The sequence below is a fragment of the Paraliobacillus sp. JSM ZJ581 genome (genome assembly GCF_044383835.1).
Taxonomy (GTDB): domain Bacteria; phylum Bacillota; class Bacilli; order Bacillales; family Amphibacillaceae; genus Paraliobacillus.
Window position 1 is genome coordinate 1 of the sequence record NZ_JBISEP010000020.1, and the last position, 54,630, is coordinate 54,630.

At 34.3% G+C, this 54,630-nt stretch carries 49 protein-coding genes and 7 pseudogenes; 38 read left to right on the forward strand and 18 right to left on the reverse strand.

All coding sequences use genetic code 11. The features are described from left to right. The first annotated feature begins 169 nt into the window (after positions 1-169). From ACH6CY_RS11065 to ACH6CY_RS11135, 15 genes are all read left to right on the forward strand, one after another. The gene (locus ACH6CY_RS11065) at positions 170-718 is read left to right on the forward strand and encodes a hypothetical protein (RefSeq protein WP_374067397.1); all 549 of its coding nucleotides are present in this window, start codon (positions 170-172) and stop codon (positions 716-718) included. 5 nt (positions 719-723) lie between these two features. Beyond that, positions 724-1,740 carry a bifunctional lytic transglycosylase/C40 family peptidase gene (locus ACH6CY_RS11070; RefSeq protein WP_374067442.1) on the forward strand — a complete coding sequence of 339 codons (1,017 nt, stop codon included), beginning with the start codon at positions 724-726 and terminating at the stop codon, positions 1,738-1,740. A 15-nt stretch (positions 1,741-1,755) separates the two neighbouring features. Continuing rightward, complete coding sequence (locus ACH6CY_RS11075; RefSeq protein ID WP_374067398.1) at positions 1,756-2,667, forward strand: conjugal transfer protein; 912 nt, start codon at positions 1,756-1,758, stop codon at positions 2,665-2,667. A 237-nt stretch (positions 2,668-2,904) separates the two neighbouring features. Next, positions 2,905-3,624 (forward strand): ABC transporter ATP-binding protein, encoded by a 720-nt coding sequence (locus tag ACH6CY_RS11080; RefSeq protein WP_374067399.1) that lies wholly within the window; start codon positions 2,905-2,907, stop codon positions 3,622-3,624. Further along, positions 3,593-6,055: an ABC transporter permease gene (locus ACH6CY_RS11085; protein WP_374067401.1), complete on the forward strand. Its 2,463-nt coding sequence runs from the start codon at positions 3,593-3,595 to the stop codon at positions 6,053-6,055. The genes ACH6CY_RS11080 and ACH6CY_RS11085 overlap by 32 nt, the downstream gene beginning before the upstream one ends. Before the next feature lie 6 nt (positions 6,056-6,061). Continuing rightward, positions 6,062-6,568 carry a PadR family transcriptional regulator gene (locus ACH6CY_RS11090; RefSeq protein WP_374067402.1) on the forward strand — a complete coding sequence of 169 codons (507 nt, stop codon included), beginning with the start codon at positions 6,062-6,064 and terminating at the stop codon, positions 6,566-6,568. A 75-nt stretch (positions 6,569-6,643) separates the two neighbouring features. Then, positions 6,644-7,279, forward strand: coding sequence for a hypothetical protein (locus tag ACH6CY_RS11095; protein ID WP_374067403.1), 636 nt, complete (start codon positions 6,644-6,646; stop codon positions 7,277-7,279). Between the two features lie 421 nt (positions 7,280-7,700). Next, positions 7,701-8,138, forward strand: a complete 438-nt coding sequence (locus ACH6CY_RS11100; protein WP_374067404.1) for an RNA polymerase sigma factor — start codon at positions 7,701-7,703, stop codon at positions 8,136-8,138. Beyond that, a complete protein-coding gene (locus tag ACH6CY_RS11105; protein WP_374067405.1) occupies positions 8,122-8,376 on the forward strand; it encodes a helix-turn-helix domain-containing protein in 255 nt (84 codons plus the stop codon). Before ACH6CY_RS11100 ends, ACH6CY_RS11105 begins: the two co-directional genes overlap by 17 nt. A gap of 366 nt (positions 8,377-8,742) precedes the next feature. Beyond that, positions 8,743-8,889, forward strand: a complete 147-nt coding sequence (locus tag ACH6CY_RS11110; RefSeq protein WP_306068122.1) for a conjugal transfer protein — start codon at positions 8,743-8,745, stop codon at positions 8,887-8,889. A 60-nt stretch (positions 8,890-8,949) separates the two neighbouring features. Further along, complete coding sequence (locus tag ACH6CY_RS11115) at positions 8,950-10,026, forward strand: recombinase family protein (protein ID WP_374067406.1); 1,077 nt, start codon at positions 8,950-8,952, stop codon at positions 10,024-10,026. Positions 10,027-10,125: 99 nt separating this feature from the next. Then, complete coding sequence (locus tag ACH6CY_RS11120) at positions 10,126-10,731, forward strand: hypothetical protein (protein ID WP_374067407.1); 606 nt, start codon at positions 10,126-10,128, stop codon at positions 10,729-10,731. Positions 10,732-11,000: 269 nt separating this feature from the next. After that, positions 11,001-11,153 carry a hypothetical protein gene (locus ACH6CY_RS11125; protein ID WP_374067408.1) on the forward strand — a complete coding sequence of 51 codons (153 nt, stop codon included), beginning with the start codon at positions 11,001-11,003 and terminating at the stop codon, positions 11,151-11,153. Between the two features lie 28 nt (positions 11,154-11,181). After that, on the forward strand, positions 11,182-11,472 hold the full coding sequence (locus tag ACH6CY_RS11130; protein ID WP_374067443.1) for a recombinase family protein: 291 nt from the start codon (positions 11,182-11,184) through the stop codon (positions 11,470-11,472). Then, complete coding sequence (locus tag ACH6CY_RS11135; RefSeq protein WP_374067409.1) at positions 11,459-11,998, forward strand: recombinase family protein; 540 nt, start codon at positions 11,459-11,461, stop codon at positions 11,996-11,998. Before ACH6CY_RS11130 ends, ACH6CY_RS11135 begins: the two co-directional genes overlap by 14 nt. A 69-nt stretch (positions 11,999-12,067) precedes the next feature. Here ACH6CY_RS11135 and ACH6CY_RS11140 read toward each other — a convergent pair whose 3' ends face one another. Continuing rightward, a complete protein-coding gene (locus ACH6CY_RS11140) occupies positions 12,068-12,553 on the reverse strand; it encodes a hypothetical protein (protein ID WP_374067410.1) in 486 nt (161 codons plus the stop codon). Positions 12,554-12,575: 22 nt separating this feature from the next. After that, positions 12,576-13,145: a DUF4879 domain-containing protein gene (locus ACH6CY_RS11145; protein ID WP_374067411.1), complete on the reverse strand. Its 570-nt coding sequence runs from the start codon at positions 13,143-13,145 to the stop codon at positions 12,576-12,578. Between the two features lie 211 nt (positions 13,146-13,356). Between ACH6CY_RS11145 and ACH6CY_RS11150 the strand changes: the two are divergent. The 4 genes and pseudogenes from ACH6CY_RS11150 to ACH6CY_RS11165 form a co-directional block, all read left to right on the forward strand. Further along, positions 13,357-14,081: pseudogene (locus ACH6CY_RS11150) on the forward strand (IS4 family transposase); the annotation flags it as partial. A gap of 252 nt (positions 14,082-14,333) precedes the next feature. Continuing rightward, on the forward strand, positions 14,334-14,651 hold the full coding sequence (locus ACH6CY_RS11155) for a DNA cytosine methyltransferase (protein WP_374067412.1): 318 nt from the start codon (positions 14,334-14,336) through the stop codon (positions 14,649-14,651). Between the two features lie 77 nt (positions 14,652-14,728). Further along, entirely contained in the window at positions 14,729-14,881 is a 153-nt protein-coding gene (locus tag ACH6CY_RS11160; protein ID WP_374067413.1) for a hypothetical protein, read from the forward strand. 448 nt (positions 14,882-15,329) lie between these two features. Next, complete coding sequence (locus ACH6CY_RS11165) at positions 15,330-16,106, forward strand: helix-turn-helix domain-containing protein (RefSeq protein ID WP_374067414.1); 777 nt, start codon at positions 15,330-15,332, stop codon at positions 16,104-16,106. A 333-nt stretch (positions 16,107-16,439) separates the two neighbouring features. On the opposite strand, the pseudogene ACH6CY_RS11170 reads toward ACH6CY_RS11165, so the two are convergent. From ACH6CY_RS11170 to ACH6CY_RS11180, 3 genes and pseudogenes are all read right to left on the reverse strand, one after another. Beyond that, positions 16,440-17,510 (reverse strand): annotated as a pseudogene (locus ACH6CY_RS11170) (IS4 family transposase). Positions 17,511-17,974: 464 nt separating this feature from the next. After that, positions 17,975-19,252, reverse strand: coding sequence for an IS1380 family transposase (locus tag ACH6CY_RS11175; RefSeq protein WP_374067415.1), 1,278 nt, complete (start codon positions 19,250-19,252; stop codon positions 17,975-17,977). A gap of 299 nt (positions 19,253-19,551) precedes the next feature. Then, positions 19,552-20,675 (reverse strand): annotated as a pseudogene (locus ACH6CY_RS11180) (IS4 family transposase); the annotation flags it as partial. Between the two features lie 225 nt (positions 20,676-20,900). On the opposite strand from ACH6CY_RS11180, the gene ACH6CY_RS11185 reads away from it, so the two are divergent. Further along, positions 20,901-25,334 carry an AAA domain-containing protein gene (locus ACH6CY_RS11185; RefSeq protein WP_374067416.1) on the forward strand — a complete coding sequence of 1,478 codons (4,434 nt, stop codon included), beginning with the start codon at positions 20,901-20,903 and terminating at the stop codon, positions 25,332-25,334. Positions 25,335-25,438: 104 nt separating this feature from the next. Here the strand turns inward: ACH6CY_RS11185 and ACH6CY_RS11190 are convergent. Continuing rightward, a pseudogene (locus ACH6CY_RS11190) lies at positions 25,439-26,105 on the reverse strand (IS30 family transposase). A gap of 265 nt (positions 26,106-26,370) precedes the next feature. Here ACH6CY_RS11190 and ACH6CY_RS11195 point away from each other — a divergent pair. Continuing rightward, positions 26,371-26,715, forward strand: coding sequence for a zinc ribbon domain-containing protein YjdM (locus tag ACH6CY_RS11195; RefSeq protein ID WP_374067417.1), 345 nt, complete (start codon positions 26,371-26,373; stop codon positions 26,713-26,715). Positions 26,716-27,231: 516 nt separating this feature from the next. Further along, positions 27,232-28,152 (forward strand): helix-turn-helix domain-containing protein, encoded by a 921-nt coding sequence (locus ACH6CY_RS11200; RefSeq protein WP_374067418.1) that lies wholly within the window; start codon positions 27,232-27,234, stop codon positions 28,150-28,152. Positions 28,153-28,293: 141 nt separating this feature from the next. On the opposite strand, the gene ACH6CY_RS11205 is transcribed toward ACH6CY_RS11200, so the two are convergent. Further along, the gene (locus ACH6CY_RS11205) at positions 28,294-28,455 is read right to left on the reverse strand and encodes a hypothetical protein (protein WP_374067419.1); all 162 of its coding nucleotides are present in this window, start codon (positions 28,453-28,455) and stop codon (positions 28,294-28,296) included. Positions 28,456-28,576: 121 nt separating this feature from the next. Here ACH6CY_RS11205 and ACH6CY_RS11210 point away from each other — a divergent pair, with 121 nt between their 5' ends. Both ACH6CY_RS11210 and ACH6CY_RS11215 read left to right on the forward strand, forming a co-directional pair. Further along, positions 28,577-30,082: an NAD-dependent epimerase/dehydratase family protein gene (locus ACH6CY_RS11210; RefSeq protein WP_374067420.1), complete on the forward strand. Its 1,506-nt coding sequence runs from the start codon at positions 28,577-28,579 to the stop codon at positions 30,080-30,082. A 24-nt stretch (positions 30,083-30,106) separates the two neighbouring features. Next, complete coding sequence (locus ACH6CY_RS11215; protein ID WP_374067421.1) at positions 30,107-30,595, forward strand: hypothetical protein; 489 nt, start codon at positions 30,107-30,109, stop codon at positions 30,593-30,595. Positions 30,596-30,899: 304 nt separating this feature from the next. Here the strand turns inward: ACH6CY_RS11215 and ACH6CY_RS11220 are convergent, their stop codons facing one another. Continuing rightward, positions 30,900-31,328, reverse strand: coding sequence for a MarR family winged helix-turn-helix transcriptional regulator (locus ACH6CY_RS11220; RefSeq protein WP_374067422.1), 429 nt, complete (start codon positions 31,326-31,328; stop codon positions 30,900-30,902). 121 nt (positions 31,329-31,449) lie between these two features. On the opposite strand from ACH6CY_RS11220, the gene ACH6CY_RS11225 reads away from it, so the two are divergent. Continuing rightward, positions 31,450-32,043: an NAD(P)H-dependent oxidoreductase gene (locus ACH6CY_RS11225; protein WP_374067423.1), complete on the forward strand. Its 594-nt coding sequence runs from the start codon at positions 31,450-31,452 to the stop codon at positions 32,041-32,043. Between the two features lie 281 nt (positions 32,044-32,324). Here ACH6CY_RS11225 and ACH6CY_RS11230 read toward each other — a convergent pair whose 3' ends face one another. After that, the gene (locus tag ACH6CY_RS11230) at positions 32,325-34,316 is read right to left on the reverse strand and encodes a glycosyl hydrolase family 18 protein (RefSeq protein WP_374067424.1); all 1,992 of its coding nucleotides are present in this window, start codon (positions 34,314-34,316) and stop codon (positions 32,325-32,327) included. 426 nt (positions 34,317-34,742) lie between these two features. Continuing rightward, a complete protein-coding gene (locus tag ACH6CY_RS11235; RefSeq protein WP_374067425.1) occupies positions 34,743-34,934 on the reverse strand; it encodes a hypothetical protein in 192 nt (63 codons plus the stop codon). 131 nt (positions 34,935-35,065) lie between these two features. Between ACH6CY_RS11235 and ACH6CY_RS11240 the strand changes: the two genes are divergently transcribed. Both ACH6CY_RS11240 and ACH6CY_RS11245 read left to right on the forward strand, forming a co-directional pair. Continuing rightward, complete coding sequence (locus ACH6CY_RS11240; RefSeq protein ID WP_483874864.1) at positions 35,066-35,287, forward strand: DUF3781 domain-containing protein; 222 nt, start codon at positions 35,066-35,068, stop codon at positions 35,285-35,287. Positions 35,288-35,880: 593 nt separating this feature from the next. After that, complete coding sequence (locus ACH6CY_RS11245; protein ID WP_374067427.1) at positions 35,881-36,930, forward strand: serine hydrolase domain-containing protein; 1,050 nt, start codon at positions 35,881-35,883, stop codon at positions 36,928-36,930. Positions 36,931-37,168: 238 nt separating this feature from the next. Here ACH6CY_RS11245 and ACH6CY_RS11250 read toward each other — a convergent pair whose 3' ends face one another. From ACH6CY_RS11250 to ACH6CY_RS11260, 3 genes are read right to left on the reverse strand one after another with little or no spacing between them, the layout of a single operon-like run. Beyond that, positions 37,169-37,348: a hypothetical protein gene (locus ACH6CY_RS11250; RefSeq protein ID WP_374067428.1), complete on the reverse strand. Its 180-nt coding sequence runs from the start codon at positions 37,346-37,348 to the stop codon at positions 37,169-37,171. A 2-nt stretch (positions 37,349-37,350) separates the two neighbouring features. After that, the gene (locus tag ACH6CY_RS11255) at positions 37,351-37,830 is read right to left on the reverse strand and encodes a hypothetical protein (protein WP_374067429.1); all 480 of its coding nucleotides are present in this window, start codon (positions 37,828-37,830) and stop codon (positions 37,351-37,353) included. 6 nt (positions 37,831-37,836) lie between these two features. Next, the gene (locus ACH6CY_RS11260) at positions 37,837-38,058 is read right to left on the reverse strand and encodes a hypothetical protein (RefSeq protein WP_374067430.1); all 222 of its coding nucleotides are present in this window, start codon (positions 38,056-38,058) and stop codon (positions 37,837-37,839) included. 146 nt (positions 38,059-38,204) lie between these two features. Here ACH6CY_RS11260 and ACH6CY_RS11265 point away from each other — a divergent pair. Together ACH6CY_RS11265 and ACH6CY_RS11270 are read left to right on the forward strand one after the other, a co-directional pair. Beyond that, positions 38,205-38,513, forward strand: a pseudogene (locus ACH6CY_RS11265) (GNAT family N-acetyltransferase); the annotation flags it as partial. A 78-nt stretch (positions 38,514-38,591) separates the two neighbouring features. Next, positions 38,592-38,920 (forward strand): annotated as a pseudogene (locus ACH6CY_RS11270) (dihydrofolate reductase family protein); the annotation flags it as partial. 145 nt (positions 38,921-39,065) lie between these two features. Here the strand turns inward: ACH6CY_RS11270 and ACH6CY_RS11275 are convergent. The 3 genes from ACH6CY_RS11275 to ACH6CY_RS11285 form a co-directional block, all read right to left on the reverse strand. After that, a complete protein-coding gene (locus ACH6CY_RS11275; protein WP_374067431.1) occupies positions 39,066-40,262 on the reverse strand; it encodes a serine hydrolase domain-containing protein in 1,197 nt (398 codons plus the stop codon). Between the two features lie 53 nt (positions 40,263-40,315). Next, the gene (locus ACH6CY_RS11280; RefSeq protein ID WP_374067432.1) at positions 40,316-40,750 is read right to left on the reverse strand and encodes a MarR family winged helix-turn-helix transcriptional regulator; all 435 of its coding nucleotides are present in this window, start codon (positions 40,748-40,750) and stop codon (positions 40,316-40,318) included. A 1,230-nt stretch (positions 40,751-41,980) separates the two neighbouring features. After that, a complete protein-coding gene (locus ACH6CY_RS11285) occupies positions 41,981-42,940 on the reverse strand; it encodes a lytic polysaccharide monooxygenase (protein ID WP_374067444.1) in 960 nt (319 codons plus the stop codon). Positions 42,941-43,645: 705 nt separating this feature from the next. On the opposite strand from ACH6CY_RS11285, the gene ACH6CY_RS11290 reads away from it, so the two are divergent. From ACH6CY_RS11290 to dagF, 9 genes are all read left to right on the forward strand, one after another. Then, complete coding sequence (locus ACH6CY_RS11290; protein WP_374067433.1) at positions 43,646-45,481, forward strand: BglG family transcription antiterminator; 1,836 nt, start codon at positions 43,646-43,648, stop codon at positions 45,479-45,481. A gap of 2 nt (positions 45,482-45,483) precedes the next feature. Continuing rightward, positions 45,484-46,608: an amidohydrolase/deacetylase family metallohydrolase gene (locus ACH6CY_RS11295; RefSeq protein WP_374067434.1), complete on the forward strand. Its 1,125-nt coding sequence runs from the start codon at positions 45,484-45,486 to the stop codon at positions 46,606-46,608. A 3-nt stretch (positions 46,609-46,611) separates the two neighbouring features. Then, complete coding sequence (locus ACH6CY_RS11300; RefSeq protein WP_374067435.1) at positions 46,612-46,941, forward strand: PRD domain-containing protein; 330 nt, start codon at positions 46,612-46,614, stop codon at positions 46,939-46,941. A gap of 11 nt (positions 46,942-46,952) precedes the next feature. Then, positions 46,953-47,315 (forward strand): SFCGS family glycine-rich protein, encoded by a 363-nt coding sequence (locus ACH6CY_RS11305; protein ID WP_374067445.1) that lies wholly within the window; start codon positions 46,953-46,955, stop codon positions 47,313-47,315. 6 nt (positions 47,316-47,321) lie between these two features. Continuing rightward, on the forward strand, positions 47,322-47,621 hold the full coding sequence (locus ACH6CY_RS11310; protein WP_374067436.1) for a DUF4312 family protein: 300 nt from the start codon (positions 47,322-47,324) through the stop codon (positions 47,619-47,621). Between the two features lie 24 nt (positions 47,622-47,645). Further along, the gene (locus tag ACH6CY_RS11315) at positions 47,646-48,428 is read left to right on the forward strand and encodes a DUF4311 domain-containing protein (RefSeq protein ID WP_374067437.1); all 783 of its coding nucleotides are present in this window, start codon (positions 47,646-47,648) and stop codon (positions 48,426-48,428) included. 12 nt (positions 48,429-48,440) lie between these two features. Next, positions 48,441-49,100, forward strand: a complete 660-nt coding sequence (locus tag ACH6CY_RS11320) for a DUF4310 family protein (RefSeq protein WP_374067438.1) — start codon at positions 48,441-48,443, stop codon at positions 49,098-49,100. Positions 49,101-49,406: 306 nt separating this feature from the next. Next, positions 49,407-50,510 carry a DgaE family pyridoxal phosphate-dependent ammonia lyase gene (locus tag ACH6CY_RS11325; protein WP_374067439.1) on the forward strand — a complete coding sequence of 368 codons (1,104 nt, stop codon included), beginning with the start codon at positions 49,407-49,409 and terminating at the stop codon, positions 50,508-50,510. 1 nt (position 50,511) lies between these two features. Beyond that, a complete protein-coding gene (gene dagF / locus ACH6CY_RS11330; RefSeq protein ID WP_374067440.1) occupies positions 50,512-51,267 on the forward strand; it encodes a 2-dehydro-3-deoxy-phosphogluconate aldolase in 756 nt (251 codons plus the stop codon). Between the two features lie 209 nt (positions 51,268-51,476). On the opposite strand, the gene ACH6CY_RS11335 is transcribed toward dagF, so the two are convergent. Beyond that, positions 51,477-53,186 (reverse strand): SulP family inorganic anion transporter, encoded by a 1,710-nt coding sequence (locus tag ACH6CY_RS11335; RefSeq protein WP_374067441.1) that lies wholly within the window; start codon positions 53,184-53,186, stop codon positions 51,477-51,479. A gap of 313 nt (positions 53,187-53,499) precedes the next feature. After that, positions 53,500-54,432 (reverse strand): annotated as a pseudogene (locus ACH6CY_RS11340) (transposase); the annotation flags it as partial. Positions 54,433-54,630 lie beyond the last annotated feature (198 nt).

A 54,630-nucleotide genomic window follows, 5' to 3' on the forward strand; every position in this document is an offset into this window, starting at 1 on the left:
AGCTTTAGTTTTGGTAAGTCCGTAAGTTCATTCACTTCAATATTTGTATTTACATTTAGTTGTATGTGCATAATAATTACCCCAGATTATTATGCAGTAGCGAGTTAGTTTTGTACATTCTTATCTAATCACTTTTGTACATTTCTAAACTATCATTTATACAGGAAAAGTGCTTGGTACAAAAAATCAGGTTCGGGCAAATGTTAAACACCGAAAAGAACAATTAATTGATTTACCAACGAGTACAAAATATGCAGTGATGCAAGGAAAAGAACAGTTGAAAAAGCCAGTTCACGATTTTAAAGAAGGTGTGGTACAAGCAAAAGAACAAAGACAAAAAGCAACAAAACAAAGAACAGTGAAACATCGTCAAACGATTGCAGATAGACGACGTGCCTTGGATAAAAAACGTGCACCTTCTCGTGATCCGTCTCCTCATACACGACCAGTTACTCAAAGAGAATCGATTGTGGGAAGAATTGTACAGCAAGGTAAGACATCAACAAATGCTCAAGAATATTTAACCCCTGAAATGCAGGATCAATTCAAACAGTCGAAATTGAATAGAAAAGTATCAGTTTATAAAGAACGTCCTGAAATAGAAGGTAAACAAAATATACAAAAAGTGATGAAGCGCCCAGATAAACCAATCAAAGTAATGAAGAAAAGAAAGCTTCAGAAACGTTCTGCGCCTATGCATAGGAGGGGACGTCAATGAAAGTTATGCGATTAAAAATAATGCTCATTACGTATGGAGTAGGCTTTCTACTCTTTTTTGGCTTGTTGGTTTTTGTAGCACTTTTCATTTCTAATGACGATGATTCATCAGGAGGAAATTATTCTGATATGGAAAGTGGTGGAAGTGTTTCGGTTTCAGCAGATGTATTAAAATATCGCTCAACAGTAGAAAAATATGCGCAAGAATATGGCGTCAGTGAATATGTATCAACATTACTCGCAATTATGGAAGTGGAAAGTGGTGGAAGATTAGTTGACGTAATGCAATCCAGTGAATCCATGGGATTACCGCCCAATACGTTAGATTCGGAAGAAGCATCTATAAAACAAGGAGTAAAATACTTTGCCGATTTAATACAATCCGCGGAATCTAAGGGAGTAGATGGAAATACAGTTATACAAGCCTATAACTATGGCGGTGGTTTCATTGATTATGTCGCACAAAGAGGAAACCAATATAGTTTTGACTTAGCACAAAGTTTTGCGAAGGAACATTCAGGTGGAAGTAAAACGACTTACTCTAACCCAATTGCGGTAAAAAAGAACGGTGGTTGGCGATACCTGTATGGCAACATGTTTTATGTTGATTTAGTTAATCAATACTTTCACTCCCCACAATTTGATGGTGATATTGTTCAGCTAGTGATGGATGAAGCCTTGAAGTACGAAGGTTATCCTTATGTATTTGGTGGGGATAATCCAAGCACTTCATTTGATTGTAGTGGACTTACGCAATGGAGTTACCAAAAAGCAGGAATTAATTTGCCAAGAACAGCCCAACAACAATATGACTTTACAGAACATATCTCTTTGTCTGAAGCAAAGCCAGGTGATTTAGTGTTTTTCCATTCAACGTATAATGCTGGAACGTATGTTACTCATGTTGGAATTTATCTTGGAGATAATCAAATGTATAACGCAGGTGATCCGATTGGCTATGCAGACTTAACGACTGCTTATTGGCAAAAGCATCTAATTGGAGCTGGCCGAATTAAACAATAGGAAGGGTTGGAATAGATGAAAAACGTATTTAAAAAAAAGGGAAAACAAACATCGGAAACAAAGTCATCGAAAACAAAAGTAAAAAGTGTTGGCACACGTAAGAAATCCGTCACAGTTTTGTGGATTGTGTTAATTAGTAGCCTAGTCTTTGGGATTTATAAGAACTTTACGGCAATTGACCAACATACCGTTCATGAAAAAGAAGTGACTGAAACAAAGCTTGTGGACACAAGTGCGATTGAAAGCTTTACGAAAAATTTTGTGAAAGATTACTATACGTGGCAAAACAACAAAGAATCGATTGAACGACGAGAAGAAAAATTAAGTCTTTATCTAACAGAGGAATTGCATGCTTTAAATTCTGATACAGTAAGAGCAGATATTCCTACTAGTTCGAGTGTCAGTGATATTGATATTTGGTCAGTATCACAAGAAGATAATGATGCTTATGCGGTTGTTTATACGGTAAAGCAAAATATTACGGAAGATAAGAATAGCGAAAAACTCAGTTCTACTTATCGGATCTTGCTTCATCAAGATAATGTAGGTAACTTAATTATTACACAAAATCCTACTTTATGGAACACGCCGAATAAATCAGATTATGAACCAGAGCAACCTGAAAGTAATGGTACAGTAGATTCTGATACGACGCAAGAGGTAACGGAGTTTTTGGAGACGTTTTTTACGTTTTATCCGACTGCAACTGAGAAGGAACTTGCTTATTATGTAAAGGATGGTGTCTTACCTTCAATTAATAAAGACTATATATTTTCTGAGTTGATTAACCCTATGGTCCAACAATCTGGAGAACAGATAAAAGTTTGGTTATCAGTGAAGTATTTAAATGAAACGACAAAAACAATGGAAATCTCACAACATATCCTTTATTTAGAAAAAGATATTAACTGGATGATTGTTAGATAAAATCGTTAAAACTTTCACTTATTTACGTGGACATTTTATGAACACTCCTTTTTCCATTATTTAGGGCCGTTGAACCCTGTATTTAAGATCTACTCTAAATACTTAGTATATATGTAAAGTGAGGAATATCATTGGAATAAAAGTATTTTATGAATTTAATAACCTTTATAAAGATATATCCTTTGAATTCTTATATACTTAGTATATAATAATATTGAAATTAGGAGGTTTGATAAAGTGATTAAAGTTAAAAATCTTAAAAAAGAATTTTTGCAAGGACAAGAAAGAACTAAAGTATTAAAAGACGTTAGTTTACAAATTCAAGAAGGAGAATTTGTAGCTGTTATGGGGCCAAGTGGATCTGGAAAAAGTACATTACTCCAACTTTTAGGTGGCCTTGATGTACCTACTGAAGGAGATATTATTATTAATAATAATTATTTAAATAATATGACGGAAAAGGAAAGAACAATATTTCGTAGGAAAAATATAGGTTTTATATTCCAAAACTATCAATTACTACCTAACCTTAGTGTAGAAGAAAATATTGCTTTTCCTCTTCACGCCGATGGAAATTTAACAAAAGAAAAGAAACAAGTAATTTTAGAGTTATTAAATTCTGTTGGATTGAAAGGACTAGGCCGTAAAAGAGCTAATTTGCTTAGTGGGGGCCAACAGCAACGCGTGGCTATAGCTCGTTCATTGGTTAGCAAACCAACAGTATTATTGGCAGATGAGCCAACAGGAAATTTAGATAGGAATACAGCCGAGGACATTCTAGGTTTAATTACAAAATTCAATAGAGAATACAATCAAACAATTATCATGGTTACTCATGATATTTTCGCCGCTGGGTTTGCGGATCGAATTATTCTGTTCAAAGACGGGGTAATCGATCAAATAATTTCTAGAAAGGAAGAAGATTATGCTAAATATGTGGCGAATTTCATGGCGTAACGTAACACTAAACAAAAAAAGATTTTTCTTTTCATTGCTTGGGATAATTATTGGTGTCGCTTTTATTACATCTATGCTGATTGCAGATAAAACAACAAATGAAGTTTTTAAGTACTATGAACAGATGTATGTAGCAAATGCTGATTATTGGCTTTTAAGCGATGAACAAACTTTTTCAGAAGATAATGTTTCAGCCAAATTAAACAATACAATGGTTACTGAATCATTGTTTGTACTTGATAAACAAGCATTCATTGACCTGAGCGATAAATCATTGAATCAACGGTCCGTACGAATAACAGGTGTAAATGATCAAAATAGCTCTTTATTAAAACTTCCTGTTATTGAAGGTAGTTTAGACAATGAGGGATTGATAATACCGGATGTTCTAGCCAATCTATTAAACAAAAAAGTTGGAGATACCATTCAGTTTAGTAATTTGGGAGAAGCTAAAATTTCTGCAATTGTTGAGTATACCCAATTACTTGCAAGTCCAAGTAATTGGGAAGGTGCTAAGTCTGCCAGCTTTAGAGTAATGGCACCACTTAGCATGTTAAGAGAGTGGACAAGTATGGATAATGAACTTTCTTATATAAGACTTCAAACAAATGAAGAAGGAGAACAACTCTTTCAATCATTACAGCAAGAACTTAAGGATACAAATGTATATATTCAACCAGTTGTCGCGGATGATCGACAAAGTAATGATATTGGGGGACTCTATACATTCTTTTACTTAATAGCTGGTTTATCAATGCTCATTAGTGGCTTCATTGTCTTTAATATGATTTATACAAGTGTGATGGAGAGGAAAAAGGAATTTGCAATAATGAAAAGCTTTGGTTATCTGCAAGCCTCTATTTCTAAGCTTGTTCTAATTGAAGTAATACTAATGTCATTAATTGGTACCATTATTGGGATACCAATTGGTATTTGGCTTGGTGATATTTTTATGCAAACGTTACTCAGTGTGTTTGATTTTGATATGGTTTACACTCTAAATTGGAAAATACCTACAGTAGTGGCTATAGTAATAGGAATTGGATTCCCAATTATTTTTTCCTTATTTCCTATATATAATGCTGGAAAAACGTCAGTTCTCTTAACATTAAAAATGGGGAATCATACAGACTCATTAAAAAGACAATATGTATTTAGAGGTATTGTTGGAGTGGGGTTACTTACTTTTATATTTATTGATCATTTTGTTTCCTATTTAGCTATTTTAGCAAGTATTATTTTACTGTTCCCATTCTTGTTAAAAGGAATAAGTAAAATTTTTAAACCTATTTTCAAAGTATTTCTCGGCTATTCAGGAATATTATCTACCCACAACCTTACGAAGCAGTTAAATCGAAATGCCAACACTTCCGCTATACTTGCTATAGGGATAGCAGTAATTTTATTGTTAAGCTCTGTTATAGAATCAGCACCTGAAGGTTATGAGAGTGAAATTAGGAATACGTATGGAGGCGATATAAGAATTACTTCAGAAGCTCCTTGGTCTAGTGAGGATATAACAACTTTATTTTCTTATGATTCTATTGCAAATGTTGTCCCTTTAACAGAAGCGACACCTATTACATGGAAAACTATTAATGAAGAGGATAGGCAATTTTCTATTTTTGCCATCAATGATAATGGGCCTGCTTTATTTGAAGATTCAGGAAAAGATTCACTATATCTAGACTTACAAGAGGAACCAACTATTCTGCTTGGTAAACGAGCTTTTGATGAATGGGGTGGAAAAGTTGGAGAATACATGAATGTAAATACTCCTTCAGGTAAACAAAAAATTAAAGTTATTGATGTCGTAGATACCTCACATTATTCAGGATATGTTGGTTTTATGGATGAGGGGCATTTAAATAATGAATTCGGTTGGAAAAATAGCTTTGATATGCTACTAACATTAAACAATAAATATAACGGTGAGCAGTTACGGGATCAGTTATGGAAAGATTTCAATGGGCACCTTTCAAAAGTTAAAACAGTCGAAGATGAAATTAAATCAACTACCTCTGCGCTGTCTGGTATGAACGAATTAATATTAATCATGCTCTTCCTAATTATTGCTCTAGCAAGCATTGGTACAGCTAATACTCTTTTGATGAATACCTTGGAACGTACATCCGAAATTGGAACAATGAGAGCTATTGGATTTACTAGACAGCAAGTAAGGAAAATGGTGATTGGAGAAGGTTTACTCATAGGTTTAGCAGGAGTTATTGGAGGAGTAGTATCAGGTATGATTTTACTCTACGTAATTAGTAAATCAAAGCTTTTAGGGGATTTTATATCATTTCAGATGCCTATTAATAATATTGGGGTAGCATTGATTGCTGGTCTTTTACTAAGTCTCTTTGCATCTTGGATTGCCAGTACGACAGCTAGTAAAACAAATATTTTATCATCACTCAAAGAAGGTTGAGAAAACATGTCAGTAAAATATGGAATATTAACGCTGCTATTCCAACAAGAAAATCATGGATATGAATTAAAAGTTGAGTTAGAGTCTCTTTTAGGAATCAAAGGTAAAATTAATCCTGGTCAAATATATACTACTCTTGATCGTCTAATTCGTGACCAACTTGTTTCGTCGGCAGGAATTGATGATCAAGAAAGAAAGTTATATAAGTTAGAGTCGGAAGGTGAAAAAGAATTAACAAGATGGTTGTTAGAGCCTGTACCATACTCTTCTACTAGAGACGAGTTCCATTTCAAATGGAGTTGTGCTCGCAAAATTCATTTTGATCAGGAAAATATTATGCTTGATCAACAAAAAGCACTAATAATGAAAGATGTAATGGAGTTGACTAAATTAAAGACTGAGTTACTTATTAAAGGTGAAGAAGATAAATATTTATTAATAAGTGGTACGCTCTTACATTTAGAAGCAGATTTAAATTGGATACATCAAATTGAAAATAGAAATCGTTCATAAATATCTCAGGGTGTTCCCTTAAATACTATTATCGTTGTTTAAACTAATTTATTAAAAAGAAAAAGGAAGATTTTTATGGATTTAATTATTAAATATAATTGGGAACTGTTTATTTTCATAGAATTTTTGTCATTTGGATTGCTAGTTTTATTTGGTATATTTCGATATTTTTTTGATAAATCTAGACTTAGTATTATGTTTATTTTTATCTTCCTCTTTATGTTAATAATTGAAGGGGCGCTTGGGCTATATGTCTATTCGCAAACGGGTGAAATTTCAACCTTCCAAATTGTTATTTTTGTTTTCATCATTTATGCGTGTACATTTGGCATATTCGATTTTATGAAATTGGATCGCTGGATGCGTAAAAAGATTGGTACATTACGTGGTATTGAATTATTGTCGGATAAAGATTATAAAATTATAAATCGAAATAATAATCCTAAATATATTGCAAAAAAGTATCGTCTTTCATCTTTTATACATTTACTTATATTTGTATCAGTTCAAGCTATTTTTTGGCTGGTGGGTACAGAAAGTATTTCAGAAATAAAAATGTATTTAAGTAATTTTTCATGGATAAATAAAGGAATAGCCGAAGAATCACCTTATCCTAATGATGTAACCTTGGGGATTGGAGTAATTTGGGGAATTGTTTTTATAGCTGATTTTATTTATTCGTGGTCTTATACACTTTTTCCAAAAAAGTAGTAATGAAAAGCCGTTGTTGAGTTGTAAATTAGATGTAGAATAAATTAATCAAAATAAACATGCTGAAAATGGTTGGTTTCTCTAAAAATTAATATTTTAGAGGTGTATTAAGTTTGTTCTAATTTAATGATATAGCGGTTAAAAGGAGGAAATCTCCATGTATATTAATTTCTCAACTGACTATGTACCATTCAATGTTTTAAGAGAAATTTTAATGCACTATGAAATGGCGAGTTTTCCAGTCTATCGAGTTACAGTACCTAATGAAATATTTAAAAGTTTATGCCCAACTGGCTGAAGTTCAGTTGGGATTTTTTAATAAAAGTACTGATTTTTTTGGCATTTTATAAAAAATCTTGTTGAAGGTTATGAGAGGGGAAATTATCACCCACCTTTGCAGTTGCAAAGGGAGAGGAAATGCATGATAGAACCAGATCGTACCGAATGGCAAATACGTTGTGCTTTTAATGCTTTTTGTAAACGAGTATTGAAGAATGAAGCAATCAATATTTATAACGAAATGCAACAACGGTTAACAAAGGAGATGACCTTTTCGGATCTAACACCACAAGAGGAAAATCAACTTTATACCTTAGACAAGCAATATGAGGGAGAAGAAGGAGAAAGTCTACAAGTGGCTGGAAAGAAACTCACTCCAAAATTACTTGCTGAAGCATTACGTACTTTGCCAATAGAAAAGCTTAAGACCGTCCTACTATACTATTTTTTTGATAAATCAGATGTAGAAATTGCTGAACTACTAGAAATTCCTCGTAGTACTGCTCAGTATAGACGGACAAGCTCTTTTAAAAGGTTAAAGCGATTTTTGGAGGAACATGCAGATGACTGGGATGATTGATGCTAACACAAAAGACAACGAACGTGGTTTATTACCATATCCAATTATATTGGCTGCAAATAAGGGTGAGCCAGAAGCGATGAAATACGTTATTTTGCATTATGGAAGCTATATGGCAAGTTTGTCCATGCGTAAACTTTATGATGAGCGTGGCAATATGTATTGGGGCATTGATGTAGACACACATGATCGTTTACGTTCGAAGCTTATGCAAGCCATTTTAGCTTTCAAGATTTGATTACATGGTTAGGTTTTCCCTTTCATTAATCATATATTAGTTCTTTGACAAAGAAAGCACGGAAGATAACGCCGTGCATTATAAACTGAAAATCAGATACGTTCTACTGATGCAGAGCCATTTGATTCATACGCCATGACTTTCTATAGAAACGAGCGATTATCTATGAATCTAATGTAATCGTGGTGGATTGCTGGCGATAACTCATCAGATAGGATAATGATACTCCTCTACCGTCATGGTTCGAGCGTTTGAAGCGTCGCAAGCTATGAGTAGAGCTGGAAGGAATACTTGCAGGGGTGAAATTCCCGTGGAGCTGTACCGACAGCCGTCTGATTTTTAATTGATTATAAGGGGGCGTGTTTTTTGAAACAGAATTTGATTCTTTATAGTATGCAAATTGCTATGTTAAAACAACTGCTAACCCGTAAATTGATTACTGAGAAAGAATATTACATGGTGAAAAATAAATTAATGAAAGAATATGGCATCATTTCTGATATTACAGGCTGAATTGTGTTTCTATTGGCGATACAATAGAAAGTAGATAGGAACACAAAAGGAGGAACTGTTATGTCAAAGGTAGAAGTGATTCGTGCCAATAGTAACTTAGCCAACCAGAAACGTGGAAAAGAAATAAAACAGCTTAGGGTGGCAGCGTATTGTAGGGTAAGTACAGATTCAGAAGATCAGTTAAGTAGCTATAAATCACAAGTCTCTTATTACTCTGATTTAATTCAGAAAAATGTTGAATGGGTGTTAGCTGATATTTATGCGGATGAAGCGATCACAGGTACACAAGTAACGAAACGTGAAGATTTTCAACGTATGATCAATGATTGTATGAATGGAGATATTGACATGGTAATTACGAAATCAATATCTAGATTTGCAAGGAATACATTAGATACGTTGAAGTATGTTCGTATGTTAAAAGAAAGAGATATAGCCGTATATTTTGAAGATGAAAAAATCAATACACTGACAATGGATGGTGAATTGTTACTTGTTGTTTTAAGTTCAGTTGCTCAACAGGAAGTAGAAAATATCTCTGCTAATGTTAAAAAAGGATTAAAGATGAAAATGCAACGTGGAGAGTTGGTCGGTTTTCAAGGGTGTCTTGGTTATGACTATCATCCAGAAGATAAAAGTATTTCGATTAATGAAAAAGAAGCTGAAATAGTTCGTTATATTTTCCAAAGGTATGTTGAGGGAGCTGGTGGTAGTATCATCTCAAGGGAGTTAGAGAATTTAGGCTACAAAACAAAGAGAGGTACTCCAACATGGGCAGAAACAACTGTACTTGGAATTATCAAGAATGAAAAATATAAAGGCGATATTTTAATGGGAAAAACTTTTACACTAGATCCTATTTCAAAACGTCGATTAGAAAACTTAGGTGAGGAAGATCAGTACTATTTACGAAATCACCATGAACCAATTGTCAGTGCGGAAATATTTGATAAAGCACAGGAAATCAGGATGAGAAGAAATCGCGGACGAAATACAGTAGAAAATAATGATGGGAAGCGAGAGAAGTATAGTCGTAAATATGCGTTTAGCTGTATGATTGATTGTGGTTACTGCGAAAGTACATTAACAAGACGCAGATGGCATAGTTCAACAAAATATAGCAAAACGATTTGGTAGTGCGTTACAAGTACAAAAAAGGGAAAAAAGTTCTGTCCAGACAGTAAAGGAATACCCGAAGAAGCCATTGAAAAAGCCTTTCTAGAAAGTTGTCGAATTATGTGTAATAATAACAAAGATGTCTTGGAAGAATTTTTGCAACGCATGGAAGAAACATTGAGTTCCAATACGTTTCATAAAAAAATATCTAAAACAGAAAAAGAAATTCAAGGATTGGAAAACAAAAAGAATAAATTAGTGGACATGAGATTAGAGGAAATCATCGATAAGGAAACGTACGAAGAAAAGTACAATGCACTCATGCAGGAGATTAATGAAAAGGTGCAAACAAGAGAAAAGTCCTTATCAAATTTGGAAGAAGAGAAGGATATTAAAAAACGCTTGTTAGCTTTCAAAAAAGTATTGGAACAAAATGAAGTGATTGATACGTTTGATCGATATGTATTTGAAAGTGTCGTTGACAAGGTAATTGTAGCTGGAGTAGATGAAGATGGAAATAAAGATCCTGCTATGATTACATTTGTATATAAAACAGGTTTAAGTAATAGTCTCGATGGTGAAAAATTTAAACCTGCAAGAAGAAATGCGAAAAAAGAAAACACAAAAACATCTAACGAATTGTGTTCACATACAGTCAACGAGGATAATAAATTGTGTTCACATAGTAGTAACGACACATGTCGAGTTGGTGGCATTGATGTCTAGGGAATAAATACATCGGCAATTGAAGCATTGATATAGCAAGGTTTAAGTTTATTTTATATGAATAAACAGGTGGAGCCCTTTTTGTTATTGGCTTTAGAAAGACTGAAAATGGGGGTTGAGTTAATAAAATAGATTTTTGGTAGGGGAGTTGACAGGATAGATGTATGGAATAAAATGTGCTATATTTAGACTAATCATATAGTGAGAAAAGATATTAGATGTGATTAGTCTAAATGAATGTAAGAACATAAGTGCCAGGAGGTAAGGGGATGTCTGATCAACGTAGAATTCACTTTATTCCGCCAAAACCTATTAAACGTGAAAAACCAGTAGGCATTTATTGTCGTGTAAGTTCCAATAGTATGGAACAATTGAATAGCTTAACAACCCAAGTATCTGCCTTAACTAGATTAACACCTTAATTGGTTACTTGTTGATACATACATAGACATTGCTTCAGGAAAAGCGAAGTCTAACCGCAAATCATTTAATCGTCTAATAAAAGATTGTGAAGGAAAAAATATAGAAATCATTATAACCAAAAATATCAGTAGATTTGGTAGAGATACGGTTGAAGTGCTTGAAGGATTGAACAAACTAAGGGAACTTGGAGTACGTGTTATTTTTGAAAAAAAAGGCTTAGATACAGCTGATACGGATAGTGCTTTAATGATTTCCATTATCGAATCCATTGCGCAAGCAGAAAATGAATCTCGCAGTGAAAATATTGAATGGGTATAAATGTCATACCGCCCAAGGAACGTCTAAACTGTACAACGGAAAATGCTATGGCTACGAAAATGATGAAGATGGTCTGTTGATTATAAAGAATGAAGAAGCTAGAAATGTTCGATTGATTTATGACTTATATTTACGTGGCTTAAGCATCATAGGTATAAAAAGAGAGTTAGAGAAGTTAGGAATAAAAACACCAACAGGGAAAGAAAAGTGGAGTAAACGAACGATTGATGTCATGCTGAGCAATGAAAAATATATCGGTGTAGTTAGACTGCTCAATGCCGGAGAACATCAAGAACATTATGTATCTGAAAACAATCACCCAGCAATCATTTCAAAAGAACAATTTGAAGCGGTGCAAATGGAAAAGAAGAAGCGAAGTAATATTGTGAAAGGCGAAAATGAAACAAAACGGAAAAACAAAAAATATAGTTCGAAAGCGAAGGAGGAATTTAAAAGGTTGAAACAAAATGAGAAACCAAAGCAAGTTAGCGATTTCTTGCCTATGTCTACTCGTTGGTTTTTATAAAGTTATATCACTACCATTATATTATCGTTAATACAATGGTAGTGATATATGGGGTGAAACAGTATCAGTCTAGTGTTTTAATTTTTGTAAAATGGCTACTATACTTAGATTTGCTTGAGCTCCAATGATATTACCGTAACCAAATGCCTGATCCGCCCTTGCTTGGAATTCCTTTATCCAATTCCTTTCCCCTGATTTATTTGCCTTGGTAGCATACATAGTGAAGTTATGGGATACGCTAGGTATATCTTGTTTAATAGATTCCGTAGCCCTACCAAGGTCAAAAGTTATGAGGGCGTGTTCTTTTAGGGATATTTCGTCGGCTTTATACAAGGCTGAACTAATCTTTTTAAGCTCCTGAAATGTAGCATTAGTAATATCGTATTTTTCAGAGAGGGTTTTCAAAGTTTTCGCCGTTTTTATTTCTAATGAAGATATATTTTTCGTCCCTGTGTGTGTTTCGATGCTAAACAAATTATTAGTATCAGTGTGTACTTTCTTTGAAGTAGTGAAATTTACAGATAATGGTGTTGTAACAATTTTATTGATATCCATATTAATTCCCCCTCAACTTTAGTTATCTAATATTCATCCATGTATTCATTGTATTCCAAGGATAATTGATAGATGTAGCTTGATAAGTAAATTTACCCTTTTCATACCCACTTGCATCCCACCATCTAAATACGCCATCAACAATGTTATCACCATTTAAATCGATGTCTTGCTGCATTAACATAGATATATTTACACCATCCATTTGTGCAATTCTTGATGTATTACTACTATAACCAATTTCCCTTGTAACAATATACATTTCATCTCCACCATGATCCTCAATAGATGCCAGTTGATTTTCTGAAAAGTATTCATACTGAGGATAAATGGTAGATATAGCAGCATATACATTCAAAGAAGTTAATGGAGAAGCAGCTCCCTGAAATGGAACTATTGATTGATTTGGTATTTCTGCTTTTTCAATAAATTGGGCATTAGGATATTCCTCCTGTATAGATTTCAATATTTGAACCTTAAGAAATTCTTTGTTCCCATCACTTGATAACATCTCGGAAGATGCTGAAACAGTTCCCATTGCAAAAAAGATGGCAAACACTGTACTTACCATTAATGTAATTATCTTCTTCATTTCCGTAGTCTCCTAATATTTTTTAAAATTGAGTTTTGAATGTAGACTCATATTTTATTAATAGAATCTCATTAGCGTTGCATTAATTGAAACTAAATATTAAAAATACCCACAATTTTCACTAATTTACTATGATGCAAAGAAAAAGTCCTTTATAATGGATATAGTCAGGTGGTAACCCGTCCAAATCCACTAATAAAGGACAAATCTCATGGATAAGGTTACACGAAAAACTTCATTTGGACAATGGTTTTCATCAATAAATCTTCAATTATTTGAAGAAAATGTGAAAACGATAAAATTAGATTACTATACGAAGAAATTAACGACAGAGTCATTTCTAAAGTTGTTGCTCTTTGCACAACTAGAAGAAGTGGAGAGTTTACATCAACTAAATGATTGCCTTTTCGATGATCAACTTCAAAATGAAATTGATCTTGAATCGATTAGTATTTCCCAGCTGTCTCGTCGCTTAAACGGGTTGAATCCAGATATATTTCAGAGGTTATTCCTTGATTTAGTGTCTCAGATTCATGTGAAAACACATTATACAAAGCTTGTGATGCCTCTGAAAATCATTGACTCAACTACATTGCCATTGAATTTAACCAATCATAAATAGGCCGAATTCCGCAAAACAAAAGCGGGTGTGAAAGTGCATCTAAAACTCGTATTTATGGCAAAAGGATTATCTTATCCCGAAAATGCCGTTATTACTAATGCAAAAGAACACGATCGCAATCAGCTTGAGGTCTTAGTAGATGACAAAGCATGCATGTATGTATTTGATCGTGGTTATCTCGATTACGAACGCTTTGATCGCATGACCGATGATGGTTACTTTTTCCTTTCACGACTACGAAAAAATGCGTTTATACGAGTTGTTGGTGATGATTTTACCCCCCTAATGATTCAGCGGTACTGTCGGATAAAATGGAGTCATCATTGCCACAACTAGACTAAATATAACCATCAAACTTAGAAATTTCTTACCCACTATAATTCCTCCTAATTTAGATAATGAATTTATTGAAAAACTCATTATCTAAAGTTTAACATAATTTTACTTATATTTGTTATAAAATATCTATAAAATGTAATTTTATTAGTGAACTTTCAACACTTTATATTCTTAAAATGTAAGCGTCAAATAAAATACACATCGTCCGACCCTTTCAAGAGAGACGCATGCGAAGTACAGCCAAAGAAAGAAACAAAAAAGGATTTCATGGAAGTTTCGGAAAGACAAACGATCCCTTCCCTACTTTGTTAGCGGGATCAGTCAATAACTTTTCTTTCTGGTACGAAGGGAAAGAAAAAGAAGGCTATATTCGACAACTTACGCCATTAGAATGTGAACGTTTAATGGGTTTACCAGAGGGCTGGACAGCTTTAGGGAACAAAGGTGAAGCGATTAGTGATTATGCTAGATATAAAGCAATTGGAAATGCGATTGCTGTACCATGTGCGGAATATATTATGGATGGTATTGCTGAAGTTTTATAAATAACAAAACTAACGTATGACAAATTTTATCTGTCATGATTTTTTTACTGCCCAAAATATGGTTGTGTGTGATTTTTATGGAAGGAAATGAAGCAAAAGTAATGGATTGGATTGAAGATTTTCCGTTTTTTCCTCATGGAAAATTGATACGTGATAAAAATGGAGAAAGCATGCTTGTTTTTTGGTGTGTGATTTATGGACGTGTAGATTATCGTTTACAAGAAGCGTAAGAAGTTTGAAATACAGTAAATCATTTTCTCTTTCCACCGAAACCATGAATATATCAGATTAAAACCATTTTCAGTCCAACTTAACACTGTATTTCGCAGTGCTTTTTTTCTATCGATTTTAGAAAAAAATTGTTTTTATGTTAAACTATAAGTAAGAGACTGATATTCAGCAAACGGGCCAAATTGATTGTTAAACAATTATATGTAGGAAAAACAATAATTTGAACGGACTTATTGGAAGTAAAAAAGGGGATAAAAGATCTCTCTTTTTACTATGATTTATATTTGAATAAATAAATTGTTTAAGAGTGGCATGAGAAAAAAACTTTAAAATACACGATATAACAACAATGCAACCACAAGGTGACAATGTGCATTCCCCATGTGATAGAAATAACAGCAATGTTTTTATACACTAAAACTAACAAAATGCAAGGAGTTGAAGGGAATGTTTGGTGAAAAACTTTTTAAGCTTAGAAAAGAAAAGGGGTTTTCTCAGGAGACTTTAGCTGAAAAACTAAACACCTCAAGACAAGCAATTAGCAAATGGGAAAATGGTCAGGGATTTCCCGAAACAGAAAAGCTCTTGATGATTGGAAATATCTTTGAGGTATCCATTGATTACTTATTGAAGGATTCCGTTGAGAACAATGAGGAAAAAGAAGGTTATTATGTTAGCAGGGAGATGGCAGAAGCTTTTTTGTTAAGTACACAAAAAACCGCCAGGCACATAGCATTGGGTTTTGGTCTTTTTACCTTGGCTTTTGAACCTTATTTTATTTTAGGGAAAAATTCAGTATTAGGAGTATTTTTAATTATTGTTATTGCAGCATTAGGGATTGTTTCTTTTGCAACATTAGGTTTTGATCAAGGACAATACACAGTTCTCAAAAAGGAAGTTTTATTGTTTGATTCAAATTACTTTAAAGAGCTAGCAGGGAGATATGAGAACTTTAAAGGAAAATATTCAGTAATGATGGTGATTGGTGCCGGTTTACTGGCAATAGGGTTTTTAGCCTTTGCCTTGGAGAAAAAGTTAGATATGGGAGTCTTGGTTCCTTATTACCCAATTTTTGTGGTTCTAATAGCTTTTGGTTTATATATATTACTTCGTATTATCACAGTGCTTTCTGCGTATCAATTACTTGTGAAAAATGATGAGCATACAAGTCGATTTGGTTTTAAATTAAAACAAAAAGCAAAGAAAAAATTTGATGATTTTTAAAGCTTATATTGTATAACAAACGGGCGCGATTGTTGAACAATTATATATTGATTTTATTACACTCAGAAGTTAAACATTCTGAGTGTTTTTTTATGGGAAATGATATTTTAACTACCAATTTCATGATGTATTTGTATCCTTCAAAAGATTTGTGATATAAAATTAATACTTTTTATTGTTTATATTATTTCAATAGTGTCGCATAAATAATATTTGAATATTCAGACTACATTTTTAGGTACAAAACAAAAAAGTTGAAACACCTAAGTTAAGGTAGTAAACATCCATTTTTTTACGATAGCTAATGGCAAGGGCAACAGTGACTAAGAAGCTTTACGGGACGCCTTTCCCTTTAATTTTTTGAACCCAAATATATGATGGGCGCCATGTTCAGTTGAGCTAAAACGTTTAGGCAATACACAATCATTGCCAGATACACTTGATTGTGAACAGCCTGCTCGCTACGCCCATAAAACTTTTTAATACTTAAATGTTGTTTCATCCATTTGAAAAATAGTTCAATTGCCCATCTTGATTGATAGATCTCGGCTATTTCATCAGCGTCTAAATCAAAGCGATTGGTGAGTAAAGTTAGCTCATTTCCTTTTGTATCTAATAGTTTCAATCTACGAAATACGTTTTCTGAACGATTTTGCGATGTTCCGATGACAACCATTTCGTCTGATAATACGTTAGATACTGCTGGAAGTCGAAAAGTCTCAAGCACTCTTACCACCGCATTCTTTCGCAAGCGTGAAACAAAAAAGTAACCATCATCTGTCATACGATCGAATCGTTCATAATCCAGATAGCCCCGATCAAAAACATACATGCAGACTTTGTCGTCGATCAAAACCTCTAGTTGTCCACGGTCATGTTCAATTGCATTGGTAAGAACCGCTTGATCTGGATAGGAAAGACCTTTTTCCATAAACACAAGTCGTCAATGTAGCTTGACACCTGACTTTGTTTTACGAAATTCAGCCCATTGATGGTTCGTTAAATTTAATAGCAATGTACTAGAATCAATGATCTTTAAGGGTGTTGTTCCTTTTCTTCGTTTTTGAAAATTTGTTTTTTCATGAATCTTAGCAACTAAATCCAGAAAAATCGTTTGAAAGAAAGCAGTTGGATCTGATTTAGCTTTCTTCCTAGCTGTGAAAAACTAATGGATTCTAACCCAATTGCTTGTTGTAAATCATCTGAGAAAACAGCATCACTGAGTGCTCGTAAGCTTTCAGTTTCATGAAGTGGAGCATAAAGCAGTAATGACATAAATGAATCCATATGTAGCTTTTTTGTATAGTGATTCAGTTGATATGTTTTCACCTGTTCTTCAAATAAAGTTTGATTAATAGGCGTTAACCATTGTGTAAATGATATTTTTCGTGTAGACTTATCCATGACTTTTGTCCTTTATATTGGATTTGGATAGGTTACTACCACCAACCATTATAAAGGATTTTTTTATGGGAATATACTAAATACAGAAAATTCTGTATTTAGTATTACACGAAAATATTTTAATGCGACGCTAGTGATATTTAATAAATAAAACTAAAGTTTTTTGGGAATTTCTAGTGCTCGCTGGAACGTATCATTAGTTTTTATATATTTTCATATTAGCATAGGTAACCTGAATTATTCATACTTCCAAGCAAAGTCGGAAACTGAAACTAAATATCAGTATTTTGTTTTTCCAGCATCAATTAAGTTGTAATTTTAGGTTATGACGGATTAAAAACAAAAGATCCTAAAAACTCCCTGATTTTGGGCAGACTTCTCCCTTGGACTTGAATTTGCTTTAAAAATTGGAATGAAAATAGGTTTCACTCTAGTTTTAACGATTGAACCCCCCCTAAAACTTTCTAAAAGAAATCTTGGTACACAAAACTAGAGGACAACTTAAAATAGAACGATCGTCCCGATTTCACCAATTTACTGGCAACCTTAATAATTCTTGTACGTATGGTTTCAATTTGCATGGTTTTTTGTCCTTCTGGAAAGCACAGCGTTCGTAGCCAATTCGTAAGATTATAGGCTAATAGACTTAACATCATTTTTATTTCATTTACTTGGAAAGAATGACTGTCCATTTTATCTAGATAAAAACCATTTTTGGCTTCCTTGATATAGTTTTCCATCGTGCCTCTTTTTTGGTATGTACGAACAATAGTGTTTGGCGTGAACGCATCAATGAGATTCGTGACATAGAAAGAATGTGTAAAAAACAATTCTCCCGCTGGACGAACCGACTGAATGGTTATCTTTCTTGGTTTAGACCATGATTTTGCTTGATATTCTGTTTCATCAAAATAATATTCAGCTTGTGAAATGTCAGTTGGTGCAGTCGATGGTTGGTATTTATCCGCAAGTCGTTGCAATATAGCATTGGATTTCAAGCGAATCACATAATAGACGGATTCAGCTTCACACAAATCGTATAGCTCTGGGACAGCAAAGCCACTATCTCCACGAATAAATGGAGTGGTTTCTGGGAACTTTTCATTGTAATGTTTAATGATAGGCTCAACAAAGTCCCTGACACCATTAGAAGTATAAACATTTCCAGGGCGCAACTTAGCTTTTAGAAAATCACCAGTCATCCCATCAAAGGCAACTAATGGATGAAAACCTACTGTTCCATAATGGGTATTATAAGCTACCGATTCTTGGTCTCCAAACGTATCAGAATGGGTTGAATCCAAATCGATAATAAGCGCCTTTGACTCTCTATATTCATGCGCTTTATCTAAAAGTTCTTGATTCGCATCATTTAAATGTCCAACTGAACCGTTATCAAACCTTGTATAAAGTCGGGATAAACTAGGTTGAGAAGTTAAAGTGTCTGTTCCTACGACTTTTGTAAAAACAGGATCATTCGTTAAATGGTCAGCAGCATCGTCTACAGCATATCCAGCAATCATTTGATAAATCTTTTGCCTAATTAAATTTTCATTCGAGTAAAGATGGTAGAGACTTTTATCATTTAAGTGTAGATGTTTCATTATCGTTTTTGTAAAACCGATTTTCTCATCGAATTCTCTATAAATGAATTCACCCGTATTAGAAGAAAGAGAACCTCCATCATTAGATAATTTAATTTGACGATTGAATTTTAGCGTGATTTGCGGTAAAGTAGCCATTAGAAGAATCCTTTCTGTAGGTTATTTGGTCGTACTTTTAACTCTAGCAGAAATGGATTCTTTTTTCATTTATTTCATGCATCATTAATTGAGTTGAACTGCTTGATACATAAGCGTGATTTAGTTATTTGAGAATTTCTATGAATAAATCAGGACTGTGTATTTTTTCATTGCAATCTTATGTACTTTTCGTTTGCAATACACACATGGATGGCCTCTATTATCTATGTGTGCTTTATTTGACGCTTACACCATCTCAATTCCATTAAAGCATAGGAAGTTTTCCCTCTAGAAAAGCCCATCAACTGCTGAAGTGCCACAGCCCAATCGAGATCACTAACTTCATCACATAATTCATAAAAACATGTCGCCAAGTGTTCTCTCGTTTGTACTACATCGATTTTGCCACGAGAGAATAATATATCGTGCGAATACGATGGTTGTATGACTAATTAAGTCATCATACGAACAACCTCGGAACTCTTTTTGAAGTTTCAAAAGAGATTTTGTTGTTTTGAAAAAGACTTCAATGTCCCAGCGCATCCCATAAATACGAATAATTTCTTGATCACTAAGAGTACAATCAGTGCTTAAAATCGCTAACCATTCGCTCTTTTTATTTCGATTACGCACAAAGACCACTTTAATAGGCACGCCATTCGTTTGTGTGGTGTGAATAGAACGAAGAATGCTTTTCTTTCCATCTGTAGGTTTCGCTAAACGATAAAGTTCCTTTAAACTCACACGTTAACCATTCACAAGGTAACGCTGTTTCAAGTTCTTCACCATGCCAATGACATCGAGTCTTTGCTCTTTGATGTTCTTAACGAGAGGCTGATACGTGAACCAAGAATCCATCAGCACATAAGAAGCATCGATACCGGCAATCATCGCGCATTCAATCATACCTGGTAGTTGCTCAGCTTCTACTCTGCGTTTATAACCGGAACTACGCTTATCTACTTTTGACGATATGCAATTGATTTGGCTTTTCTTCGAGCTCAATAAAGAAAAGTCCACTGGAATGAACGTTGCACCATCTGACAAGCCAAGCGCGAGTATACGAAGAATCATCTACAATCAATACTTTCTGTCGATCATGACTCGTTAAGTTCGTTGCTTTTTCAATGGTATGAGCGCTTAGAAATAGTAAAAACCTTCTCCAAGCAAAGGTAGATTTGTTTAAAAAGCGATAGTCAGCATTCTTCTCTGGACAATCATTCGCTTTGTTACTTTGAAGTACTTGATATCAGTTATTATTTTCAAAGATTAAACCAAAAATCAATTAGAACAGATAGGCGCAGGTAAAGCCGACAGACTTTGAAATACCAACCTTCCTAAGATGTTTAAACATGTCTAATTCTTTAAATGTGGAAGAAAGTTCATTTGGTAGTTGATTATTTTGGTCATTATTCGCTATCATATAGGAGACACGACTTCGGTATTGGTAGTGTTTTCTAGTCCATTACACTATACCAAAAGTTGAGGTGTTTTTTATACTTATTTTGATTGTCAATGAGCATATTTGAACAATAATAGGCTTTACAGCTAGTTATATTAAATGTTTTTTCTAGCTCCGAAAGTAGAGTAACGTAAATGTAGAACAACATTAATTGTGAACAATATATATTTACAAAAGGGGACTACTATGGCTATTAATAAATATGATCTTGCAGCAAAAATTTTGAAATATTGGTATTTGATTGAGTTTCTTGATCAAGTTAATTTTCCTGTGGAAAGTAAAGAGAATCGAGAAAGTAATAAAAGGGTAGCAGAAGGAGAAAAAAATTGGTATAAGAAGATCACTTTATATCATTCATTTTTTCCAGGGGAGAAAAATCCAACTATGGCTTTTGAAGAGGACGCCCAGATCTATTCAAATCATGGAGAAATATCGGATGAAATTTGTATCTGCATGGGTAAGATCAGTCGAGGGAAATGTGACAAATATCTTAAGCGAAAATTTGGTTTAAAAGATGATACGGTTGAAGAGGACCGTAGCAAAATTTGTTTAATAGGACTTAAATGTGATTCTCGGGGTATTTATATTGAAAAGAGTCTCAGTATTTCTCCACTGATTTGGGGAATTTTGCGCTTACAACATCATAAAGGTGAAATCAGCAATGAAAACTTGGCAGAGTTGCTTTCATTGAACGATTACAGTACAGATATGTCCTTAATGGAAGAACAGCTGACGAATAGTGATGCTGATGGAAAACGTAGCGGAAAAAAACTTTCTTCTGAATTATTACAACAACTTTGTCATTCTGTTGTAAGTAAATATATCTTCTCGCTCGTTGAAAGTGACGATGTAATGATAACGGAAGGTGTTATGATATATAAAAGATACCAATCAGAAGAGGACAAGGCTAAAGATAGTGATTCCCTTTATTTTAGTGATTTAAGCAATAGCTTCTTTACGAATGATTTGCATATGATTCTCAATAGTAATATCTTACGCAATCCCAGTAGTAGTAAAGATTCTGCACAAGAGACGTTCATTGATTATATTGTAGGAGCTTATGCAGAAGAATATCCTGAAACTAAATGGATAGACTTCTCTAAACGGATAGATATCCGTGAAGGCTGGAATGGAAATGACAAGGATGACAGACAAGACTTTTTTAATCAGTATTTTGATATTTCTATGGCACCAATTGGCAAATGGCCTTCTAAATATATGCCGGCATTTATGCAACAGTTAGCTATTAATTTTGGTATGCATCCAGAGGAGACCGGCAGAACCATTTTTTCAGTCAATGGCCCCCCTGGTACAGGCAAGACTACACTTTTAAAGGAGATTATCGCAGGAAATCTTGTAGAGAGGGCTCGACTTCTGGTAACATATGATGACCCGGATAAGGCCTTTGTAGAAAAACGTTTTCAAGATGGTGACAAATCCAAGAATGGATACAGTAAGTATCATAATGTATATTATGAATTGAAAGATAGCGAGATCAAAAAGTATGGAATGTTAGTTGCTTCTTGCAATAATGCAGCAGTTGAAAATATTACAAAAGAGCTGCCGGATGGAACGGCTCTGTGCAAGGGCCTATTGTCAGATGAGAAGGATAACCCGACTGTTGTCAGTGGGTTGGACGAGGTGCGAAGGCTGTTTGATAAAGAGAAAGTCATTCACACAGAAGAGTATAAAATCTGGAATGACGAGCAAAAACAATTCTGCTTTGAATCATATTCAGATATTTATTTCTCGAAATATGCTAATGATATGTTGGATACAAAGGTGAAAACAGAGCATAGTCGATGGGGAATTATATCGGCACCTTTTGGTAAGACAAGCAATATAGCTCACTATGCTCAAAAGGTGCTGCTTCCATATATCAAGGACTTTGGCACAAACGATAAAATTGCAGAGCGTAAAAAAAAGTACAAAGAAACTGTAGGGCAGTTCAAGGAGCAACTTGAGATAGTGGAAGAAATACAGCAACGTATTAGGACTTTTAGCCATGCAAGGAGACGTTTTCAGGAGAAAAAAATTGAGCTTACACAGCAATATGCTCATTTGATGGAAGCATTTAACGAAATTCAGCAGTGCATCAAACAACTTCAAGAACGGGCTATAGCATTGGAGGACCAAAAACAAGAAGTTGTATATTTGGAGCAGGGAGCGATTCAAGCAGTAGACTCCTTGCAGACACGAAAAGAACAACAATCAATTCTTGTACGTGACTTAGAGAGTAAAATTCAAGATATTCGCAGGGGAATCATGGAGCTTGAAGGTAGGCGCAACATAAAAGATTGGTTTTTTGCACTAATCGGAAAAGTCAGTATGCTTATTAAAACCATTGATGAAGAATATGCAAAACTATCTTCCATAGAAGGTCTGTACAAGGAACATAGTAATTACTTAGACCAAATTCTTGAGCAAATGAAGGAGCAAAAAAAACTTTGTAACGAACGGTCCTTACAAGTACAACAGTTTGATAGGGAGCATAAAAAGGCTATCGAGAGAAAAAAGACAGCTGAAGATAAAAAAATGGAAATAGATCAGTCAATAAATGATGTGAAGGATGCGATTGAGTGGGTACAGGCGGAGTATCAGAGTCTGTTACAATCTGCAAAAAATACGGAGAATATTCTGTATCAGATGACCGTTTTGGATGAATCGTTTTGGGAAATGTATGACAGTAAATCGGAAGAGGAGAATACCAAAGCACAAGTGTTGAACCCATGGTTTACGGTTGAATATAATCGAGAGAGAGAGAAGTTATTTTACCTTGCCCTGCAAGTGCATAAGAATTTTCTTTTAGCATCCAAGTCCTGTTTCTATAATATCAGAAATCTTGTCTTGATGTGGCGCTTGATTGAAGATAATGAAGGAAAGTTGGCAACCTTTTCTATGAGAGACCGGGAAAACTGTTTTGGCCCATTATTAAATACTATTTTTTTATTAACACCAGTCCTTTCCACTACTTTTGCATCTGTGGGAAGTATGCTTTCTGATATTAAGCATCAAGGAGAGCTTGGTCTGTTAATTATTGATGAAGCAGGTCAGGCACAGCCACAAATGGCATTGGGAGCCTTGTACCGCTTCCAGCGCGCTATTGTTGTAGGTGATCCGAAACAGGTAGAGCCTGTCGTTACTGCAGAGATGGATACAATTAAAAAGATTATCCGTAATAATGAAAACAGTTTATATCAGTCAAAGACACATTCTGTTCAGGAATTTGCAGACCGTATTAATCCAATTGGTACATACTACACAGATTCATTGGGTGATGATAAAACATGGGTAGGATGCCCGCTGGTAGTACACCGAAGATGTATTAGCCCTATGTATGAAATATCAAATGTCATTTCCTATGATAACACCATGAAGCAGCAAACCCAGAAGCCAAATCCAGAAGAGGAAGCACGTTTTTGCCTGGAAAGTTCCCGTTGGATTAATGTATGTGGTACTGAGAATAGTAGCAGCAGTAAAGATCATTATGTGAAGACACAAGGGCAAAAGGCTATTGAACTAATTTTGAAAGCATTTTTAAAAACTGAGGAAATACCCAGTTTGTATGTGATTACTCCTTTCACCACGGTAAAAGATGGTCTCAAGAAAGAACTAAGTAGATTACGCGAATACCGTAATAATCAGCGTATTCAGGATTGGGCGAGAACCCATATTGGTACAGTTCATACTTTTCAGGGTAAGGAGGCCGATGAGGTGATCTTTTTGCTTGGTTGTGATAAAAATGCACTTTCTGCTGTTCGGTGGGTAAATACAAACATTGTAAATGTTGCCGCAACCAGAGCCAAGTATCGCTTGTATATCATAGGAGATTATATGGTTTGGCAACATTCCCATGTAATGCAGCAAGTAAAATGTATCATGGACAGCTATGCTATTCGTGCATTACATGAAATTGCTAAACATCCAGAGTTGGAGGCGAATCAAAATCAAGTAGAATCATTGCTGAAGCAGGTACCCACAAGTGAGGCCTTCCAGGTAGGAGACGAGATTAGCGATGTCATGGTCAATAACTTTTTGAAGGCAATTTCTGATATATGGAAGAACCAGAATCATTTATCAGCGGAAGAATTAGGGAAAATGGGACTTTCATCATTTTTTATGCAGCATATTGAGCCAAAGATAAAACAAAATCTTATCTGGGGATTAAAGCTATATTCTCTTTTTGTATTGCTCAAAGAACGATATGGATTAGATGATATGGATTATTCCTGCGTTGGAATCATGTTGTGTAAAGCAATGGAGCTACAACTAAAAGATTGTCTTTTGCCCGGTTTTCAACGACTTTTCCCGACGATGGAAGTTAATGGAAGTAGTTTATCCCGAATACGTCCTGAAAAGGCGATGGTGGGAGTCTTTACGCAGGTTTTAAAGAAAGAAAGTAATCAAGATCAGTTGGCTCAGAGGCAGGTAGTGTATCATAATGAGCTATGCGATAAAAGATGGTGGGACATATATTACAGGAATCTATCTGATTTCAGGAATTTAAGGAATATTTGTTGTCACCCAGGATTTTTTGGATGGGATAAGGTAGAAGCCTTAATTTGTATTCTGTTTACTAGAGATGAATTCTCGAAAACTACTGCAGGGAAGAGTTTGTAGGAGTATGCTTTTTATAAATTCCTAAATTGCAATATTAAATGCAACACCCTTTGAGAAACGACTAATTAAGGTTTACCTGTAATTGTGGATCGTGTTGCCTAGGCCTAGGCAACACGATCCACAAATTTCGCAAACGCTTCGCCTGGTGTCTGATAGTTTAATATTTTCCTGGGAAGTGTATTCATCCAGTTTTCAACATCTGCAATCTTTTCATCAGAGTATGAATGAATTGGCTGCCCTTTTTTGATAAACTTTCTTATAAGGCCATTGTGGCGCTCATTTGACCCTCGCTCCCACGAAGCATAAGGGTGGAAAAAATAGACATCCATTTGAATACCTTCCCCTTGCTCCGATAGTGCGCTGAATTCCGAGCCATTATCTAGGGATGTATTCGAATTTCTTGTGCCTATTGGCATAACCGACAACTGCATCAGGAGACCAGTGTTCTTCTAAAATCATCTTTTCCGCGAAAGCATTAAATTCCCACGCTTCCATCACTGTAGAATGATTTCCACAGTTTTTACGATTCTCCTCATAAACACGTGCTACAACATCAGGAAAGTATTTCTTATAGGGTATACGATTGGTATCAATTTGTTGGACAGTACCACAAGCCTTCTCACAAGAAGTTGTACTCACATCACGACCCAATCTCCTTGCAATTTCTCTTAGTGATAGACCTTTATCTAGATATGCAGCTATTTGCCCTCTTTCAATTTCTGTTAGATGTGTAAATTTACGTTCTTTCGTGTTAGAATGGTTCTGAGTCATCGTGAATTACCTCCGTATATTATTGTTTAGTCAACCTTAACTATACGTGGTTTCACGATGGCTTTCTATTTATTTAACTGTTGCATTTGATTTTACAATGAACCTGCGAAAAAAGAAAACACAAAAACATCTAACGAATTGTGTTCACATACAGTCGACGAGGATAATAAATTGTGTTCACATAGTAGTGACGACACATGTTGAGTGTGTGTGCTTGTTGGAGAAATAATAGTTCGTATTACAGAACAAAAAAGGAGAAAAAAATATGACTAATTTACCGAATTGTCCAAAATGCAACTCAGAATACACTTATGAAGATGGAGCGCTTCTAGTATGTCCCGAATGTGCTCATGAATGGACTCTATTAACAAACGAGGAAGAAGCAGATGCAGTAATCAAAGATTCAAATGGAAATGTACTAAATGATGGGGATCCAGTTATCGTGATTCGAGATTTAAAAGTAAAAGGCAGTTCTTCATCAATAAAAAAAGGGACCAAAGTAAAAAATATACGATTAGTACCTGACTCAGCAGATGGCCATAATATCGATTGCAAAATTGATGGTTTTGGTGCCATGAAATTAAAGTCGGAATTTGTGAAAAAAGCATAAAAGATAACTATAATTCTCTGTCTTATGGAATAAGTCTATTCAATATTAATTCAATCGTAAAATCAATGCAAATTAGGGCTGGATCCCATGTGATTTAGCCCTTTTCCTTGTGTCCAATATCTGTTCAATCCTTATTAGTATTAGATTCAGTCCTAACTTCGGAATGTACTTCAAAACCAATTTTGATTTGTTTCTTCAGCTAACCAAAGGGGTTTCCATCTCTATTCAGTTTGTTTCCTAACTGTAAATCATCCTCAACCAGAATGAGTGTATAATCACCACTTGTACCATATCCTCCATAACGAACCTAATAAAGAAATGAGTGCTTTGTAAAAGGAGCAAAACACATCAAAGAAATCCATAAGAGCGTTGTATAAATGATTCGGGTCGGCTTTTTAGTTGCCCCAATTTTACATTGATAAGCAATTGGAAATATTTTATAATTTATATTAAAGATCTGGACGTGGAAATTTAAATTCCAAGAATCACTACCACAAATAGGAAGAGGAGGTATTTATGAATTACTTTCAACTAATTCAAAGCTTCAACCAGCAATTGATTAAGAATATTAATGAAGATAATTCGATTGATGACTTGATTGCAGATCAATATATTTCAAAATATCACTTTTATAGAATATTTAAGGCTATAATGGGATTCTCAGTAGGAGATTACATCTTAAGGACTCGAATCTATTATGCGGCCAAGATGATTAGAGAAGAAAAAGAAGACATGTTAACGATAGCCATTCAATTTGGTTTTCAATCTCAAGAAGTGTTCACAAGAAATTTCAAGAAGTTATTAGGTGTAACCCCTTTAAAATCAAGAAAAATAGCCCTTGAAGATTTTGGTGCATTACATGCATTAAAACCAGTAAATCTTGATGCTGTTTTAATGGAAATAAAATCGAAGGATGGAAAAGTTACTATTGAGGAAAATGCAGTACATTTAGATACATGTTATTTTGTTGGTATGCAGTGGATATCAGATGAAGACAAAGTTCATACAATTCCTTCTAAAATGGAGAAGTTCGCTTCCTTGATTGAAGGTGTAACTTTTAACTTTGATGAAATCATTTATCGAATATGTCATATTATTGACAGCGATGCTCAACCAGCTACTTTTAACGAATTTATCGGAGTAGCTATCGATTTCCAAAGTTTTAATAATGATACTATTGATTTACCTATGGGCATGACACTTTTAGAAATGAGGGAAGGAAATTGGATTAAATACGCCCACAAAGGTGCTATTTTGGATAATTCTAAGGAACATATTGTAGACACTTACACCTACTATTGCAAACATCGGCTTGCATTTTCTTCATTCAGATTAACTAAGAGTCGCTTTTTTGAGGTGTATGATATGAAGTTTTTCTTTGGAATAAATCATCCAGAAACTCAAATAGATTTGTACTTTGAAGTAGAAAATGAATAATAATATGCGTCAAAATAAAATCTGATTTAGGTGATAAAATCTCGATTTTGACACTTAATTCAAAACAAACCTCTCTAACCTTTTTTTAAAGGGTTTAGAGAGGTTTGTTGTCTTTTGAAAAGTGAGTACTATTTTGCTTTTTTAGAAAGGTTTAAATTTTTTCGTTTTTTTAATCATGTTGATTTTATAATCCGTTCTGAAACCGAATAATTCATGTAATTGATCGGTTAGTTGAGTGCGTTCATAAAGTGTAATATAACGATCTCCTGATGCTTTCATCACAGCAATAGCAATATGCATCAAAATAAAACCTACTTTAGATGATAAAATACATTCATATAAAGTTGGAAAATATAAGTAAGTTGTTTTAGTTTAATAGATTTTTATTTTAGAAAAATAATTTATTTTATGGAAGGAGACTAAAATGAATAACTCATTACATGTTGTTTTAGGTGCATCAGGTGCAACTGGGCAAGCAGTTATTGAAGAATTAAAAAGACTAAGATTAAATATACGCGCAGTAACTCGTAATACTAAGGTAGAAGGTATAGAAACATTTAGTGCCAATCTATTAGATGAATCAGAGGCATTAACTGCAATCTCTGGCGCAACGCATGCCTACTTATGTGTTTCTTTAACCTCTTCGACTAAGGCTTGGAGTGAACAATGGCCAAAAGTTATGAAAAATGTAATTAATGCTTGTGAAAAGTCAAATACAAAACTTATTTTTATTGATAACACGTATATGTATGGACCTCAACCGTTTCTGAATCCGATTGATGAATCACATCCACAAAGACCAATACATCAAAAAGGTTTCATTAGAAAGAATATTGCGGATATGTTATTAAGAGCCCACGAAGAGAGAAGAATAAGCGCTGTAATTGGTCGATCAGCTGTTTTTTACGGAACAACATCTAATAGCATGATGTATATATTGTTCTTAGAGAATCTTTTGAAAGGTGAGGCACCGAAGACATTCGGAGATATAAATGTTAAACACAATTATGCTTTCGTTAGTGATAATGGGCGTGCATTAGTGAAATTAGCACTTGATGATAATGCTTATGGACAAGTTTGGCATCTGCCGACTTCTCGTCCTATAAGTTTAAATGAAGTAAATGCAATTTTTAACAAACTACTAGGAACTCAAGCGAAATTAAGTTGCATTCCTAAATATGTTGTTAGCATTATATCTATCTTTATGCCCTCTGTTAAGGAGATGAGAGATATGCTCAATACTTATGAGGCTGATTTTGTTTTGTCATCAAATCGATTTATGACTCGTTATCCAGATTTTCAAGTAACACCTATAGAAGAGGGGTTGACTGAAATGATTAATTATAATAGGAGGTATAGCAATGTGCACATCGATAAAACTAAAAAAAATAGTGAAATGATTTTAGGACAGAATTATGATTTTTATTATGGCCATGGTCTTATACTGACAAATAATCCGTATGTCAGTAAAGCAGCGTTAACAGAAGAAAGTTCAAAAGAAAATTTATTTACCGAAGAAAATAGAGGGGTTAAGTGGAAATCTAAATATGGAAGTGTAACTTTTAATCAATTTGGACGAGAGCTTCCAACGTGTGGCATTAACGAAGCTGGATTGAGTATAGCATCAATGTGGCATAACTCAGTTCAAAAGGAAATTATTGAATTGGAAAAACCTTTAATTTCGGAATTACAGTGGATACAAATGCAGCTAGATCTGTATGCCACTATTGATGAAGTCGAAATGGGTTTATCTCAATATGCCTATTCTGTATCTTTGTATCCTATGCATTATCATATAGTGGATAGAACAGGTAAATCAGCGATTGTTGAAATGATAAATGGGAAACTTCAGTTATTAAAGCATAAGGATATCACAGCTTGTGGTAATGCAGGAATAAATGAGTCTATTGAATACTTCAAAAGGCAGTAAATTAAAAGGCCTAAAGATATTCCGGTGGTAGAACCAATATTAGATCGTGTTACAAAGGCTATTGCAATGTCTAATGAATTCAATAAATCTGATATAGATAAAGATATCCGTTTAAAAGCATTCGAGATATTAGATTGCGTTTCATTGAGTATTGGAGTTAATGATTTATTTCGCTGGATTGGAAAGAGAATACCACCATCACGAACCTTTTTACAAATAGTGTTTGATTTGACAAATATGAAGGTCATCTTTAAGTCTTTGGCTAAAAAGAATAGTACTTATAGAGAATTGTCTATAAAAGATATAAATTTTTCAGAGGCAGAATCTGTACTTGTTTATGATGTTGAGCAATTAGGTGAAGGCTCTATTTTGAATCAAATGGAGACTTACACAAAAAAAGCAAATGAAAAAATAGTTAGGAAAACCTACATGCCAGTTATAAAAGATTTTCCTATTGAGATACAGGAGGAAATCATAGGTTTTCCAGAGTTGTATTTGAGTGAAAAAAAGTAAACAAAACCTAAATATTAGTAAGTAAAAGGAGCAAGTTTAAACGAATAGACGAGGAAATGAGAGTTTTTATTATGGGTGTGCAAAATTGCTTGGTAATAGGTTTAGAGAATTTAGCTGAATATAGAAATGTGGTTAATGTTTCCTTGGACTAATAGTTCGGGGGATTTTTTGCCCCCCGAGGTTTTAATTTAACATGAAAATGCAAATATTAGAGGTTTTTCTTACAGCAATAAGAGTTATAATAAACTTGTTAAAAATAACATACGAGTTATGATATGTTTCATCTTGGACCTTTCCAATTCACCTATCCAAAAAATTTAGTTTGTAGAATTTTAAATGCGTCTTGAATTTCTTTTAGCTCGGGCTCTGTCAAATTGTTAATTCGCTCTTGGAATTTTATTTCAAGCTGTTGAAACACTTTATTCATTAGCGCTGTTCCTTTTTCTGTAAGATGAATATCAAACTTGCGGCGATCGTTCGGATCAATAATTTTTTCGCATAGTTGGCATTGGATTAATTTTTTTAACTCACGGCTAGCATTAGGTAAAGATAAATGTAAGCATTCACTTATTTCACTTAGGGTTACAGGTTGGCTAACTTTAATGAGCTCTAATATTTTATATTGAACGGTAGTTATGTTTTCAATTCTAATTTCTTTTGTCATATCGTTTGTTACTTGATGTACAGATGCAGTAAAACGAACAAACTGTTGGAAAAACTCACCTTTGTCCATATGTATCACCTCATATACAAAGTATCAAATATATTATCAAAAAACAATTATCAATTGACAACTAAAACAAGTGCGTGTTACCATTTGGTTATCAAAAGATAACTAAATGAGAGGTGTTTTTATGAATGTTTTAATTGTATTTACCCATCCTAATCACCAAAGCTTAAGTTACTCATTTTTACAAGGGGTACTTCGAGGGTGTGAGGAAAATCATGTTATACAAAATGTGCAAGTTTTAGATTTATATGGTGAAAATTTTAATCCGGTCCTTACATTTGGAGAGAAAAAGAAGAGAAGAAACATGCATAAAGATCCAGAATTAGAAAAGTATCGTAATCAACTATCGTGGGCTGACAAGATTATTTTTATCTACCCAATATGGTGGGGAAGGCCTCCTGCTATGTTAATGGGATATATTGATAGAATGTTTGCTTCAGGATTTGCATATAAAGATAACGGTAAGATGTTACCAGACGGTTTGTTGAAGGGGAAATCAGTTGTATGTATTTCTGTAATGAAAGGTCCAACATTTTATCCGATGTTTTGGCTAAACAATGCTCATAAAATTTTAATGCGTAAGGCATTATTTCAATACGTAGGCATTAAAAAGGTAAAGTTTTTTGAGTTTGGGAATATGGAAAATCCAAAGGGGAAACATCTTGAGAAAATAGAAAAAGTATATAAATATGTTCAAAAAATGAATAGCATAGCTTAACATCAGAAAATTGCTAGTTAGCAAGAGTGAAATTAGGGAATATAGTGAGTGGAGGGGACGCACCTTCACGCAAAACGTCAGTATCATCATTTTATTAAAGTACATGTGGAGTGTCCTGCGTTGATGTCCAAGGTGGATAAATAAGTTTAGTTAAACAACTAATAAAAATGGAGATACAAATCATTTGCGATTTGTATCTCCATAAAGTGTTATATTATTGATTCTCTCCTGAAACCAAAACCGTTAGTTTAATAGGCTATTGTCTTTAATTTATTTAATAATTATTGATGTGCTCGCTCTCTTCTTTTGTGGTAGAAAAATGTGATAACCCCAATAAGAATAACTAACGCACCAATTGCTATATAGTTAAACATATTTGTTGCTGTATTTGGAAGCTTCAGACTATCACCGTTGGAACCGTTGTCATCTTTATCGTACACTATGCCTGCTTCGTCATTTTCTTCACTCTCATCGTTAGGGGAGCTGTCTTCATTATTCGTGTCTTTTCTCGCATCGTTGTTTGCTTCGTCATCATTGCCACCGTCAATGTTGGAATCAGCGTCTTCTTTACCATCGACTTTTCCATCTTTACCATTTCCATCACTGACGGAACCATTACCTGAATCTGTACCTGGATCATAGGCTTCTGCATTTACTATTACTTGAGCTACTTCCATTTCAGTTTTGAAATCAGCGTGAATTCCCGCAAGAGTATAAACATATTCATTACCCGGTTCTACTTCTTCAGAGTAACTAATTACGCCATCGACGATATCCTTTAATGCAAATTCAGTAACTTGTTTACCATCACGATATAAAATGTAACTTGAAACACCCTCCGTGCTTATATCTCCAAACTCAAGTGTCACCTTCGAAACTGTAGCAGTTTCGGATTTTTCTGTTATAACCTCCGCAACATACTGCTTCTTATCAGGTGTTGGCGGCTCATTTGAAACACCTAAACCATATGATACGGCTTTTAATAAATTCCAGGACTCATCGTCTGTGCCTAAATCCCAGATCATCATTCCACCAAGTCCTTTTTCTTTTACTAAACGCGTCTTTTCTGTTAGTGATTCAACATTATCAAATGAAACAAATACTCCTAAGTCTTCATTATATAAATAAGGAACTTTTGCTACATCATCCCAGTAATATTTATATCCTTCTTGATTTACAAGTGGTTTAATAATGTTGTATCCATCACTAGGTAAAACATCGGATTTACCAGCAGCACACTCTTGGTAAGCTCCGCGCTTAGGGTTATAGGCGCCATTATTATTTGCATTACACCCTTCCCAGACTTGCCCATAGAAGGGAACACCTAGTACTACTTTTTCAGGTGGAATTCCTCCCCATAAATACATATTTGATGCACTGTCAGCACTTCCACTATGCCAACCACGTAATTCTGCCTCTAAATCATCTAAATATACGGGAGCATTATGACCTGTTAAGCCGGACCATGTACCATTTGTGTCATAGGTCATAATTGCTGCATAATCAACAATTTCACCAATTGCTTTTAAATCATTATTTGTGTCAAATGTCCATGTTTGAGCACCTGCAATCGTTACTAAATAATGCTGACCGTCCTCTTTGCCAGCAACATCAAATGCATCACGAACTGTTTGCAATAATTTCACATAATTTTCACCGTCTTCGGGTCTAATTGCGTTCCCAGGATGTCCCTCAGCACCAGGCCACTCCCAGTCTATATCTAAACCATCCATATTAAATTTACGGACAAAATCTACTGCTGATTGAGCAAATACTTTTCTTGCCTCTACATCTGCAGCAACATCAGATAAGTTATGTGATAATGTCCATCCTCCAACTGATAACAATGTTTTTAAGTTTGGATTTTTATTTTTTAATGCTTCTACTTTAGGAAGTTCTTCTAAATCTGTTTCCGGATCATACAAGACAATTGTTCCATTCGGTAATTCCTTGTTTTCCTTACCATCTAAATCAGTACATGCCCAGACTTTTTGTTCACCTGCAGGAATTTCTTCATTCGCCGGATTTCCGTGCTCACCATTCCAGCAAATATCGCCAAAGGAATAGTTAAGATGCGTAATTTTATTGGCATCTAAATTTTTAGGTGGTGCCCAGGATGCATAGTAACCTAATACTACTTTTTCACTACCGTTAGCTGCAAAAACTGTTTTTCCTGATACTAAGTATGACAAAATCAATGAAACGACTAGTAGAATACTAAATATTAATCCTATTAAACTTTTTCTTTGTCTAGTTAATGTAAACGTATTCATTTTTCCTCCTAATTATCTTATTAATTAATAGTTTTTTTGCCTTCCCTAATTCCATTAAATATAAAACTATATTATGGAAAATGATTAGCCATGCTTGAGTACAAGTCTATGATGTATAGAAACTAAATCTTAAATATCTTAAACAAAAATTACCCCTTTACATTTGCCTTTCCTCTAAACCCCTCCTTTTTCTTAAGATGAAAAATACTTCCTTAATATAGTATTTCTCTAGATATTCACTAAATTCCTGCTATATTTGCATTTTTTTTAGAGAAATTACAAATTAAGTGAATTTGATATAATTCTATCCGAATTTTGTTTTGAGTTCTTTTGTCTTACTACTGAACACTTTGCAAAATGATTTTACTTTTAAGACGTATTTCTTTTACACTACAGAATCACAATTGACATTTGGATAGATTACACTTAATTAGACAGATTCGCTAGAGCAATATAAGTTTGATTCAACAAGTGTCGTATGATAATGGCGTCGCTGCAGCAATGTTTAAAACAGAATTCGTTACCGGTACCGTTTTGTGTTGACTGTCCATTTATATCTGTTTCAATATTATCGGTTATCTCTTTTAACCGTTCTTTATGGTTTTGTTTTTCTTTCATAGAGGCGTACCCCCTTCAAAATGTACATGTGGTTGTTTCTTTCTTTTTTGAAAGTATGGTAAAATTGGAGATAGAAAATAAACGTCCGATAGAAAGTTGGAAAATATGCTATGAATCATTTGATTTTGAACTTGGATAAACTGCATACTACTGAAATGGGTGTTGATAGAATAAAACGAAATCTTCATCTTGATGTACCCGATGTGGTAAAGTGGTGCTATGAAAAAATAAAAAGTGTAGATGCTATAATAGAGCGAAAAGTAAAGAATTGGTATGTCCTTGTTGATGGTTGTAAGATAACTGTTAATGCTCATAGCTACACCATTATTACTGCACACAAAGTTACAAAATAGGAAAACAGGCATCAATGAACTTTCCCCAATTGTTAGACATACCTAACAATTGGGGGAGGTTCATTTTTTATACCTACTTAGATCTATTCATGACAACATGTTGTCATGGATAGATTGTTATACTTTTAGTATTATTGATGGAGGGGAGATTTTAAATGAATGTAGGTGTTTTAGGGACTGATTTTAGTATCTACCATGAACGAAATAGATAAGAATCTTGATGTGATAATTCTATCATGATTTTTGTTAGGGATAGGGACAAGTTAACTCGAATTAAAAAAGAGTTCGATCTTGAGATTGCAGATAGTGTAAGTGAAATGATGAATAATACAAATATTGATTTAGGTAATGTGTGTGTTCTAAGTAAAAAGCATGTGATTGAGCTATAGAAGAATGGAAAACATGTTTTAATGCTGTAGTAAAGATATTACTACGAGGTTAAGTTTTAGAGCAGCAAGTGAGTCATTAAATCTTTCAATTAAAATTAAAGAACAAATTATAAAGAGAATATAAAATAACAATAAGCCCCAATAAAGAATGTGCGTTTCTATAAGACATTAGTGTGTTAATTAGTTAAATTTGAGGTGGTTAATATGATTTTTAAAAATATCAACATTGAAGAAAGAATGGAACATGATAATGTCAAGGGTTTAAGTATTGTATTAATTGAAAACGGTCAAATTAGTAGAACAAAAAATTACGGATATCTAGAAGTTAAAAGCAATAGAGAAGTAAAAGAGACTTCTATTTTTAGTGCGTGTTCCATTAGCAAATTTTTAACTGGAGTAACGGCTATCAAGCTTATAAAGAGAGGGCTTCTTGACTTGGATAAAAATGTAAATGAAAGGCTTGCGACTTGGAAAATACCAGAAAATGAATTTACAATTAATAAAAAAGTTACGGTCCGAAACTTGCTTAGTCATCAATCTGGAATTAAGGATCCTGAAGGAAGTTTCTCTGAACTAAATTCAGATATAGGTGTTCCTTCAATGGTTGAACTGTTAGAGGGAAAAACTCTTTATTGTAAGAATCCTATTGAAGTACAGTGCGAACCAGAGAGTGAATTCGATTATTCAGATGCAGGTTTTTGTATTATTCAACAACTAATTGAAGATGTGACAGAAAAACCTTTTTATCAAGTGGTGGATAAGTTGATCTTTAGACCATTAGGTATGGAGAATAGCTATTTAAACACAACAATGTTAAAGATGGATAACAAGAACTTCTCTTGTGGTCATAACAAAAATGGTAAATTAGTAGATGGGAAATATCCTATATACCCCTATCCAGCAGCCGCGGGATTATGGGCGACTTCATTAGATTTAGCTACATTAGTTGTTGAACTATTGAACGCTTTTAAAGGAGAAAGTAAAATTGGCATTTCAGAAAGTTTAGCAAAAGAAATGATAACTCCTCAAAGAGGAAAAAATTGGGCTGGGTTAGGTGTGTTTTTAGACGGTTCTGGTAGAGAGTTAGAAATTTCATCTATGGGTTGGGGAGTTGGTTTCCAATGTATGTTGTTTGCATTGCCACACTTAGAAAAAGGTGCCGTAATTATGACGAATGCAGAATTAGGTGTTCATCAATTGAAGGGGATAATAGGAGAAATATATAGATCTCTTTCAAAATGCATGTTGAGTTGATAGAAGGACTTTTCTATAGAGGGGTTGACAAAATAGTTATAATTTAAAGAATGTTTGTTTATTATCGAAGAGACTAATCATTGATTTTATATAGTTAGTCTCTTTTTGAGATTGTTAGGATGTGCTGAGTCATGAAAATGTTTTTTGACTAAATCCCTATTATCTGTTGAAATTAACCAATCATGTTTTAAGCATATTTAATCAACATCTTAACATCAAAAACACAATAAATAATAACTCATTTTTTGAACAAAAGTTTAATTCCAATTGCAGCAAAGATTAGTGCCAAAGCAGTAAATCTTATTGTGTTTACTATGCCTGTTGAATCAACAGTATCAGGGTCTGGAAAAATAAAGTTTGGTAAAATCAATAATATAATTACTGAAAAAATAATAATAACTACTCCATAGATTCTCATAATTACCACCAAACATGAGAGGTTTTACCTCTTCCTAACCCTTTAGTAAAAGCATAGTGTGAGCTGAAAGTTTTATATTTTATTCCAGGGGCATTTTCAACCATAACTTGTCCATTTTTTTTGGTATAACCATTTTGAGCATATCCTTGTGTATTAGTTCTTACAAATGCTCTTGTTTTAACGGTTTTAATTTTTTTACCTGAACCATTACTATAAACATCAAATGTATACTCGTTGACATATCCCCAAATAGCAGATGTGAAATATGCATGACTAGCTTTTATGTTTGTTCCCACAATTTTCTCATTTGAAGGACCACTTTTGGTTATTGATGTACTATAACTAAAGTTATTAGTAAGTTTGATACCATGCACTTTAGTGTTTACTCCAAATGAGAAAGAAATTGATTTAGTTTTTGAGTTTACTTTGTCCACGTATTTTGTTTCAGCAATTTTATTAGAGGTTAACTTTGTTGTCTTCACTAATTTCTAATTAAAACCAGTAACGCTTCTAACTTCTGGCTTAATACTATTTTCCATAGCAATTTGATTTTCTATTTCTTGTTCTTGTTGTGAAATTTCTGCAGAGGTTGGCTTGTCTTCATAAACTAAATACCTATTATCAATTATTTCATCTGCATGTGTAATAGGAATAAACATATTTAAAGCAATACAAATTGTCACTAAAAATGTTATCACTATCTTTTTCACTATTTCCTCTCCCTTTATTATGAAAACATTACTACATTATGAGAAGAAATACAATAATTATAAAATACTTCAAAAGCATCAAATATAACAAAGAAATAATTCGAAAAAGCGGTATAGTTTTGAGCTTTTTTTCAGTTGATGCCTGAGTAATTGGGGACTTATCTGTATGGTGTACAGAAATGAAAGATACTGTCGAGATTGGTTATAGCTTTTCTACTGAGGCTAGGGGACAAGGCTATGCAACAGAAGCTGTGAGTAGCTTAGTTATGAAGTTATTTTCTGAATTTAATGTACATCGTATACAAGCTAATTTGGATGCTAGAAATGAAGCATCACAAAAATTATGTGAACGAATAGGGATGAGAAGAGAAGCGCATTTCATTCAAGATTTTTGGAATAAAGGAGAATGGACAGACAGTATAGTGTATGGAATGTTATTTTCTGATTTAAATTAAAGTAGTTTATTTAAGCTGAGTATGCAAATTAATAGAGTAGTAGATAATTATTGTTTACTACTTTTTTTATGCCTGTTTTATGAAAAAATGAAGTATTATATTTTTTCAAACACGATGGAATTTGAATCAAGCGATAGAGTAGAGTTAATTAAAAAGGATGAAATAGGTTTTATCCGGAATTTGAAAATGGGGGGAAACGGTAAAACATGGCTCTGTGAAGGAGGTGAACTGGCTGGATCATTGATCAATTAGTCTTAAAAATTAACCCTTTAATGATAGGATCAGGTATACCTCTATTTGGCAGTGTAGAACCGCATTTCCATCTGGAGTTAGTAGACATGAAGCAATATTCAAGTAGGTTTTTTAAACCAACCTATAATATTATATATTCTGAGCACATAGATTGAAAATGAAATTAAACTTATTTCACAAATGACGCAATTGTTTTGAGACATGCTTATTAAAACACTTATTCTGAGAATTGTTCAATTTAACTTGACGGTTACATCTTTATTAGATCGTCATACAGGTGCAACTTTTTTGACTATATTATTAATTGACTTTTTTATAAGGTATTTTAACACCTTCATCGATAAACAATTGATTCTCAACATCTACATAGCTCATCGTATTGCGCACCCAATAATATAACGCATCTATTTTATAAAGTGGTACAGATAGCTGATGTTCAAATAAAATCATAAATTGTTTATCTTTTATGATCGTAAATCTTGTACTAAGTTCATCTGCTAATTCATATTGACCTGTAATATCATCCTCATTAGAGAGCGATAAAATATCTATATACTTTGGTATTTCTACAGAATATTGCATTCCCATTAAATAATTGATAATTTCTTGTTCATATTGCGGAAACACTTCTTGATTCGTTGCTAATACAACAATATCTTTTGTGGAGGTATGAATAAAAGCTTGTGCTGAACAACCAATCCACCCTCCTGTATGACCAACCCAGTTATCTTGAATCATAAAACCGTAACTATAATACTCAGTAGCTTCTGTTGGTGTTATCATGGATTGTACGATTTCTTTGCTTATGTACTGACCTTGCAAAAAAGCATGCAAAAACTTTGCAACATCTGCAACTGTTGCATAAATACCTCCGTCACCATACATATTATTATATTTTTCAAATTTACTTAAATATGAGGCATTAGCTGCCTTTTTATATCGTTGTTCCTCAAAATCATACGTATGATTTTGGGCTTTACATTGTTTTGTAGGCATTGTTGTTGTACTAGTGAGATGTGCTGGTTTTGCAATATATTGTTGTAAATATTGTTCATACGATGAGCCAGTGACTTTTTCAATAATTTTTGCAAGTAAAACATAATTGGTATTACTATAAGACCAATGCTCATTTGGCGTATATTGCGGCAATGATGCTTCGACAAATGTTTCAACACTAATTGTAAAATCTTCTGAAATATATTCTGGGATACCAGATGTGTGTGTAAGTAAGTGTGCAACTGTCACATTTGTGAAATGAGGAACGTTAAACCAATTTGTTATTTTATCTTCTAATTGTAGCTGACCGCTTTCAATTAGCTGAAAAATCATTACCGCTGTATACATTTTACTCAACGACGCAAGATTAAATTGTGTATGTTCAGTAATAAGATGTTGCTCTGAGATATTTTGATAACCAAGATAATACTGCTTCATTCGTCCGTGTTTTTCACAATACACTGCGCCATTAAAAAAAATATTTTTAAGTAAATCTCTCACTTATTAACCCCCTTAACAAATAAGATATCTAACATATTGAGCATGAAGGAATTTTATAATTCCTTGACTGCGACCTTCCTCAATTTTTCAACAATTTGTTCCAATTTGTCTAACTCATTTGACGAAAGCTTGCTGTAAATTTTATCTGCAATTTGCTGTTCAACATAATCTTGCTTAGAAAAATACTCCAATCCATTTTGGTCTAATGTGATTAATACTTCACGTCGGTTTTGTAGATTAATTTCTCGTTTAATATACTTGTTATGCTCTAATTTTGCTATTAATTGGCTAACTGCACTAGAGCTAATACTCATTTCAATTGCAATTTCACCAACCGTAATGCGCTTTGATAAGTATACAATATCTAATACAACCGCTTGCTGTGTTGTAATGCCACTATTTAAATAATGCTTATAATGTTTGTATATCAAACGGTTTATGGTATATTCTGCTTCATTAATACGTTTAACCTGTTCATGTAAAGACAAAAAATCACCTACTAATATGTTAGATGTCTAATATGTTAGTAGGTGATTTGTCAAATGTCAATCTTATATGAAAAACAGTTCTAACTTTAGGCACGGGCACTAATCATATAGGATGTCATGCGTTTGTAGATACCTTATTGATTATTAGTACATAGTATATTATTTTGTCTATATTTGAGAGGCGATAATCAGAAAGTTGATAATAACATAGTTATGAAAGCTGGAATATGTATTGAATGTGTCGCAAAAGGATCGAATGGATTTTCATACTATGGGCTATTTGGTTTTCCTTTTGTATGGGAGCATAACGATCCAAAATGATATGCTTTGCACTTTTGGTTGGTTTGATGCTATATGATACAACATCCTTCGAATTATATTACAGAAGGATAAAATCATTTGGTTAAACTTTTTATTGGCACTTATGCTAATGATTGGGGATGTAGCATATATTCTTAAAAAGAATCGAGAGGGGGTAAAATCAGTAGGGAAAATATTAAATTCAATTCCCAATTCCTAAAGAAAACGCGAACTGAGATTGTGGCTGATAATAATTGTAGAGGTATATCTACGATGAAGAAACAGTGCAATCGAAAATAATAAAAGATGGAAAGACAAAATTAGAAATGAACTTAGATGAATATAAGATATACGTAAAAGAATGAACGAAGCACTTAGCGTTGTAACTTCAACGTGGTGAATCGTATTCCAAGTAGTTGAACATTTACAAAGACACTTCAAAATGCCTAGATAAATAGTTAATATAAATCGGTCTCATCTTCAAATGATGAAATAGCATTTTTATTAAATCTACTTTAATCCTTTTTGTGAAAGTATTCCCTAAATCCCAAAAGGTTTGCGGTGTCTATCTCCATTCCTTTTGGGGATTATTATAATCTTTAACACATGTGTATGTAATAGTATGTGTTAAAGATTTGATGAATAAGGGTAACGGAAGTTTAATATAATAAATTTTTTCAGTGATTTTGGAAGCTACCAATCCTGTGAAATATTATTTTTACTGGAAAGATAACAGAGAGAAAAATGAAATAGAATTTAGTTGATAGAAAGGCTGAAGACGTGTCATAGTTTGTATGAAATGATAATTTACTAGTAAAAAAAAGGGCCTCTATCATAAAATGTATGCTTACTAGGGCAAATACATATAGAAAGAGGCCTTCTTATGAAACGTATGATAATAAGAATCTATTACTTAGAGATTTTCTTTATTTATGAAAGCTGCCAAACATCAGCAACTCCTGGTGTATCTCCTTCTGTCCACCATTTTGCTTGATATGTTTTACCATCATATAAAATTAAATCACCATTTTTATAGACAGTATTTGCATTCCAGTCTAATATTTTCTCATTTCCTTCCGAAATAGGAGACCAAACGCTAGCTTCTCCTGGTGTATCTCCCTGTGTCCACCATTTTGCTTGGTATGTTTTACCGTTATACGTTACTCTATCTTTTCCTTGATAAACTTTTGTTGCATCCCAAGCTGGTTCTTGCTCACCTGGATTACTTGGTTCACCTGGGTTCTCTGGCTCGCCTGGATTACTTGGTTCGCCTGGGTTCTCTGGCTCACCCGGATTACTTGGTTCACCTGGGTTCTCTGGCTCACCCGGATTACCTGGCTCGATAAATCCACCATCAAAATTGGCATCGATCACTTGGTAAAAAGCGTTAGCAGTATCAGCAACTTCCCAATAAGCTAGGATAACATGGTACCCAGTACGTTGAGGGACAACACAATCGTGTGATACGTTAAAATCAGGTCGTTTTCCACCGTCATTAACAGAACAAAATAGTTCAAGATCAGATCTCTTTAATGGCTGATTAGGATCCCAATTTTCTTTCGTAATATAATAATCCCAATTTTCAGTAGCGTGTGCTGCTGTCAATTTCCAGTTAAAAGTGTAAGCACCACTCGACATTGGAACTTTTGCCCAACGATTCTCGCTTTGTTCATCTAGTTTTGGAAAAACGCCTCCACCACTAGCGATTTGTCCATCAGCTACACCAGCTTCAGGGAAATTACCAGGACCTTCAACACTTTGTGGTTCATAAGTAACTCCACCACAATCATTGTTAATTCCTTGTTGACATAAAACAGATCTACTTTCTGGACTATTTACATAGCCATGTGCAGATACTTTCATACTAAATCCGAAAGAAAGTGCCATCATTACTGCTAAAATACTAAAAAATAGATAAATAGGTTTAAACTTCATTGTCTGTAGTTCCAACTAAATCATCCTTTCAATTTTAAATACTATTCACATGCAGTATAGTCGTAGTTGCTCTCTTTTCTCCCTTCAATAGTTATTATAACGTTATAATTTTTATAACATTATAGTGTTATTTTATTTAAAGTAATTATAAAAGTAAAGGGCAAAAATATTCATTGTTTAAAAGTGGTAACTAGACATAAAGTCACAATAATTCCTAATAGAGTTAAAATATTTACAATAATTGCAACGTAATTTGCTATGAAAATTATTATATTATAGTACTTCATCGTTGTTTAAATAAAACGAATCGTCATCTACAGCTCAAGATACATCAAAACTTGACAACAGAAATGCGCTGGTTATATAAATGATCATGATGGTAGTCTTATTATTTACGTTATAGAGGGTAAAATTAGAATGAGGTAGTGTTATCCTCATTTTCCTATCTTTTTTATTAAACGACTGCTTGCTTTAGCAGGTAGTTGTTTAATTTTTTCCCGTTTAATACCGAGTTTTCTATTATTAATGAATGACTGCAACAATGATCCTCTTCCTAATCCTTCACTCCTGTTAATTTCCCTATCTTAGTGAACTAAATTGGTCTGTATCACACAAATGAATCATCCTATAATATACTTAAGACTTGAGGGAGTGAGTCTTTTGTTAACAAAACGACAAAAAGAAATCGTTACCATTTTTATTAATGAGGATAATCCAATTCTTATTAAGGACTTAGCTTGTAAGTTTTCAGTATCTATTAGGACGATAAAGTCAGATATTAAGAAACTTAAGTCATGGTTAGAGACGAGAAACATCACCGTTTATTCTAAACCAAACAAAGGAGTGTGGCTGGGCGAACTTGAGGAAAAGGAAAAGCTTGAAGTACATCAAAAAATATTGATGGAGCCTGTAGATGATGATATTTGGGGTGTGGAAGGAAGGGTAAAACGCATTATTTTATTATTAAGCCTACATCCTGATAAGTACATTACTGCAGATTATCTAGCTAATCAATTATTAGTCAGTATAAACACAGTTTACAAAGATATAAAGAGAGTCGATAAATTACTCGATGAGAATGACTTGCATTTATCAAGATATCCAAGAAAAGGGTATGCCATGATTGGTAGTGAAGTAGATATCCGTCAATATACAGAATCTTTATTGACTCGTACGATCATGATCGATGAGCAAAGAAAAAAGGATAGTTATAAGCATCTCAAAAGTGATTTATTAGAATTGTCAAATGACATGAGCTATACAGTAGAGTTGGTCAGTGAGGAACTCAGCAGATATGACGACAATAATATTGGGTACAAACCAACAACGATTGAATATTTAACGTTATTTATTCGCTTATTTATTGCTTTATCTAGGATACGAAAAGGAAATCGAATACAAAATAAGGGGCAAAAATGGAACGGCTATATGGACCTTTCTTGTACAAAGTTTTCGTCTTATGCATATAACGTTACCGAAAATGTTTTTCAAACTGCTGGCTGTGAGGTCGATACATCAGAATTCCATTATATATATCGTAATGCACTTCATAACAATGAAGTGGACAGTGTTATCGAATTAACCAATAATATTATTAGCTATGTTAGCGAGAATCTATCTATACCGTTTTATGAAGATAGTAAGTTACATAGTAATTTACTTGTACATCTATCCAGCCGTTTTACTGAAGAACATGCAGTGTTATTAGAAAAAAATCCATTTATGGAATCTTTAAAGGCTGATCATCCGTTGTTAGTTCAATATGTAAGGAATGCTTGTGAGAAGTATTTATTTGGAAGGCAAAACGTACCCAGTGAAATGATTAGTTCATTTATTGCACTTCACTTTCTCGTGTCATTAGAAACGACATTTTCTTATTCGAAACTTTTGAAAGCGCTCTATGTTTGTGCTAGCGGACGAGGTGTGGCAAGAGTCGTCAAGAATCGTCTCGAAAAGGAGATTCCTCAAGTAAGAGTTGTGCAGTATTGTGGGATGGATGAGGTTGAAGAAGTTATTCATAAGCAAAAGTTTGACTTAGTCATAAGCGTTTTTCCAATTCATATCGATATACCGACTGTTTGGGTTGAATCCGTTCCAACACAAAAGAATATTGAAGAAGTAAAGAAACAAGTGTTTAAATTATCGGGTGGCGAATATATACCAGTTTATAGCGCAGCTCCTAGTTCAGAAGAATCGAATGATCCGGAAGTGATATCTAGAGATATCATTATTAAATCGATGGAATTATACGTTTCACTAAAAGAAGCATTTAAAGGAAGAATTAAAGAAAGAATGGAAGATGCATTTTTAATGCACATCTTTTTTATGGTACACCGTTTACGTTTCGGCATGGAATATGATTATCTTGTGAATACATCATTTAGTAGAACAGATGATTACCATAAGATAGATGAATTATTTTGTAAGTATAATATTAATGCGAGTCCAGATGAAAAAAAAGCAATCCTATTCTATATCGAAAAAGGAGAAAAGTAAAGATGAGTGAAGTTATAGCAATAATGAATGGCCAAGTCTTTGATGTGAATAAGAAAGTATTTAAAAGTGATACTGTCTATATTCAAGATGGAAAGATTATTTCGAAACAAGACATTGGTCCGAATGATGTTGTATCACAATGGGATATGGCAGGAAAGTATGTTGCTCCCGGTTTCATTGACTTGCATGTTCATGTTTTTGAAAACCACGCGAAGATTGGAATAAATGCTGATAAGGTTGGGATTGAGCAAGGAGTTACTACGATTGTTGATGCTGGAAGTACGGGATCGAACGATTTTGTTAAGTTCAAGGAAGATATTATTCGTAACAGTGTTACGGAGGTACTGACTTTTTTAAATGTTTCTAGCTCTGGTCTTGTTGGAGGGTTAAAGGAGTTAAATACACTAGATAAGTTGATGGAAACTGAAGTATGGGAAGAAATTTATAAAAATGAACAATCGATTGTCGGCTTGAAGGCAAGAATGAGTCAATCAATTGTAGGGGATCAAGGGATTAAGCCTTTAGAATATGCACGCAAACTGGCAGATCAAACTGATGTACCGATTATGGTTCATATTGGATCACCTCCACCTCCTCTAACGGAAATTCTTCCATTATTGAAGCATGGGGATATCGTTACTCACGCTTTTCATGGGAAAAAGGGTGGGATTTTAGATGAAGAAGGTAATTTAATCAAAGAGGCAAGTGATGCATTAGCACGTGGTGTGAAATTAGATGTTGGTCATGGGACAGCAAGTTTTTCTTATGAAACGATTAAAAGGTTTAAAGAAAAATATGAGTATCCATTCACGATTAGCACAGATGTATATGATGAAAATTTTGAAAAGCCGGTAGGTAGCTTAATGGATACGATGAGTAAACTATTAGCCATTGGCTATAGTTTAGAGCAATTAGTAGAATCAGTAACAATTTTCCCGGCTACAATTCTATCATTAGCACATCATGGCTCATTGAAACGAGGGAGCAATGCGGATATTACAATTTTTGAAATAGATCATGACCCTGTGGATTTATACGATTCACACGGTGAAGTAATGACGGTAACTGAGCATTTAGTACCTTATGCAACATGGAAAAATGGAAAATTAGTATTTAACAGGGAGTAAATTATGGAATATCTAGATATGGATCAGTATTATCAGGACAGTGGTAGACCGGAATTGTGTGAGAAACTTTTCATAGAATCCTTAAACTATATAAAAGAAAAGGGATACACGATTGAATTGTATCAAAAGAAAGCATTACTAAATCATTTAACAGAGATGATCAAACGAGATAATGTTCATAAACAGATAACTATTGAAGATAAACAAATTTTTAGTGAGATTGCAAGTGACTCTATCAAAATAGCTAAGCGTATTGTTGATCAATTAAAAAACATCTCAGACGAGGAGTCTTATTTATTAGCAGTTCATTTTGAGGTAGTTAAATTAAATTAATTGAAGGAGAGATTTTTATGGTAAAAGTTGTTATTGCAGACAGGTTAGGTAAAGGTCAAAATGTTGCTCGCGGAGTGGTTGCTGCAGGAGGAGAGGGAATTGTTGTGCCAGGTATTGGAGCGGATATGAAGCTCGGTGATGAAATGAACAAGGTGAATGCAGATATTGGTATATCATTTTGTGGCAGTGGTGGTGCCGGTGCGATTACTGCACAAACAAAATACGGATATAAAGCGAAACATGGCATGCGGTCAATTGATGAGGGGGTCACTGCTATTCGAGAGGGATATAAAGTCCTTGGATTCGGTTTTAATGATGTTGAAGAGTTAGGTAAGCGAATTGTTGAAGCTTATAAACAACAGTATGGAGAGTAATGATTCATGATGGAAACTAAAGAAACGATAGTAACTGTATCAGGTAAAGGCAATACAAAAGAAGAGGCAGTTTCTCAGGCTTTGAGTACCATTCAAAAGAAGCTATTTGCAGATTTAGATCAACTAATTATTAAAGCAGAACCTGTGGAAATCGAAGTGGTCGAAACAAGTGTTGAAGAGTATACAGAGAGATTTATGTTCTTCTTTTTGCCGAGAAAAAAGATGAAATGTGTTGTTACGTTAAATGTTCATGTAAGTTTAAAAACATTAGATGTTAATCAAATGAACTGGACGAAAAAGAAATAATATCCTTAATAAGGAGGAAAAATAATGGGTGAAATAGTAATCATTTTAATTAAATCATTAATCATTGGTTCCGCTATTGGTTTTCCATTAGGGGCAGGGGCTGCAAGAATGTTTCACGCACCGAAAGCACAATCACTTGGTGCGTTTCGTACACTTGGCGAAATGAATGCATGTATGGGGGATCGCGCTTCGCATTTCTCTTTTGGTCTAGGTTTTTTCTTCAACGCTTGGGCATCAGTAGTTGGAGCAGGAGCATATACACAAGATGTGGCACACCGTATTATTCCAAACTGGTCGGCTGCCGCTTTATTAGGTAAAGGTAAAAAAGTGGAGAATACGATGCATGATCCAAGAAAGATGGCTTTTGCAGGTGCGATTATTGGTGCAGTTACTGTAGCATTCTTAAGCGTAACTACGGCTTCCATTCCTAGTGGACTGCGTGATGTCGCATTGGAAGTTTTAGCACCTGCTGCCGATTGGTTAATTAATTTAGCGATGCCGGTTATCTTTTGGTTAGCCGCGCTTGATGCGGGAAAACGCTCAGGGTTTTGGGGAACAATTTTCGGTGGACTAGCCCACATTATTATGGGGAATGCTGTGCCCGGAGTTGTTCTAGGAATTTTAATTGGTAAAGGTGTAGATGATAGTGGTTGGAATAAAGTTACAAAAATATTAATGGTCTCTATCATTATTCTATTTACTTTAAGCGCATTCTTCAGAGGAATGGATATCGAATTATTTGAAAGTCTGAATTTATCAGTACCAGGATGGTTAGAGTCACTTCATAACCTAATTAACCCTAATTAAGGAGGAAGTTCAATGTCAAATAATGCAATAACGGATGAAATGTATAAAAAGAATTTTTGGTATGCTGATTGGTCATTTCCTATTTTTGTAGCACTTTTATCAGCTGGAGTTTTCGCTGGAACCCATATGTACTATGTATATAAAGTTGGGGCATTCAATGAAGTAGCGATCGTTGCTTTACTAGAGGCTGGTCTCCAGGGATCTGGTTATGGAGCAGCTGCTGCATTTGGTGCAAGCTTCTTGTTTGCTCGTATTTTAGAAGGCGGACTTGTTGGGGTACTTGATATCGGTGGTTCAATAATGACAGGTGTTGGAATTGGAATTCCTGCATTATTACTTGGTGCCGGCATTGTTGCTCCTATTGAAAATTTTATTTTATCGTTAATTGTAGGTCTATTAATTGGTTTACTGATAGGTGCTATCGTTATCGGAATTAAAAAATTCACAGTTGGCCAAGCTAACTCAACCTTTGGTAGCGATATTATGATGGGTGCTGGTAATTCTGCCGGACGTTTCCTTGGACCGCTAATCATAATCTCTGCAGCAACCGCTTCTATCCCAATAGGTATAGGCTCTATAATTGGTGGTGCTTTATTCTATCTTTGGGGCAAACCTGTAGCAGGTGGAGCAATTCTAGGTGCCATAGCACTTGGGGCATTCTTCCCATTATAATAAGATAGTATAATGAGATCAATTTATGAAACAAATGAAATTAATATAGTGATAGATGCAAGTGAAAAATGATCACACTAGTTCCTTCTCTTTTAATGAACGAATTGCTGAGGCTTTGTACGAAGCTTCAGCAACATTATAATAAAATGAGATGGAGACATTACCTCATTCATATTTAATCTTGTCTGATGTAAGTGAGTGCATTGCTCTTGTATAGCGTATTTTCTCCATCTTAATGTACGAATTAATTCAGTTACTTCTATCGGTTTCTTGTATGTTAATAATTCAATGAAGGGTTGATTACAGGTGGAAAGTGATTTAAATAAGAAATATGGTCTAAAAAGAGTTATTAATACAAGTGGTAGAATGAGTATCTTAGGTGTATCAACACAAACGGATACAGTTATGAAAGCAATGAAAATAGGTGGGCAGCAATATATAGAAATGAGTGATCTAGTTGATAAAGCCGGAGCTTATGTTGCAAAAAAGCTGGGATCTGAATCTGCGGTTGTGGTGAACGCTGCATCAAGTGGTATTGCTCTATCGATTTCTGGGATCATCACGGAAGGCAATATAAGAAAAAGTGAAAAACTACATCAAGTAGACATTGCTAAAAATCAAATAATTCTATTCAAAGGACATAACGTTCAATATGGTGCGCCGATTGAAACAATGGTTTACCTTGGTGGTGGGGAATTGGTTGAAGTCGGATATGCAAATGAAGGAAAAGCAGAGGATATAGCAGAAGCAATAAATGAAAACACAGCAGCAATTTTATATGTAAAATCGCATCATGCTGTACAAAAAAATATAATTTCAGTTGAAGAAGCATGGGAGGTTGCATCATCCTACGGTATTCCACTTATTGTAGATGCAGCTGCGGAAGAAGATTTGAAAAAATATCCTGCTATTTCTGATTTAGTCATTTATAGTGGTTCGAAAGCAATTGAAGGACCTACGTCAGGTATTGTTGCAGGTAAAAGTAATTATATTGGCATGGTGAAATCACAGTTTAACTTTATAGGACGAAGTATGAAGGTCGGTAAAGAAACAGTGTTTGGTTTATTACAAGCACTTGATGAGTATTTTGAAAAAGAAGATACAAGTGACCAAGAAAAAGCATGTTTAAATGTATTACTTCCTTTAAATGAACTGGAGGGAGTAAAAATTGAAATTGTTCAAGATGAAGCTGGTCGTTCTATTTACAGGGCACGTGTTCATATAGATGCTACTATCACTGGTATTAGTGCAAAAGCGGTAGTGGGATATTTAAAAACAGGTAATGTTGCTATTTACACACGTGATTATGGGGTAAGTCAAGGATTTTTTGATATTGATCCACGACCGCTTCAAGGTGACGATATAGATTTCATTTTGACTCGTTTGAAATCTATTTTAGGAGGAAATTGAAATGTCAGCAATAAAAAAACATTTTTATAAAAATAGGGTTTGTCTTAATGTTCTAGCAAATAGTGTGGAAAATGCGAAGGAAGTGTTTGATGCAGCAGAAGGTAATGTTGTCGTAGGTGTATTATCTAAAGATTACCCGACAGTTGAAGAGGCAGTTATTGCGATGAAGGAATATGGCCGAGAGATTGACGATGCGGTTTCTCTAGGGCTTGGTGGAGGAGATAATCGCCAAGCGAAAGCTGTGGTAGAAATTGCAAAGCATTATGATGGTGCGCATATTAATCAAATTTTTCCATCCGTAGCGGCAACACGCGTGAACCTTGGCAAAAAAGATACTTGGATCAATGCTCTTGTATCACCGGCAGGTAAACAAGGTTATGTAAACATCTCCACTGGTCCAATTAGTGCGGAACAGGAAGAACTTGCGATCGTTCCTGTAAAAGCGGCAATTGCTTTAGTTAAAGACATGGGGGCTAATTCTTTGAAATACTTTCCTATGAAAGGGTTAGCTCATGAAGAAGAATTCCGGACTGTTGCCAGAGCCTGTGGAGAAGAAGGCTTTCCGCTTGAACCTACTGGAGGCATTGACTTAGAAAACTTTGAAACTATTTTAGAAATTGTCTTAGAATCAAACGTTCCATTAGTTATTCCACATGTATATTCTTCTATTATTGACAAGAAGACTGGGAAAACAAAAGCTGAAGATGTGAGAACATTGTTAGAAATGACTAAAAAAATTGTAGCTAAATATGAATGAAAACTAGAGGATAGGAAAGCGCTGTACTAATGTGTTAAAATAGAAGAATCATAACTGCTTGTTGAAGTTATGATTCTTCTATTAGTTTTTATAGTAAGTCCTGATTAAAGTTCCAGCGTCATTATAATTACTTACTCTATATCTAGTAACTCTTAACATCATATAACATAGAGTCACTATGTTGTAGTTTCCTCATTGTTAAGAGGCCTTTAAGATTTTTCTTCTAATTGAATAAAAGTTTGACATTTGTCATACCCATTCTTTGCACAAACTGGGCAATTTTCAGGATTAATTAATGTTAAGGCATAATTAATTGCTTCAGTCGTTGTTTTGAAAAAGTGTTCTTGTCCAATTACTACAGATAGCCCACTCATTTCTAACATTTCAAACGGATTATCTTCAATTTCTGAGATTAATACTGTACCACCCATTCTTTGAAAATCTAAAATAAGCGATGAAAGGTTTGCTTCTCCTGTTACATCAATAATTGAAACATGTCGCATTTTTAGGATCAAGACTGATGGTCGCTCATTGATCGATTGAGTAATAATCGTTTCAAATTTATCAGCCGCTCCGAAGAACAACGGACCGTGAATGGTGAAGCTCGCTATTTGTGGACAACGATAATCTTCATTTCCGTCTTCTAAATCAAGAAAACTTGTATTTGGAAGAATTTTTTGTACTTTTAACACTTCACTCATTCTTTTAATAAATGATATCATTGCAAGTGCTAGCCCAATTGGTACAGCAATCGTTAAGTTAACAAACACCGTTAACAGAAAAGTCGTGACGAGTACAAGCGAGTCACCAGATTTAAGCTTTAAAATATGCCAGAATGATTTATATTCACTCATATTGAATGCAACAACCATTAAAATCGGTGCCATGCTTGCAAGTGGTACATGGGACGCATATGGAGCAATGAGCAATAATGTTAACAGGACAAATACACTTTGGAAAATCCCTGAAAAAGGACTTACTCCACCAGCTCTTATATTTGTTGCTGTTCTGGCAATTGCTCCAGTGGCAGGTATACCACCAAATAACGGTGTGACAATATTAGCAATTCCTTGTCCGATCAATTCTCGATTTGAATCATGTTTCTTTCCTGTCATTCCATCTGAAACTACGGCTGACAATAATGACTCAATTCCCCCAAGCATTGCAATAACAAAGGCAGGTTGCCAAAGATACACTATTTTATCCATACTAATTTTCGGCATCGTAAATTCTGGGAATGATTGTGAAATTCCTCCAAACTCACTACCTATTGTTGCAACCTTTCCTGGAAACATTAAAATCGCTAGGATGGTAGGAATGATAAGTGCTACAAGTAAAACGGGCACATGAGGAAAGACTTTTGGCAGAAAAATAATGATTAACAAGCCGAGTAAGGCAACTAGAATACTATAGATATTAATCGTAGAGATATTTCGAATAATTTGCAGCATATTTTCATGAAAGTATTCTTTTTTCTCAATTCCGTCTAAGCCTAAGAAGTTCTCAAATTGTCCTGAAAAAATAATAATAGCAATTCCCGAAGTGAATCCAATGGTTACCGATCTAGGAATAAATTTAATTGAATTACCTACTTTAAAAATCCCCATAATCACAAGCATGATCCCTGCTAATAATCCTGCAATGAGTAGATCTTCATAACCATACTGTAATACGATTGCAAGTAAGATAGGAATAAATGCTCCAGTTGGTCCAGCGATTTGAAATCTGGATCCTCCGAATAAGGCAACTAATAATCCAGCAATAATTGTCGTATAAAGCCCGTATTCAGGCTTAACTCCAGAGGCAATAGCAAATGCCATTCCAAGAGGGATCGCAACGACACCAACAGTAATCCCTGCAATAAGATCTTTTCTTAAATCGCCCATTGTTAAATCTTTAAAGCGATTATCTTTAAACACTGTAACTGACCACTCCTATTCATTATTTTATTTCCATCGTTACATAGTAGATATACGTTACTAACTGTGTATGTAGTTGATGGATACTTACTCAAAAACGAACTGATATGGATATAAACGCATAGTATATACCTATTTAGTATATCATATACGGGTGAAAAAATAAGTTACTGCTCCATACAAGTCATATGTTTATAGAGTAAAGGTGGAGAAAATTGAAAAACGATGTAACGTAACGAAAATTACGCATAATAGTGTGTGTTCAAAAAAGAGGGGGAAAAGATCCAAGAAGACCCAAGCGGAGAAGTTTTGTATAGCCTGCGTCGGCTACGATATATTTAGGCAGCTTAAAGAATCTTTCTTCTATTTTATCTAGAAAAGGAGTGAATGTACGTACATCGGTTGGGTTGAGAAATACATCATAAGCGAGTGTATATTGCCCTTCCGTCACAATTTGCACATTGTAACCATCTTTCAATTGCCCATTCTTCATATAATCGTCTTTCATTCGCATAAAGGTGGCATCATGATCAGTCTTGGAATAACTGTTGCGTTCTTCGAATATAGCCATATCTTTTTCGGACTTTTGTTTGCGTGCTACATAATCCTCAAACTGTTTGCGATATTGTTTTGGGGCTTTGCGTTCCGAACGAAGTTGTTTCCATTCACTTACATTTTCACTTTCTTCGATTTTTTTATCGTATGCTCCAACCGTCTTTTCTAGTTTTTCTACTACGCTTTCTAAATCTTTGGTGGAGAGTTCTTCCATACTTTCACGTTCTATTTCTGGGATAATTTCTTTTACCAACAATTCATCGTACATTTGATTCGATTTCTCCACCAACTTGGCACTATATTTTTCAATCGCTTTTCGCCAAACAAACGTAAACTTATTGGCATTTGTCTCAATCTTAGTACCATCAATAAAAATTGCTTCTTGATCAATTAGCTCTTCTTTCACCAATTGGCATCGAAATTGTACAAAACATTGGCGTAACAATTCTTGTACTTCTTGATTGACTCGAAAGCGGTTAATCGTACGATAGCTTGGCTCATAACCTTGTGCTAACCACATCATGCGTAGATGATAAGCATGGCAACCTGTTTCATGTAAGAAAACAGAAAATGCTTTATCTGGTATCTGTTCTACTAAGTCATGGATGGTATAGGCAATATCATTTTCTTGCAATTTCACTTCTAAATTTAACGGCAAAACGACTTGATTCATGTTATAATCTTTAAACATAAGATGCCTCCGATAGTTATTGTTTCGTCACTTTAATTTTATCAGAAGGTATCCTTTTTTGCTTGCTTCAATTGTTTCTATATTAATAAAAAAATTGCACTCTCCAACTATGTGTTGGAAATGTGGTTCTACGTCAAATCACGTTGGTGAGTCAGAATAGTCAACTGAATTATTTTATGTTCGCGTCCTAAAGTAGCT

Bases quoted from the DNA above. Each gene is read 5' to 3' on its own strand.
- ACH6CY_RS11300 (WP_374067435.1), top strand. From the start codon at position 46,612: ATGGAATATCTAGATATGGATCAGTATTATCAGGACAGTGGTAGACCG.
- ACH6CY_RS11115 (WP_374067406.1), top strand. From the start codon at position 8,950: ATGTCAAAGGTAGAAGTGATTCGTGCCAATAGTAACTTAGCCAACCAG.
- ACH6CY_RS11285 (WP_374067444.1), bottom strand. From the start codon at position 42,940: ATGATGGCACTTTCTTTCGGATTTAGTATGAAAGTATCTGCACATGGC.
- ACH6CY_RS11175 (WP_374067415.1), bottom strand. From the start codon at position 19,252: ATGGCTACTTTACCGCAAATCACGCTAAAATTCAATCGTCAAATTAAA.
- ACH6CY_RS11165 (WP_374067414.1), top strand. From the start codon at position 15,330: ATGTTTGGTGAAAAACTTTTTAAGCTTAGAAAAGAAAAGGGGTTTTCT.
- ACH6CY_RS11125 (WP_374067408.1), top strand. From the start codon at position 11,001: ATGTCTGATCAACGTAGAATTCACTTTATTCCGCCAAAACCTATTAAA.
- ACH6CY_RS11235 (WP_374067425.1), bottom strand. From the start codon at position 34,934: ATGAAAGAAAAACAAAACCATAAAGAACGGTTAAAAGAGATAACCGAT.
- ACH6CY_RS11220 (WP_374067422.1), bottom strand. From the start codon at position 31,328: ATGGACAAAGGTGAGTTTTTCCAACAGTTTGTTCGTTTTACTGCATCT.
- ACH6CY_RS11310 (WP_374067436.1), top strand. From the start codon at position 47,322: ATGATGGAAACTAAAGAAACGATAGTAACTGTATCAGGTAAAGGCAAT.
- ACH6CY_RS11160 (WP_374067413.1), top strand. From the start codon at position 14,729: ATGGAAGGAAATGAAGCAAAAGTAATGGATTGGATTGAAGATTTTCCG.
- ACH6CY_RS11185 (WP_374067416.1), top strand. From the start codon at position 20,901: ATGGCTATTAATAAATATGATCTTGCAGCAAAAATTTTGAAATATTGG.
- ACH6CY_RS11245 (WP_374067427.1), top strand. From the start codon at position 35,881: ATGATTTTTAAAAATATCAACATTGAAGAAAGAATGGAACATGATAAT.
- ACH6CY_RS11210 (WP_374067420.1), top strand. From the start codon at position 28,577: ATGAATAACTCATTACATGTTGTTTTAGGTGCATCAGGTGCAACTGGG.
- ACH6CY_RS11085 (WP_374067401.1), top strand. From the start codon at position 3,593: ATGCTAAATATGTGGCGAATTTCATGGCGTAACGTAACACTAAACAAA.
- dagF (WP_374067440.1), top strand. From the start codon at position 50,512: ATGTCAGCAATAAAAAAACATTTTTATAAAAATAGGGTTTGTCTTAAT.
- ACH6CY_RS11200 (WP_374067418.1), top strand. From the start codon at position 27,232: ATGAATTACTTTCAACTAATTCAAAGCTTCAACCAGCAATTGATTAAG.
- ACH6CY_RS11070 (WP_374067442.1), top strand. From the start codon at position 724: ATGCGATTAAAAATAATGCTCATTACGTATGGAGTAGGCTTTCTACTC.
- ACH6CY_RS11090 (WP_374067402.1), top strand. From the start codon at position 6,062: ATGTCAGTAAAATATGGAATATTAACGCTGCTATTCCAACAAGAAAAT.
- ACH6CY_RS11230 (WP_374067424.1), bottom strand. From the start codon at position 34,316: ATGAATACGTTTACATTAACTAGACAAAGAAAAAGTTTAATAGGATTA.
- ACH6CY_RS11140 (WP_374067410.1), bottom strand. From the start codon at position 12,553: ATGGATATCAATAAAATTGTTACAACACCATTATCTGTAAATTTCACT.
- ACH6CY_RS11100 (WP_374067404.1), top strand. From the start codon at position 7,701: ATGATAGAACCAGATCGTACCGAATGGCAAATACGTTGTGCTTTTAAT.
- ACH6CY_RS11145 (WP_374067411.1), bottom strand. From the start codon at position 13,145: ATGAAGAAGATAATTACATTAATGGTAAGTACAGTGTTTGCCATCTTT.
- ACH6CY_RS11225 (WP_374067423.1), top strand. From the start codon at position 31,450: ATGAATGTTTTAATTGTATTTACCCATCCTAATCACCAAAGCTTAAGT.
- ACH6CY_RS11120 (WP_374067407.1), top strand. From the start codon at position 10,126: ATGTGTAATAATAACAAAGATGTCTTGGAAGAATTTTTGCAACGCATG.
- ACH6CY_RS11105 (WP_374067405.1), top strand. From the start codon at position 8,122: ATGACTGGGATGATTGATGCTAACACAAAAGACAACGAACGTGGTTTA.
- ACH6CY_RS11320 (WP_374067438.1), top strand. From the start codon at position 48,441: ATGTCAAATAATGCAATAACGGATGAAATGTATAAAAAGAATTTTTGG.
- ACH6CY_RS11155 (WP_374067412.1), top strand. From the start codon at position 14,334: ATGCGAAGTACAGCCAAAGAAAGAAACAAAAAAGGATTTCATGGAAGT.
- ACH6CY_RS11315 (WP_374067437.1), top strand. From the start codon at position 47,646: ATGGGTGAAATAGTAATCATTTTAATTAAATCATTAATCATTGGTTCC.
- ACH6CY_RS11295 (WP_374067434.1), top strand. From the start codon at position 45,484: ATGAGTGAAGTTATAGCAATAATGAATGGCCAAGTCTTTGATGTGAAT.
- ACH6CY_RS11195 (WP_374067417.1), top strand. From the start codon at position 26,371: ATGACTAATTTACCGAATTGTCCAAAATGCAACTCAGAATACACTTAT.
- ACH6CY_RS11250 (WP_374067428.1), bottom strand. From the start codon at position 37,348: ATGAGAATCTATGGAGTAGTTATTATTATTTTTTCAGTAATTATATTA.
- ACH6CY_RS11095 (WP_374067403.1), top strand. From the start codon at position 6,644: ATGGATTTAATTATTAAATATAATTGGGAACTGTTTATTTTCATAGAA.
- ACH6CY_RS11075 (WP_374067398.1), top strand. From the start codon at position 1,756: ATGAAAAACGTATTTAAAAAAAAGGGAAAACAAACATCGGAAACAAAG.